The following is a 57,671-nucleotide window of genomic DNA, read 5'->3' as shown; positions in this document are numbered from 1 at the left end:
GAGCTATCCGCTTACCGGCACTTCCGGCAATCGTGTGAATGGCTTCAGCAATTATAATGTACGCGAGGGCAACAACGGCAACAATAACGGCGGCGATTATTATGCGCCGTACGTGCAGTTCATAACCGCAAGCGGCAATGCGATATTGATCAAATATAACGAGCCGTTAAACTCGACCACAGCACCAGGAAGCTATCAATACAGCGTAACGGTCGATGGACAGCTTCGCAGCGTATTGAGCGCAAGCGTCTCGGGGGATACGGTCGTCTTGACCGTTAATGAGGCGATCGATTCGGGAGCCGTCACGAAGGTGTCTTATATTGGCTCCAGCTATGCGCTGAAGGATTACAATGGCAATCCTGCCGCCTCCTTCGCGAATATTGTCGCGAACAGCGGCACGGGAACGGGGCAGACAGGCACGCTGCAAGGTGCCATACTGAAAGGGAACATTCTGACGCTCACGTTCAATCAGGTATTGAATCAGTCTTCCATTCCGACAACGAGCCAGTTCGTTGTCAATGTGAAGAGTACGATTCGCCTGGTCAGCAACGTGCAGGTAACCGGCAATACCGTTATTCTTACCTTGGCTTCCGCCGCGAATGCGGGAGATGCCGCTCAGGTATCCTATATTAGCAGCAATACAGGTCTGAAGACGATCGGCGGCGGGCTTGTCAACGGCTTCACGAATATGAATGTCGCCAATCAGACCTCGCTGCTGGACTCCTTGACCGGCGATTTCGAGGCGGCGGATGGCGGGGGAGTCGGCATCAAGACGTCGGCGGCAACGTCAACGACGGATCTGTCGCCGTCGGGGCAATCGACGAAGCGGTATGCGATCAAGAACGACAAATTCGTCATGGCGGTAGCCAAAGCGAGGGAAGCGGGCATAACTGTTCCGCGCATCGTGTTCAAGGTGCCGGACTATGAGAAAGCGGCCATGGCAGGCGTCTCGATCGCGGCATTGGATATGGCAAGCAAGCAAGGAGATGTCATCTTCGTCGTTCAGCACGGGGATATGACCTACGAGCTTCCGCTAAGTGCAGTCGATCTGTATGAGCTGTCCAAGATGGCAGCCGGGAACAATGTCAATACGCAGCTGGTCATCTCGATTGATAAAGGTACGACAACGGCTGCGACTTCACTCAAGACAGCCATCTCGTCCAGCAAGGCCTCGATCGTGAACGGACCTGTTCATTACGAGGTCATGATCGTGAACGGAACCTCCAAGCAACAAGTAACGGAATTCGAAGGCTACCTGGCCCACACGCTGCAAACAAGCTATAGCGTAGACGCCAGCCAGCTGGCAGCGGTCTGGCTGGACCCGGTAACCAGCACATTGTCCTATGTTCCGACTTCGGTCAAGAAGGAGAACGGCAGGACAATTGCAAGCTTCAAGCGGCAAGGCAGCGGCGCCTATGCGCTTGTCCGCCATGACAAGAGCTTCACTGATCTGAGCAAGCATTGGGCAGCTCGCGAGGTGGAGATGATGGCAAGCAAATTTATCGTCGAGGGGCATAGCGTCACGAAGTATGCGCCTGACAAATCCATCACGCGCGGCGAATTCGCGACCTACATTGCGAAGGGCTTGGGACTGGGCGGCAACCGGGAAGCCGCGGCCAAGTTCAAGGACGTCAACAAGGATACCGCGATGGGCGCCTACATCGGCGCTGCGGCTGCAGCCGGCATCGTGAACGGCACGTCGGGCGATACGTTCAAGCCTAACAGTTATATCAAGCGTCAGGACATGGCGGTCATGATGATGCGTGCGGCGAAAGTAGCGGGTCTTCAGGAGCAACTGCCGCAGTCGGCGGATTCCTATCTGAATGTCTATCGGGACAAGGGGGAGCTGAGCGATTACGCGAAGGAGGATGTGGCGCATGCGATCCACCTTGGCATTATCAACGGCAAGTCCGAGACGAGATTGAGCCCGACGACGAATGCCTCCCGCGCGGAGGGAGCAGTCATGATTATGAGGCTGCTGGAGAAGGCGGGATTTCTAACCCAATAGGGTGGACGTTCATAGCGCTCGCTTTTAAAGCGGGCGCTTCTTCGTATAGGGCCATCAGCCTACATAATATTTTTCTTTCAGAAATTGGATGACGATAGTAGTCTTTTATGAACGTAACTTTTCTCCCATTCTCGTAGTCTAATGAGGTAGATACATAGAGATGGGAGAGTTGTTGGAATCATGCGGATGGAAGCAAGCAGCAAGAAGAAGCGTCATCACAAGGTTGGCAGAGCAATTGGAAGAAAGGTGATCGTCGTCGTCATTAGCGGCAGTATGCTCGCAGGGCCGATAGCGGAGCTCATGCCGGATCGCCTGCAGCAATCCATAATGGAATCTGTACACGCGTCATCCGCTCCGGTATTGAAGCTGCAAAGCGAGTCCATGCTGACGTCTGGCGCGAAGAGACTGGATTATATGTGGCATACGACGCGGAAGGGCCAGTCGGTGAAGACGGCCGTGCATGTCATTGAAGTGGATTTATCGAATCCGCATATATCATTGAATGCGATGAGCGGTGTCAACAACAGTACAGGACAGAAAAATCACTTGATGAATATGACGAAGGACAATGGCGCGGTCGGCGGCATTAACGGCGACGTGTTCGTCATGACCAATGAAGGAGCGCCGCTAGGCGCACAAGTTACTTCCGGCACGCTCATCTCCAGTCCGTCATCTCTCAAAGGCATGTATGCCTTTGCCGTGACGAAGGAGCGCGAGCCGATTGTCGACGCGTTTGCTTTCACAGGAAGCGTAACGGCACAGAATGGCGGCGTCTTTCCGCTGGAAGGGCTGAATCAGTCTTCTTACTTCTCCGAGAAGGAGGGCGAGACATACAGCCATGTCAATAAAATGTTCATTTACACGAATGCATGGGGGGGGGCGGAACGTCCTGCTAACTCTGCAACGAAGCCTACCGAGGTGCTGGTCATCGACGGTGTGATTGAGCAGATTACATATGAAGCGCCTATCGCCGATCCCATTCCGGAGAATGGATTTATATTGCGGGCAAATGGCGAGGCGGCCAAGTTCGTCCGGGAGAATCTCGGTATTGGTCAGCCGCTTCAGGCGGAGTACACTCTGAAATCGCAGTCGACGGGGAAAGTAGTCGATCCGGCTTCCCTGGACATGCTTATGGGCGGGCATACGCTGCTGGTGGACAAGGGGGCGCCTTCCATCTTCACAAGAGATATCGCGGGGGTCAGCGGTACGGCTTATACATCGCGTTCTGCGGTCGGTTACTCCAAGGACGGCAAGAAGGTCTATCTGATTACGAGCGAGAGAGCGGATGGCAATACGGGTCTCAGTCTGAAGGAGCTGCAGCAGGTGATGGTCCAGCTCGGCGTCTATAAAGGGCTTAATCTGGACGGCGGCGGATCTACGACGATGACGGAGCGTCCGCTGGGCCAGAGCGGCATCAAGCTGGCGCACTCCACGCAGCAAGGCTCGCAGCGCTACGTTGCCAACGGCATCGGCGTATTCACGTCCGCGCCTGCAGGCGCGCTGAAGGGCTTGATCGTAGGCGGCTCCAATGTGATGTTCAAGGGACAGAGCGCCACTTATTCAGTGAACGGCTATGATACGTACTACAACCCATATCAGGTGGACAAGTCTACACTGGAGTGGGGAGTGTCCGGCAAGGCGGGCAGCATGGAGGACGGAACGTTCACGGCGACGGCGACCGGAAAGGCTGCCATTACGGTGAAGTCGGGCGACGTGAAGTCGCAGTATGACATTCAAGTCATCGGCAAGGAGGATATTGCGTCGATCAAGGTGAATGCGTCGGCAGGCATGCTGACTCCGGGCTCCACGCTTAGCGTTCCTATAACGGTGAAGCTGAATAACGGCAAAGCGTACAAACTGTCCGGCGATTCGCTGGAGTGGGAATTTGTCGGCTTCGAAGGCTCATACAGCAATGGAGTTGTGACGGTGGACAGTGTGGAAAAGGATGCGAAAGTAGGCTATGCGATTGCCCGCTATGACGGAGCCAGCGCGATGGTGCCTTTTGTCAAAGGAGAACAGGTGACTGTCGTCGAGGACTTCGAGGTGTCCCGCTACGCCATTACATCGCAAGTGACGCCGAAGGAGACGACGAAAGGCGGCGTGAAGCTCGTCAGCGACTTGCCGGGTCAGAAGAAGGGCAGAGCGCTGCAGATTGCTTACGACTTCACGGAAGGGACGGGCACGAAAGCGTCTTATGCCGTATTCGGCAGTGATGGACGAACGCTCTCCGGCTCGCCAAGCACGATGAGCATGGATGTGTACAGCGACAACAGCAAGAACTGGCTGCGCGCGGAAATTATCGGAGCGGACGGCGCCGTTCATCTGGTGGATGTCGCCAAAGAGCTGAACTGGGATGGCTGGAAGCGAATGCATATCGATCTGGGCTCTCAAAAGATTGCCTATCCTGCCAAGCTGAAGCGGGTCTACGTCGTCACGATCGATCAGGACAGCGACAAGCGCAAGCCAGCGGGAGCCGTGGCCATCGACAACATCGAGCTGCGCACTTCCGCATCCGTGACGGAGCCGCCGAGGTCTCAAATTACGATGACGGTGGGGCAGACGAAGGCGCTGGTCGACGGCAAGGCGATCAAGCTGGAAGCGGGTCCGATTCTGCTGAACGGTTCCTCGTATGTGCCGGTGCGCTTCGTCACCGAAGCGATGGGCGCAGAGGTGCTGTATGAGCACGAGACGCGAAGAGTGACCGTGCTGCGCGGCAATCAGATGCTGGAGATGAATATCGGCAAGAAGGGCTATATGCTGGACGGGGTGAGCTATCCTTCCGAGGTAGCACCGTTCACCCGCAACGGCAGAACGTTAATTCCGGTAAGGCTGTTCTCGGAGAAGCTGGGCTTCGACGTCGATTACGATGATGAGAAGCGTATGATAATTATTCAGTAAAAGCGTTAAAGTGTGGTATGATAAAAGAGTATATCTTTTGTCAAAGAGAGGGTGCCATAAGCATAGTGGATCACCTTACCGTGGATATCAATAGTGTCATTGCCAACGCCATTAAGGTGATGGAGAACAGCAAGTATCAAATATTCGAAATATGCGAGACGGCGCGAGCCGAGCTGGAGACGCTGGAGCAAGAGCTCGAAGGAGTCATTGAAGAGACGGTCCGCACGATTGGGAAGGTGGACCAGCTTGAGCGGGAGTACCGGCTGGCCCGTATCCGATTGACGGAGGTCAGCCGCGACTTCGTTCGCTTCAAGGAGGAGGACATCAAATCAGCTTATGAGAAGGCCACGGGCATCCAACTGGATCTGATGGTCTATCGCGAGAAAGAAAATTATTTGAAAGCGCGCAGGGACGACTTGCAGAAGCGTGTCCGCAATGTCGAGCGATCGATTGAGCGGGCCGAGGTCATCAGCTCTCAAATGAATGTTGTACTGGAGTACTTGTCGGGCGATCTGAACCAGGTTACTCGCATTTTGGAATCAGCGAAGACCCGTCAATTGCTGGGGCTGAAGATTATACTTGCGCAAGAGGAAGAGCGCAAGCGCATTGCGCGGGAGATTCATGACGGCCCTGCACAATCGCTCGCCAATATTGTATTGCGTACGGAGATTGCAGAGCGGATGCTGATGAAGCAGGATTTCGAGCTTGTTCAGGAGGAGCTGGTCGATCTGAAGGGACAAGTCCGTTCGGGACTGGAGGAAATCCGCAAAATCATCTTCAATCTGCGCCCCATGGCGCTGGATGATCTGGGCCTGGTGCCGACGCTGCGCAAATTCACGCAAGACTTCGAGGAGAAGTCGAGAGTGCATACCGTCTTCGAGCTGTCGGGCAAGGAGCTGCGCTTGCCTTCAGCTATGGAGGCGGCCATATTCCGCCTCGTGCAGGAAGCGTTCTCCAATGTGCTGAAGCATGCGAACGCATCGTATGTCGTGTTGGAGATCAGCTATAAGAAGGATAACATCACACTCTCCATACTGGATAACGGCACCGGATTCGTCGTCGGCAATGTCGAACAGTTGACTAACCGCAACGGCCACTTCGGTCTGGTCGGTATGAGGGAACGTGTAGAACTCATTGAAGGAAGGATGGATATTGACTCGAAACCTGGTCAAGGCACCAAAATTGTGATCGACATTCCTATGACATCAGAAGGAAGAAAGGAGACTGAAACTAATGAATCAGACATCGTCTAATGGCTCCGGCAAGATCAAAATTTTGCTGGCGGATGACCATCAATTATTCCGGGAAGGCTTGAAGCGAATTTTAAATATGGAGAACGATCTGGAGGTTATCGGTGAATGCGGCGATGGCATCCAAGTGCTGGAATTCTGCAATCATACGGAGCCGGAAATCGTTCTGATGGATATTAACATGCCAATTGAGACGGGTGTCGTAACGACCGAGCGCTTGAAGGAAATGTTCCCGAACGTCAAGGTTATTATCTTATCCATACATGATGACGAGAGCTATGTGTTCGAGTCGCTTCGCAAGGGGGCGACAGGTTACCTGCTTAAAGATATGGAAGCGGAATCGCTGATCAATGCGATCCGTTCCGTTCATCAGGGCCATTCGTACATTCATCCGAAAGTAACGGGCAAGCTGATCAATCAGCTGCGCCGGATGACTTATCTGGATGAGATGGGCGTCGCGTCGGGCGCTGCCGCGGCCAGAGAGACGGGAGCGAAGTATGTATCGGCAGAAGAGAGTCCGCTTACCCGCAGGGAAGCGGAAGTACTTCGCCTGATGGCGGAGGGCAAGAGCAATAAGCTGATTGGCGAGTATCTGTTCATTAGTGAGAAGACAGTCAAAAATCATGTCAGCAGCATTCTGCAGAAGATGGAAGTGGATGACCGTACACAAGCTGTCATTAATTCCATCAAATTCGGCTGGGTGACCATCTGATCATCGTGCTTGAAGTGCAATAAGAAGCCCGTGGAGCTTAGCTCCACGGGCTTCTTATACTTAAGGATTGCTGCGGTTGCGGCGCTTCAGAGCCATCAGCCCGGATACAGTGAAGAAGGTTCCCAGCAAGTAATATGGAATCGGGCTGGATTCGCCGGTCTTGGGCAGATTATCCAGCGGCACGGTTTCTTCCTCTACCTCTTCCGTAGGCTCTTCATCTCCCGGCCCTCCGTCGGCAGGCACATCTTCATCCTCGATGATGACGACTTCAGGTGTCGAAGACGGCGGAGGCGTCTCAGAAGGCGTCGGTGGAGTAGTCGCCGTAGATGTCGGTGGTGTAGTCGCCGTAGATGTCGGTGGTGTAGTCGCCGTAGATGTCGGTGGAGTAGTCGCCGTAGATGTCGGTGGTGTAGTCGCCGTAGATGTCGGTGGTGTAGTCGCCGTAGGTGTCGGCGGTGTAGACTCCGTAGGTGTCGGTGGCGTAGACTCTGTAGGCGTCGGCGGTGTAGACTCCGTAGGTGTCGGCGGCGTAGACTCCGTAGGTGTCGGCGGCGTAGACTCCGTAGGTGTCGGCGGCGTAGACTCCGTAGGTGTCGGCGGCGTAGACTCCGTAGGTGTCGGCGGTGTAGACTCCGTAGGTGTCGGCGGCGTAGACTCCGTAGGCGTCGGCGGAGTAGACTCTGTAGGCGTCGGCGGTGTAGACTCCGTAGGTGTCGGCGGCGTAGACTCCGTAGGCGTCGGTGGCGTAGACTCTGTAGGCGTCGGCGGAGTAGACTCTGTAGGCGTCGGCGACGGTGAAGGCGACTCTGATGGAGTGGTCGTCGGTGTCGGCGTCGTGCAATCATCTACTGAATATAGTACGAAATTTCTTAAGGTCAAGTGGTCATGGCCATATTCCGGATTTAGAGTTTCTTGCACGGGACCGGCATACAGGTCCAGCTGCGTTTTGCCGCAAGGCGGCATATCAATCGTTAATTCGTAGCTGCCGGCTGTATCGTACTTCATGGATGAAGATGCATAGTGCGTTTGATCTTCATAGGGCTTTGGAGTGTTTTCATAGGTGTAGACGGAGAAGCTGACCTCCACGCAATCTTGTACAGTCGAGAACTTGGCTGTTGCCGTAGCGCCATTAATGAAAATATAAGTGTTCGGGTGGTCGGGATGAAAGTCGATTCGGTTAAACAGCTTGCTGTATTGCGTACAGCCTTCCGGCTCCCCTGCAGGTTGCACAGTGGTGTCTCCTGCAGCCGTGACCGATTCGTCGCTGGCTCCCTCAGCCCATGCAATAGTACCAAGTGAAAGAGACAATAACATTAGAACGGCTAACAAAAGCGACAGAGTTTTCTTCGGCTTCCGCAAGCGATCACACTCCTTATTCAGCGAATAGTTTTCATATGTGGTCAAAAAGTCCTTTTCAAGGGTGAGTAACCGGGTCAATAGGCTGAATGACGGTTATCTGCCCTACATATCGAATATATGTTTAATGATTTAAAAAAATCACCATCGAGGCTTCTCAAAGATGAGCGACAGCGTTTAAAGCTAGATTTATCGCCCAAAAGACTTGCGATTTCTGCAAAATTTAGTTGTGGTAAAAAAATGATAACACATACCAGAAATCCGGCAAGGGTGTAAAAATGTGTGATATTGTTGAGCGATCGGGTATTTTGTCGATTCCGTATGGAAAAGCCTCCAATAGCCGTAACCGATAGGCGCGGTGAAGCATATAGTGTCACCAAGAGGAGGTGGCCGACATGTTCGAGCTTCTGCTAATGATCATTGGATGTTATGCAATGGCGGCTGTGTTGGTGCATCTGGCATTTTGGGTGGGGCGCAGGCGCCGGCAAGTCAGCAAGCAGTTCGTATTCATAGCCAATCATAATGAGAACAATATGGAATGGTATTTAAGATCTTTGAAGGGATTCTCCAGATGGATGGGCAGAGATGTCCGGCTGACGTTAATAGATCGAGGCGTATCGGATGAAACGAGGGGTATTGTGGATCGATGGAAGAGAGCGGGGCATACTGTGCATGTGCAGAGGTACGAGGCCGCTAGAGGCGATTATGCCATGCCGCACGGGAAGCGTTCACATGACGGAGAAGACAAAGCATTTCATATGATGTGGATGCTGCAGGCGGAAGGCATTGTTACGGAAGCGGATCATGCAGTTATTGTGGATTTACAAAATCCAGCAGACTTGTCTAAAATGCCATTTTAGCTTATAATTTTTGGTAATTGAATAAATGGTTGAAAATGAAGAGTGAAGCACACTCGAATACGCTGGTCTGGCACCAGTATATTCGGTGTGCTTTCTTTACGTTCTGGGGAGGGACAAGGATGAGGGCAAATGTGTATGTCGTGCTGACGAACGAAGGCTGGCAGGCTGGATTGACCATTCATTCAGGTGTTGATTATGCGTACTGGTTCGAAGATGCGTTCGGAAGAGGGGATGCTGCAGTCGCCTGGTATTGGCGGGAAGCGCTCTCATTCGGCGAAGCATGCGGATTCGCAGAGCGGTGGCGGCGGGAAGCAGAAGGGAAGAAGGGCAGCGAGGCGTGGGCGCTGGAGCGGATGGCCTGGTTCATCGACGGGGAGAAGCGATCCGGAAGCGGCAGAGAAAATAGAAGGGATCGCAGCAGAGTCCGCAAGAGCGCCACTGGCGGGATGCAAGGCAGGGCGGAACGATGGACGGGAGCGAAGTTGGGGCAGAGGGCACGAAGTCACGGGATGAGCGGGGCGGAGCGAGCGAAATTGGCGGCGCAGGCGAAGCTCGCCGCCGAGCTGTTGCAGGGGCGCGCGCTGCTTGGCAGCGAAGCGCGAGCCTTGCTCGGCGCCCACGGCCCCGCGGATGATGCAAGCTGGAGCGCAGCGATACAGCTTGCATCCCTGCAGGGGCGTGTGCGCCTGAGCGGAGCGGTCGCCGCCGATCGAGGCGGGCGGCCGGACGCGGCTGCGCGGCGCAGCCGCTGCCTGCGGTGCGGCAGCGGGGAGGCGCGCCTGCAACGCACGCATTGCGAAGCTTGCGGGCGGGAGTGCGCTTATTGCGAAGCCTGCCTGACGATGGGGCGAAGCCGTGAATGCGAGATGCTGATCGTCGGTGTCTATCAGCCGCATGTCGGGACACAGCGAGGGCCTGAGCAGCCATTGGAGCCGGCAGCGACCAGACTGAGGAGATGGGGGCTTAGTCCGGCACAGACCGCAGCAGCATCCAAGGCGTTATCCTTTGTAGAGAATAAGCCGCAAGGCGGCAAAAATAAGGAGCGAAATGCGATGAACATGAGCAAACGAGGGGTTATTTGGCGCAAGATGTGGAAGAGCGGACAACGTAATGGGGATACTTACTCATGGAACAGCGACAGAGGAGAGAATCGCAGCATTCAACAGGACGGCGATTCCCTCCAGAGGAATAAGCTTACGGGCACCAGCCGCTGGCCGGGGCTTGTCTTGGATAGCGGCGCTGCAGAGGGGGGTGCGGGTATTGCGCAAGGTATCCGCCAAGCGCTGTCACGGGGGCGGAGCCGCACTCTGCAGCCGATTATGGCCTATGAGACTGGACCGTTAGGCGGAGCGGACGACGGGCAAAGCCTCGTTCGCATTCACGCAGGGCAGCTATCCGAGGGCAATGGTGTGTACATGGGCGATTCGGTGAAAGGTGTTGGTGCGAGTGGAGATGGGACTAGGGTGCTTGAGCATAGGATGATGGAGAAGCAGCAGATCGGCGGCATTTTCAACCGGCTGCACAATAAAACCAACAGGCCGTTCCTGCTGTGGGCGGTAACGGGAGCAGGCAAGACGGAGATGATCTTCCCGCTCGTGGAATCGGTGCTGCGAAGAAACGGAAAAGTGTTAATCGCATCTCCGCGCCGCGATGTGGTCATCGAGCTGGACCCCCGAATTCGCAAAGCCTTCCCGGACGCTAGCGTGGTTACGTTATACGGAGGGAGCGGGCAGAAGTGGGAGCAGGGACAGATCACGCTGTCTACGACGCATCAGCTATTCCGCTTCCAGGAGGCGTTCGATCTGGTCATCGTCGATGAGATTGACGCATACCCTTACCACGGCGACCCTATGCTCTATTACGGAGCGGATAAATGCTGCCTGCCGGGCGCTCCCAAGCTGCTGCTCTCGGCTACGCCGCCTAAAGAGCTGCAGCGCGAAGCGAAGCGCGGGAGGCTGGAGCACGCCCGGGTGCCTGTCAGATATCACCGTCATCCGCTGCCATTGCCGAGGCTGCTGCGCAGTCCGAAGACGCAAGAGCTGCTAAGCACCGGGAAGCTTCCTGCCACACTCTTAGCCTTGCTTCGTTCATCGCTGGAGCGAGGGGCACAGATCTTCCTGTTCGTATCGCGCATCTCTCATGCAGAGCCGCTGGCCAAGCTGTTCATGAGGAAGCTGGGCACATCCCTGATCGAAGCCACTTCATCTCAGGATGCGGAGCGCGCGGAGAAGGTGAAGCGATTCCGGGCCGGCGATTGCCGGATACTGGTGACCACGACGATATTGGAGCGAGGCGTCACGATTCCGAAGAGCGACGTATTCATTCTGGATGCCGACAGCTCTCTGTTCGACGAAGCTTCACTTGTCCAGATGGCAGGCCGGGCGGGGCGTTCCGCAGACGACCCGGATGGGAAGGTTTACTTCTTCGCCAGCGAGCGCAACAGTTCGCAGCTGCAAGCGCGCAGTCATATCCGGACGATGAATACGATTGCCCGCAAGCAAGGCTTTCTTCTGCCCGGTACGAGCCGCAAGGAGAAGAGATGAGAGCGCTGCTGTCCTGTAAAGTGTCATCTTGCCCGTGGAACGGGTTGAAGAGATGATGGGCATCCCTGTGATCTCATCTGTCAGGGATTTCTCTAATCGGGCGCTGCAGTGGCTATCGCCGCAAGCGGCTTCATGCTCTGTATGCGGCGGATTGCTGCGTGGAGCTTATGTAGGAGAGGTGCCGTCATTCGCCAGAGAACTTGAACGAATGCTGTGCGGGTCTTGCTTGCAGGCCATCCCTTGGCTGAATCGAATTGCTTGCCGATATTGCGGTCGAGGCATTCCCTGCCCCGATTGCATCCAGCACGACGAGCGGTCGTTCCGCTTGAATCGAAGCGCCGTGCAATACAGTTCTGCCATGCGGGAATGGCTGGCCCGATACAAGTACCGGGGAGACGAGGCGCTGGCACCGCTGCTTGCCGCCATGCTGGAGCCTCCCTTCCATGCGATATCGCAACAAGTTATGCGACAAGCGGAGGTTTCAAGCGAGCACGATCCAGGTCGTAACAGAGAGAAGCTGCAATTTACCAATGGCACGAGCTTCAGGAGCTGCTTATTGGACAAATGTGTCACTTTAGTTCGTTTCATGAAAGGACACCATTCTAAGCGGGAGGCGTCACATCTGTGGGACGCCATCACCTATGTACCGATCAGCAGGGAGCGTGCGGAGGAGCGGGGCTTTAATCAAGCTCGTCAGTTGGCAGAGGGATTGTCGGACAGGCATGAGTTGCCTCTGTTTCATTTGCTTAGACGCACAAGGCATACGAAAAAGATGAGCTTCAAGACGCGGGCCGAACGGCTCCGCGATGCGCACACGCTATTTGCCGTCAACGAGAGGCAGATACAGCTGCTTGCAGGCAGCGGACAGAGCCCGGCACCGTCAGAGCTTCGCATTTTGCTCATCGACGATATTTATACGACAGGCAGCACGGCCTCCGCATGCGCGGCTGCTATAAAGAAGGCGTTGCCTTGCCCGGCAGACATTTATATTTTGACATGGGCGCGGTCGTAAGAGCGATAAGAGGAAAAGCGTACATCCTTCCGATAAGAGATCGTATTTCATCGAATACGGTCTTTTCGTGCTGGGAAATGATGAAAGTTTGTTGAATGCGATTGAATAGTAATGAAAATACAGGGAAATTCCGTTAAACTATATATAAAGGTTTCGTTGAGCAAAGGGGAGAACCGATATGATGAACCTGGATAATTGTCCGCGGTGCGGCAAGCTATTCGCTAAAAATTTCAGAGACGTATGCCCGGTGTGCATGCGGGACATCGATAAAGAGTACGAAAAATGCGCAACTTATCTGAGGGAAAATAAAGGTGCGATGATTACGGAGCTGTCGGATCAGACGGGCGTATCGATCAGACAGATTACGAAGTTCATCCGTGAAGGGCGAATCTCGATGATGGATGCTCCCAACCTATCTTATCCGTGCGAGTCGTGCGGCGTATTGATTCGAGAGAACCACTTATGCGACGCTTGCCGCAAGCGGCTGACGAAGGATACCCGGCGCATGCTGGACGATGAGAAATCGAGGAAAGAGACGGAGGCAGCGAATGCTGCAGAGATATATAAAGGACTTGACCGCTATAAGAAATTAGAATAACCATTCATTTGCACTTGCATCGCTATAAAATATGACTTGACTGGAGCCGATAATACTTGTAAAGGTAATCGGCTCTTTTTTTAGTTCTTGCAAATAACGAGGTGGAGAAAGTGAAAATTAACGATATAAAACGGATAGGCGGCATCAATCCCTATCAGAAGCAAAATGAATGGCGCACGGAAGGGACGAGCAAGGCTCGCCGCAAGGATCAGGTGCAAATCTCTCCGGCGGCAAAAGAGATGCTGTCTACGAGCAAAATGACCAGCGCTGAGCGTGCGGAACGCGTCCATGAATTGAAGCAATCCGTGACATCTGGCACTTATCATGTGGAATCGGGCAAAATTGCGGAGAAGCTGCTGCCCTACCTAAAGGAGTAAGCGGATGAATGAGCATATCAGGCAAATTCTAATTATTCTCCAAGAGCTTACAGACGAGCATAAGCAACTTGTGGAATACGGGAAAGCCAAGACAGAGGCGATCAGGAACAACAACATTGATGGAATCGCATATATTTCGAATAAAGAGAAGAAGTCTCTCGATCACATCGTGGAGCTGGAGCAGAGCCGTGCTTATCTGGTGGGCAAGTATATGCTTTCCCAGAAGATGGTTAATCGCCAACAACGCACTTATAAAATGGAACAACTCATCCAAGTTGTATTTCATCCGGAAGAGAAGCTCCAGCTTCAACGCATGTGGAAGGAGCTTGGCGCAGCAGTGACAGAGCTTCAAGATCTGAACGAGTTCAATCAGCAGCTGGTGAAGATGACGCTAGAGTATCTGCATTTCAGTCAGGATCTGTTGCTGGGCCCTGAGGATGACGATTACACCTATCATCGTGCCGTTCAAGGGATGGTCAACAATCGGAGCGGACGTTTCAATATCAAGATGTAAGCAGAGAGGAGTTTTAACAGATGCCATCGACATTTCATGGACTCGAGACGGCGCGCAGAAGTCTGTTCGCCACACAGTCCGCGCTGAATACAACAGGACACAATATCGCGAATGCGAATACAGTTGGTTATTCCCGACAAGTCGTCAATTTGAGCGCGTCAAGACCGATGGAAGCACTAGGTTATACGAAGTCGGTTGCTGCCGGACAATTGGGGACCGGTGTGGAAGTGACATCCATTACCCGAATACGCGAGAGATTTCTGGACAATCAGTTTCGCAACGAGTACAAATCACATGGCAACTTTACGGTTCAATTGGATACACTGTCGAAGCTGGAGGGAATTGTGAACGAGCCGAGCGATACAGGCCTTAGAACGGTCATCGCGAACTTCTGGAATTCCTGGTCGGATCTGAGTAAAAACCCGGAGAATGCGGACGGCCGCAAAGTCGTTATGGAGCAGACGATGGCGATGGTGGATGCGTTCAATTATACGGCCAAGCAGCTGAGCGATCTGAAAGCAGACTTGACGGAGAATGTGCAAATTAACTTGGATACGGTCAACTCCCTGGCGAGCAGCATTCATCAGCTTAATTCGGAGATTACCAGAATCGAAGGACTGGGCGACAACGCGAACGATCTGCGAGACCAGCGGGACTTGCTTGCGGACGAGCTGTCGGGTCTGGTGAATATCCGGGTAGAAGAAGGGCAGGACGGCTATAACATTTCTATGGGCAGCGTGCAATTGGTGCCTGCAGTCGCAGGCGCGGAATTGGACATGGCCGCCATCGAAAGTGCTTTTGCATCCGGCGATCTGAACAGCGGAGAGATCTACGGTACCATTCATTCCCGTGACCACTTTGTCCAGGGGTATATGAACGAGCTGGATAATCTGGTGCAGACGATGGCTTACGGTGAGTTCGAAATTACGCTTCCTGCGGGCTCGGTTCTGCCGGAAGGAACGGTATTGGAAGGAGTGACGTATTCAGGCGCCAACCGCACATTAGCCGAGGATACAATCGTGAAGGTGCAAGGCTTGAATGGTCTTCACCAGCTGGGCTATAACCTGTCAGGCGAGAAGGGTGAGCCGTTCTTCACAACTGCCGCCGGCGCGGTGGGAGGAATTACTGCAGCCAACATTACTTTGAATCCGAATATTGCCGCGAACTCCAACCTGATTGCCACGTCAATGCGCGTAATGATGAACCCGGATGGTACGGAGACGGTCGTGAAAGGCAATAACGGGCTGGCTGTATTGTTCTCTCAAATGCGGGATGTTCGCTTTGATTTCGATCAGTCGGCTACAGGAGAAAATAAAAATACGGTAGACGCTTACTTCCGATCCGTCGTTGGCCAGCTTGGGGTGCAGGCTGCCGAAGCGACCCGCATGCAGAAAAACCAGCATATTATTGTCGAGCAAGTCGATTCCCGCAGACAATCCGTCAGCGGCGTATCGCTGGATGAAGAGATGTCCAATCTGATTAAATTCCAGCATGCCTATAACGCTGCAGCCCGGAATATGACGATGATCGACGAGGTGTTGGAACGGGTTATCAATGGAATGGGCCGCGTAGGTCTCTAAATTAATTAACCGGAGGGATTAGACTATGTCACTACGCGTTACACAAACCATGATGAACACGCAGATGCTGCGTAACATATCGAATAACCTGGGACGCATGAACAATCTGCAAAATCAGCTCTCTACTGGCATGAAGATTAATAAGCCTTCCGATGATCCGGTCGGCATTACGTTCGCACTGCGCTATCGCAGCGAGCTGGATGCGAACGATCAATACACGAAAAATGTAAGTGCCTCGTTGTCGGTGATGGAATATACAGATACGACGATTGGACAAGCCGGAGATATTATGCAGCGCTTCAGGGAGTTAATGGTGAAAGGCGCTAACGGTGCGTTGGAGGAGACGAGCCTTGAAGCGATTCAAACGGAAGTGTCGCAGCTATACAATCAGATGGTCGAAATCGGTAATAGTCAGTTTAACGGCAAGCAAGTGTTCAATGGAGAATTGACGGAAGAAAAGCCTTATCCGGCATTGGAGCTGGGAGCTGCGGCAGATCCCAATGCGAATCCGCCAGTTCTGAAAGCCTATCATGTTAGTACGGATACTGGCACTATCAAGTATGAATTGTCCGCGGGTATGAAGATGGGTGTCAGCATAACGGGCAATGAAGTGTTCGGAGAAGCGCTGCCCCCGAATGCAACGCAAGCGGACATTGAAGCAAGCGACAATGTATTTGTGTTAATGCAACGAGCACATGATATGCTGGCTTCCGGAGATCAAGAAGGGCTATCTGACCTGATCGGTCAGGTCGATACGCGTATGAACACAATGCTGACGAAGCGGGCAGAGGTTGGGGCGCGAGTCAACCGTCTCGAAATCGTTCAAAATCGATTAGATGATATCGATGTGAACTTGCAAACCGTTCAATCCAAAACCGAAGATGCGGATATTGCGGAGGTTATCACTCATCTGAAGATGGAAGAGAATGTATACCAGGCTTCACTTTCTGTGGGAGCCAAGCTCATCCGTCCTAGCTTGGTGGATTTCCTGAGATAAGGAGGTAGCGATGAATATACCTCATATCCAGATTCGGACGCAGCATGCGGCCTTATCCATTGATGCCGATATCGGTAAGCAGCATCTGGAGCAACCGAGGCCGACTGTGCACATGGAGCAGCCAAGGGCAGAACAAAGCATTCGGACGGCAGCCGGTCGGTTGGAAATTAATCAGGACAGAGTATGGGATGCTCTCGCTTTAGGCAATAATTTGGAGACGATGCACAAAATATACTCCATGGCTTCCGACATTGCCCTGCAGGGACTAGCGAGAATTGTGGAGAAAGGCAACCAGATGGCTGCCATTCATCTCGGCGGCAATCCGATTGCGGAAAGCGCTAGTGAGTGGCAGCGAACGTTTCCAGAGTTCGATTTTCGTGGAGAGGCTTCCTTCGATAATATCGATTTTCACTATACGCCTGCGGAAGTTTCTATTGAGACGACTCCCGGCAAGGTGAACATGGACGTTCAGGTGAACCCTCCTGTTCATCGCTATGAGCGAGGGAAGCTGGATATTTATATGAGCCAGTATCCCAGGGTAGACATTACACCGCCACAGATCGATCAAATGATATAATAGGTTTAGCATAATGATAACTATAGATGATTGCGTATGACGCAAGAGGTCTATAGTTATTATTATTATAGATGGAATACTTAACTTGAGGGGGATACAACGTGAACACAGGGCAAACTATGTATCGCTTTGAACACGGCATACCGGGATTCGAGCATATTCAACAATACACTTTCGAGAAGCTGGAAAATGATCTCCCTATGATGCTAATGCGTGCGGTTGGGGATGAAGAAGTATCCCTGTTGGTAGCCAGTCCGTTTTTATTTTATCCCGAATATGAATGGGAGCTGTCAGCTTCCGTGAAAGAAGAGCTGGCTATTGAAGGGGAAGCGGATGTGGAGGTATGGTCGGTCATTTCCGTGACGCAGGAGCTGGCGAACTCCACCATTAACCTGCTCGCTCCGCTCGTAATAAATACAAGAACTGGCGCAGGCAAGCAGCTTATACTCCACGATCATGCTTACAGCTCCAAAGCGCCGCTCTACCGCAAATAAGGAGGGAGGAAGGACATGCTTGTACTATCGCGTAAATCGAACGAGTCTATCATGATCGGCCCAAATATTGAAGTAGTTGTCATTGGGATGGAAGGCGACAATGTAAAGCTTGGCATCCGCGCTCCGAAGGACGTTCAAATCTATCGCCAAGAGGTGTATAAGACGATTCAAGAAGAGAATCGAGCGGCGGCGCAAGGGGTTCGAAGTATTGAAGATCTTTCACAGCTCTTTAACAAATAAATTTCCTACCAACTATAAACAAACTTGATTTTCTTCCGATAAATATATTAGCACGGTAATAGTGCGGCCGAATTATTACCGTTAGCTACCGCAAGGACGCGGGACTACATATTTCAGGGAGGAAATTTTTTATGATTATTAACCACAATATTGCGGCTTTGAACACTCATCGTCAACTGACTAGCAACAACGTTGGTGCAAGCAAATCTTTGGAGAAGCTGTCTTCTGGTCTTCGCATTAATCGCGCTGGCGACGATGCTGCAGGCTTGGCAATCTCCGAAAAAATGCGCGGTCAGATTCGCGGTCTGGAAATGGCTTCGAAAAACTCGCAGGACGGTATCTCCTTGATCCAAACTGCTGAGGGCGCGCTGAACGAAACGCACAGCATCCTGCAACGTATGCGTGAGCTGGCTGTTCAAGCTTCTAACGATACAAACACTGCTGATGACCGTAACGAGCTGCAAAAAGAGATTCGTCAGCTGAAAGAAGAAGTTGACCGTATCTCCAACACGACTGAGTTCAATACGAAAAAGCTGTTGAATGGTAACGTTGCTAACACTGGAACTGTTACTGGTACAAATTCAGCTAACATTGATAGTGCCGAGGTGCTGAATTCATCTCTGGCTAGCGGTAATTATCAAATCATTATTACAAATACAGGAACTGCCGCAACCGCTAATGGCGTAGATGCTGGAACTGGACTTTCTACTACTTCGGTTACACTCGGAACTGCTGCAGATGCGAAATATGGATCCTATCAACTTAAAATTGAAGATGATGCAGAAAACGTAGGTAAGAAGGTAATTACTCTTATCGATACGGTGTCTGGCGAGGAAGTGGCATCTCAAAACAATGTCCTTGCTGGTGCTGGTGGTGGAAACCATGAGCTCGCGGGTATCGACATTGATGCGACTGCGATTTCAGGCAATGGTACTTTCTCCTTTACCCTTGAAAATGACCATGACATCGAATTGCAAGATGCTACTGGAAACACTCTATCTACAGTCTCCCTTACTGGCTATAACAAATCCGAAATCGAAATTGGCGGCTTGAAATTCTCCTTCAATGCAGATTTAGCGGATGCTGCCGCTGCGGATACGAATGTTACCGTTGTTAACAACTCTTTGAATATGCAAATCGGTGCCAACGAAGGACAATCCATGGGTATTTCCATTGGAGATATGTCTGCTAAAGCATTAGGCATCGATGGAGTGGATGTATCCTCTGTGGCTTCTGCTCAAAGTGCAATTACTACAGTTGACGATGCTCTGAAGCAAGTGTCCGGCGAGCGTTCCAAGCTGGGTGCTTACCAAAATCGTCTGGAGCACACAATCAACAACCTGGGTACTTCCGCTGAGAACTTGACAGCTGCCGAGTCCCGTATCCGCGATGTGGATATGGCGAAAGAGATGATGAACTTCACGAAGAACAACATTCTTACTCAAGCTTCTCAAGCTATGCTTGCTCAAGCGAACCAACAGCCACAAGGCGTTCTGCAACTGCTTCGTTAATACACAATAAACTTACGAAAACCTCTTGTCTTCTGGACAAGAGGTTTTTTGCGTTTGTATTCTCATACGGAATTAAGCATTTTCCTCTAATTATATCGGTGAAGATAACCGATATATTAGGTAACAAATGACATGTGGAGGAATGATTTGCGATGAACGTGAATTCATCCGTTACGGGAGCGGGGAGTGTAGACCGCAGCGCACTTGCCAAGATTCCTGTAGATGCTTCGATCTCCCAATCTCAATCATCGACGACTACTATTTCGAGCATAACAAATCTGAACGATCTCAAATCGGCAGAGATGCGTGGAGAGCAAATTACGATTAGCGACGAGCAATTAGTAAAGGCAATCGAGCAAGCGATTAAAGCGATGCAAGGGAAGGCTACAAACCTTGAATTCTCCGTACATGAGAAAACAAAGCAAATCGCAGTGAAGGTACTGGATAGTGAATCAGGAGAAGTTATTCGGGAAATTCCTCCTGAAAAGATATTGGATTTCGTAGCGAAGTTATGGGAAATGGCCGGCATTATTATTGACGAAAAGCGCTAATACGACATTGAATTAGAGGAGTGTGAGGATATCGTGCGTATCGGAGGATTGGCTTCGGGAATCGATACAGATTCGATTATTAAAGACTTGATGGCGGCACAACGTATTCCGCTAAATAAGTTGAATCAGAAAAAGCAGCTGCTAGAGTGGAAGCGTGATGATTATCGTGCTTTAAATAACAAAATACTGGAATTTCGCAATCTAGCTTTCGATATGAAGCTTCAGGGTGGATACTTATCAAAAAAAGCTTCGATTTCACAAGAAAGCATCGTATCGGTTGCTGCAACATCATCAGCAAATGAAGGCCAATATACGATTAAAATCAATGAGTTGGCTAAGACGGCTTCGTTGACTTCCGGAGATTTGGCAGGAGCTGCAGGAGGCTCCAAAACTCTGGATAGCCTTGGATTAAGCAGCGACACCCAAATAACGATTACGGGCAGTAAAGGTTCCAAGACGATCAATATTAAACAAGCGGATTCAATTGACACTCTTGTGGCCACCATTAACGCGGAATCCACTTCAACAGGCGTCAAGGTAAATTACGATGCTAATATGGATCGCATGTTCTTCACATCTGCGGAATCAGGTGAGTCCTCGCAAATCAGATTGGAGCTGGGCAACGGGGATAACATCGGGAGTATGCTTGGCATCTCATCCAATGCAGAAGTGAGCGAAGGGTCCGTCAGCTTTGCTTCCAAAAACACCATCATCGACAATACTTTAGGCGGCACAGAAACATTAACGATTGGCTATGACGGACAGTCTTATTCATTCGATATAACGGCAACGACAAAAATCGGCGAGCTGGTAGACCAAATCAATGCGGAGATGAGAGGCTCGGGAGTTACCGTCAGTCTAAATGACAGTGGAGAGTTATCCTTTCACAATGACGATAGCGGGAAGGCGATCGGTTTCTCTGAAAGCGCGGGCAGCGGATTGATCAATACACTGGGTGTGAACGCTCTTGCGGTGAACACGTCAGCTATTGTGGCGAAGGGCTCTGATGCGGTTGTTGAGTTCAACGGTATTGAAGCCAGATACGATTCCAATACATTTTCCATTGCAGGCATGAATTTCACGGCTAAGCAAGTGAGCGATACGGTTGTCGACATCGGTGTCACGCAAGATGTGGATGCGGTGTTTGATCGGATTAAGAGTTTTGTTGAGAAATACAATACATTACTTGATGATGTGAATAAAGAACTGCTTGAGAAGCGTCATCGCGATTTCAAGCCCCTTACTGCCGAAGAGCGCGAAGCGATGAGCGAGGATGAAATAAAAATATGGGAGGAGAAAGCGAGAAGCGGCATGCTTAGAAATGACGGCATGTTGTCAAATGGCATAAGCTCGATGCGTTTTGCACTGACTAATTCGGTTGCTGATCTTCCTGTAGGACAAATAAAGAGCTTGTCGGAGATTGGCATATCAAATGCCAACATTGCTGGTAAATCCATTAGCGGCAGTTATTCTGACCGAGGCAAGTTATATATTGACGAAACGAAGCTGAAGAAGGCGCTGACGGAGAAGCCGGAGGAGGTTATGGCGCTATTCACTCAGAATGGCGACACCGAGGGGACAGACGGCATAGCGACAAGGTTGTATGATCAAGCTTCACAGCTTTTTGAACAAATTACTGAAAAAGCAGGAACAACCACTACACATGAAGAAAAATATTTAATGGGGAAAGAAAACAAAGATATAAATGAAAGAATCGATCGCTTGAAACTGCGAATGATCGATCTTGAAGATCGTTACTATAAGCAGTTCACGGCGATGGAGAAATATATTAATCAAATGAACTCTCAAAGCGCATGGCTAGCACAGCAATTTAGCTCATAGGAGGTTACAGCATGCAATTGCAACAGCGCAATAAATACTTGGAGACGACCGTTCAGACCGCTTCGCCGGCTCAATTGCTTATTATGCTCTATGACGGAGCCATTCGATTCTGTCGACAGGGCATTGAAGCGATTGAACAGCAACGTCCTTCGGACGCCAATACCTATCTGCTGAAAACGCAAGATATCATTAGCGAGTTCATCATTACGCTGGATCGTTCCAACCCTATGTCGGAGCAACTGCTTAGTCTCTATGAATATTTCAATCAGCGTCTGGTAGAAGCCAATACGAAGAAGTCGGCAGAGCCTGCGCGGGAAGTGCTCCAACATCTTATTGAGCTGAAGGAAACTTGGATGCAAGCGGCAAAACAAACCAATGCGCAGGCGGGTCATGCAAATGGAAATGGAAGCAGTCCTAAAGCATATCAATCAACTGTCGTCTAATCTGATCGGGCAGCTGGAGCAATGCGACCTGGAATCGATCGAGCAATATATGGAGCAGCGCGATGAGCTTTTCACCCAATTGCAGAAGCATGAAGGTATTCCCGCTCAGAACGAGGCGATGAAGCTTCTCGCCGCCCAGATTCAGAAGCAGGATGCGCTCATCGTCCAGCGGATGATTCGGCTGCGCGATGAAGCCAATCGCGAGATGGTCAAGCTGAATCAGGGCAAGCAGACGAAGTCGGCTTATGAAGCGGCTCCCTATGGAGACGATAGTTTCTTCTTTGACACGAAGCGATAATGGTAGAGTATGGAGCTGTCTGAGACCGTCAACCGGTCCTTGGACAGCTCTCTTTGTATTGGGGCTTATCCCTTGTTCCTACGGGGATGAATTCGCTTTCAAGAAATTGTTTGACAATTCCATAATTGCGGTGGTATAGTCAAATTGTGGGCCGGACCTAATGAGGTCACACAGTATTTGAAGATGAAGGGAATGTTTGCACATGCAAGGTAAAGTGAAATGGTTTAACGCAGAGAAAGGCTATGGATTTATCGAGACTGAGCAAGGCGGCGACGTATTTGTTCACTTCTCCGCGATCCAAACGGAAGGCTTCAAGACGCTGGAAGAAGGCCAAGCGGTTGAATTCGACATCGTTGAAGGCGCACGCGGTCCACAAGCTGCAAACGTAGTCAAACTGTAATCATCCGGCTTTCATTAGCCACCTTATAGATGATTTGATTGACAGTGCCTAACACACACAGACCCCGGGTTTCCGGGGTTTTTTCTATATCCTGATAAGTCGCTGTCGCAGAAGACGGGACCACTTTTGACAAGGACGTGAACAGTCGAAAAAATATTATCTGAAAATTCCAAATAAACAAAAATCAATTTTGAATTGGGCTTCTGCATATGCTATAATAAGGACAAGTAAAGGAGGAATGCCCCATGAATTGCAACATTCGAGGCCAACGCTTCCAAGTGACTGAAGCACTGAGAGATTACGTCGAGAAGAAGCTTAGCAGATTGGAGAAGTATTTCGAAACTCCGATAACCTCCGATATTAATGTTACTCTATCCGTAACGAAGGGACAGCATACGGTAGAGGTTACGATCCCGCTTGTCGGCGTTATGCTCAGAGCCGAAGAGAGAAGCGAGGATATGTACGCATCCATCGATCTGGTGGTGGATAAGCTGGAACGTCAGATTCGCAAGCATAAGACGAAGGTGAACCGCAAGTTCAAGGGCGGCAGCGGCGTGAAGGCCCTGTTCCGCGAGGAAGGCTCGGCTGCAGTAAGCGTAGCTGAGGAAGAAGACGAGCTGGAACTGGTTCGCACGAAGCGATTTACCCTGAAGCCCATGGATGTGGAAGAAGCGATCCTGCAGATGAATATGATTGGACATAATTTCTTCGTATTCGCCAACGCTGACAGCAAGGAAGTGAACGTTGTCTACAAGCGGAACGACGGCAAGTACGGATTGATCGAGCAAGGCTAAGGCATTATAGCTGGAAATACATGAACAGCACTAATCATACATGAAGCTAACAACAGCCCGTCTCATTCCGAGGCGGGCTTTCTTACATTATTAGAATTGAAAAGTTCCGGGGTCCCCGCAAAGTACCCCAGTAAGCTTCGAAGTAAAGCCTCACTTTGTGGGGTTATTTCACGCCTCCCTGCCGCATTGCGGGGGATTGAACAAACTGTTACAATTTAATAATAAAAAGACCTACTACCGAAAGGGGAAAACCATGCTCGGACTGGTGAAGAAGATATTCGGAGACGCGAATGAGCGCGAAGTGAAGCGGATCATGCGCACGGTTGAAGAAATAAACGGCATGGAGTCCAAGTTCGCCGCATTATCGGATGACGAGCTTCGTGCGAAGACGGAGGAATTCAAAGCGCGCATTCAGAAGGGCGAGGAGCCGACGGCACTGCTGCCGGAAGCCTATGCGACCGTACGGGAAGCGTCGAAGCGGACGCTGGGCATGCGCCACTTCGACGTGCAGTTGCTGGGCGGCATGGTGCTGCACGAAGGCAAGATCGCAGAGATGAAGACAGGTGAAGGTAAGACGCTCGTGGCGACATTGCCTGTCTACTTGAACGCACTGACGGGCAGAGGCGTTCACGTTGTTACGGTGAACAACTATCTGGCGGAGCGCGATAGCGAGATTATGGGCAAGCTTTATAACTTCCTGGGCATGACTGTCGGCTGTAACCTGCACGGCTTGTCTCATGCGGAGAAGCAAGAAGCTTATGCTTGCGACATTACGTACGGAACGAACAATGAGTTCGGATTTGACTACTTGCGCGACAATATGGTGCTGTACAAGGAGCAGATGGTGCAACGTCCGCTCCACTTCGCCATTATCGATGAAGTGGACTCCATCCTGATCGACGAGGCGCGGACTCCGCTGATCATATCCGGACAAGCCGCGAAGTCTACGGAGCTGTATCATGCGGCTGACCGCTTCGTCGTCCGACTGAAGGAAGACGAAGACTATACGGTTGATATCAAGCTCCGCAACGTACTGCTGACGGAGGACGGCGTGGAGAAGGCTGAGCGCGCCTTCGGCATTGAGAACTTGTTCGATCATGCCAATGTGACGATCAACCATCATATTCAACAGGCGTTGAAGGCGCATGTCATTATGAAGCGCGACGTAGACTATGTGGTGCAAGAAGAGGAAGTTGTCATCGTCGACGAATTCACGGGACGTCTCATGTCAGGCCGCCGCTACAGCGACGGACTGCATCAGGCGATCGAAGCGAAGGAGCAGCTGAAGGTTCAGAATGAGAGCATGACGCTGGCGACGATTACGTTCCAGAACTACTTCCGGATGTACCGCAAGCTGGCCGGTATGACAGGTACGGCGAAGACGGAGGAAGAAGAGTTCCGCCGCATCTACGGGCTGGATGTTATCCAGGTGCCGACGAACCGCTCGATGATCCGGAAGGACATGCCGGATGTCGTCTACAAGACGGAAGACGGCAAGTTCAAAGCCGTTGTGGAGGAGATCGTGGAGCGCCACGGCAACAATCAGCCGGTGCTGGTCGGTACGATCTCCATCGAGAATTCGGAGAAGCTGTCGGCGATGCTGAAGCGCAGAGGCGTGCAGCATAAAGTGCTGAACGCCAAGTTCCATGCGGAAGAAGCGGAGATTATCTCCCGAGCGGGACAAGCCAGCTCGGTGACGATTGCGACGAATATGGCTGGACGCGGTACGGATATTTTGCTGGGTGAATCTGTAGCAGAGCTGGGCGGTCTGCATATTATTGGTACAGAGCGCCATGAGAGCCGCCGGATCGACAATCAGCTGCGCGGTCGTGCCGGTCGTCAAGGCGACCCTGGTTCCTCGCAGTTCTACCTGTCGCTGCAGGATGAGCTGATGCGCCGCTTCGGCGCGGAGAACATTATGGCAATGATGGACCGTCTCGGTCTGGAGGAAGATCAGCCGATCGAGAGCAAGATGATTACACGCGCGATCGAATCCGCCCAGAAGCGGGTGGAGGGCAACAACTTCGATACGCGGAAAGTCGTCCTGCAATATGACGATGTGATGAATCAGCAGCGCGAGGTTATCTATAAGCAGCGCCGCGACATTCTGGAGTCGGCCGACATTCGCGGCGAAGTCATGAACATGATCAAGCCGGTCATCGAGCGTACGGTGGAGGCGCATTGCTCCGAGGACATTCCGGAGGAGTGGGATCTGGAGGCTATCGTGGAGTACGTACAATCTTCTCTTCTGGAGGAAGGCGCACTGTCGAAGGACGATCTGTGGGGCAAGGAGAAGGAAGAGATCGTCACATTCATCTATGACAAAGTGGTGGCGTACTACGACCAGCGCGAAGAAGAGATGGGACAGGAGACGATGCGCGAGTTCGAGAAGGTCGTTGTGCTGCGCGCGGTAGACAGCAAGTGGATGGATCATATCGATGCGATGGACCAGCTGCGTCAAGGCATCCATCTTCGCGCTTACGGCGGTACCGATCCGCTTCGCGAATACCAGTTCGAAGGCTTCGAGATGTTCCAGGCGATGATCGAGACGATACAGGAAGAAGTGTCGAAGTATATCATGAAGGCACGCGTCGAGAGCAACCTGCAGCGTCAGGAGGTCGTGAAGGGGCAGACGACGTCCACGAGCGGCGGCGGAGAATCGCAGGAGAAGCGTCCGGTTCGCCGGGAGGAGCGCGTAGGCCGCAACGATCCGTGTCCGTGCGGAAGCGGCAAGAAATACAAGCAATGTCACGGCAAGTAATAATGGGGTAAGGTGAGGCGAAAGCTATGATCGATATTACGGTGAAGCAAGACCTTCGCGAGATGGCGAAGCGACTCCAGGAACTTAGGGGGTCTCTTTGACTTAGATCTGAAGCAAGAGATGATTGCGAACTTCGAAGAGAAGATGTCGGCTCCCGACTTCTGGGATGATAACGAGCGTGCGCAAGGTGTCATTGCGGAGCTTAATGCCGTTAAATCCGTGGTGGAGCAGTATGAGCGACTGAACAACGATCAGGAAGAGCTGGCCATGATTCTGGAGCTGGCGGAAGAGGAAGGCGATGAGGCGATGGCGGCCGAGCTTGCGGAAGGCGTAGCGGCTCTGCGGGCCAAGATCGAGGATTTCGAGCTGCAGCTGCTGCTCAATCAGCCGTATGACCGGCTGAATGCCATCCTGGAGCTGCACCCCGGAGCGGGCGGCACGGAGTCGCAGGACTGGGGCTTGATGCTGTACCGCATGTATACGCGCTGGGCGGAGAAGCGCGGCTTCAAGGTCGAACTGCTGGATTATCTGCCTGGCGATGAGGCGGGCATCAAGAGCGTCTCCATGCTGATCAAGGGCTATAATGCTTATGGCTACTTGAAGGCGGAGAAAGGGGTGCACCGTCTGGTGCGTATCTCCCCATTCGATTCCGCTGGCCGCAGGCATACCTCCTTCGCATCCTGCGATGTCGTGCCGGAGATCGACGATTCCATCGAGATCGACATTCGCTCGGAGGATTTGAAGGTGGATACGTACCGTGCCAGCGGCGCGGGCGGCCAGCACGTCAACAAGACGGAGTCGGCGATCCGGATTACGCATATCCCATCAGGCATTATTGTAGCCTGCCAGCAGGAGCGGTCCCAGATCGCGAACCGCGATCGGGCGATGAAGATGCTTCGTTCCAAGCTGTATGAGCGCAAGATCGAGGAGCAGATGAAGGAGCTGGCGGAGATTCGCGGCGAACAGTCCGAGATCGCATGGGGAAGCCAGATCCGCTCTTATGTGTTCCATCCTTACAGCATGGTGAAGGATCACCGGACTTCGGTGGAGACGGGCAACGTGGGGGCAGTTATGGACGGCGATCTGGATATGTTCATCGACGGCTATCTGCGCCATCAGGTCGCCAAGCCATCGGAATAAACGGAATCAGGGCAAGGTATGGAATATTCGGGGTTGCAGCCCCGGCGGGGAGAGTTCCAACACGTAACGGGTGTGGAGCTCTTTTTTGTGAGAAACCAAAGGAGTTGGAAGCAATGACAGAATGGTTAACGAGGCGAAGAGGAAGCAAGCCTCTCAATCCAGGAGTGCAAGCGGCGTGGAATTTTATCCAGATCATTATCGGCTGTATGGCTGTAGCGCTCAGCTTTAATATGTTCCTGGTACCGAACGGCATAGCGGCGGGCGGCGTGTCCGGCATGTCGATTCTGGTGAAGGAGCTGGTGGGCATTACGCCGGCGGTGACGCAGTGGCTGGTCAATATACCGCTATTCCTGCTTGCGCTGTGGCTGCTGGGCAAGAAGTTCGGGGCGAAAGCGGTGCTTGGCTCGACGTTCCTTCCTTTATTCGTGCTGTTAACTGTTCATGTGCCTAATCCTACACTTAATCCGCTCCTTGCGGCGATCTACGGCGGCATCGGCATCGGCCTGGGGCTCAGTCTGGTATTCCGCGGCGGGGGCTCCACGGGCGGACTTGATCTGGCGGCACAGATGGTGCACCGGCTGACTGGGCTGCCTTACAGTCTCGCGATTGTCTTGTTCGATGCGATGGTCATTATTGCGGCGGGCTTCGTGTTCACGCCGGAGACGTCTCTATACGCTTTGATTGCCACATTCGTGACGAGCAAGACGATCGACTTCATGCAGAACGGCCTGCAGCTCTCCAAGATTGCGTTCATTATTAGCGAGCGCGCCGAGGAGGTGGCGGAAGGCATTCTGCACGATTTGAACCGCGGGCTGACGCGTCTGGAAGGGCATGGCGGCTATACCGGGGCGGGCAAGACGGTGCTCATGGTCGTCGCGTCGCAGAATGAAGTGCCCAAGTTGAAGCAGCTGGTGCGAGCGATAGATCCCAGCGCGTTCGTGATTATAAGCAACACGGCCGAGGTGCATGGCGAAGGCTTCAGGCTGGAGGATCATCGGTAAGCGGGCCAACCAATCGCGTGTGCGGTCGATATAGAGTCTAGTCCATCAGAACAGGGCGTCTGATAGGGCCGGACTCTTTTCTTATTGAAAAGAACAACTAACTCTCGACAAATATGTTCGTTTAATATAGTATAATGTTATAAAAGAACATAAATTGTTCGACTCATGTAGAGGAGAGGATATAACAATGATTGGAAAACCGAGATTAAACAGGATGTTCAGCGAGCAGGGCAAGTGCTTCGACGTGGCTATCGACCATGGATTCTTCAACGAGTATTCCTTCCTGGGCGGTATCGAAAATATGAAGGGCGCGATCGAGGCGGTCGTGCAGGCGGGACCGGATTGCGTGCAGCTCAGCGCGGGTCAAGCGAGACTGCTGCAGGAGATTCCCGGCAAGCAGAAGCCGGGGCTTGTGCTTCGTACAGATGCGGCCAATATCTATGGCAATAAGCTGCCGCACTTCTTGTTCAGTGAGCTGATCGACCGCGCGATTGAGCAAGCGGTGCGTCTGGATGCCGTGGCGGTATGTGTGAACCTGCTGCTGCTGCCGAATCAGCCGGAGCTCCATCATCAATGCGTGCGCAATGTAGCGGTACTAAAGACGGAAAGTGAGAAGTACGGCATGCCGCTAATGGTCGAGCCGCTTGTGATGCTGCCTAACGAAGAGAAGGGCGGATATATGGTGGACGGAGACATTCGCAAAATCATGCCGCTCGTCCGTCAAGCAGTGGAGCTGGGAGCCGATGTGATCAAAGCCGATCCGTGCGACGATGTGACGGAATACCACCGCGTCATCGAAGTGGCCTCCGGTATTCCCGTACTGGTGCGCGGCGGCGGACGAGCAAGCGACGAGGAGATTGTGGACCGCACGGTGGAGCTGATGAAGCAAGGCGCAGCGGGCATCGTATACGGTCGCAATGTCATCCAGCATCCCAATCCCGGCGCCATGACCTCCGCTCTGATGAAAATCGTTCACGAAGGCGCTGGCGCGAATGAGGCGCTGGCGATTCTGGAAGGAGTGCGCAGCTAATGGAGAAGCGAATCATAAAGTTCGGCGTTATCGGGTGCGGACTGATGGGCAAGGAGTTCGCCAGCGCGGCGGCGCGCTGGTGTCATCTGACCGGCGTGGACTTCGAGCCGCGCATCGTCGCCGTCTGCGATGCCAATCCCGCTGCCACGCAGTGGTTCCAGGACAATGTGCCCAGCGTCAACAGGGCATATTCCGATTATAAGGAGCTGCTCGCGGACGATGAAGTAGAAGCGGTCTATTGCGCTGTTCCCCACAATCTGCATGAACAGATCTATATTGATATTATTGCAGCGGGCAAGCATTTGCTGGGAGAGAAGCCTTTCGGCATTGATCAGGCGGCGAATGAAGCGATCTCGGCCGCGATCAGCGAGAACCCGAATATTGTTGTGCGCAGCTCATCGGAATTCCCTTTCTTCCCCGGCGTCCAGCAAATTATGAAGTGGGTGGAGGAAGAACGGTTCGGTAAGATTATCGAGGTGGAAGCGGGCTTCTGGCATTCCAGCGATCTGGACCCCGGCAAGCCGATCAACTGGAAGCGGCGTATCGCCACTAACGGCGAGTACGGCTGCATGGGCGATTTGGGCCTGCATGTGCTGCATCTGCCCCTGAGATTCGGCTGGAAGCCTGCAAGCGTCCGCGCGCTGTTGAATAAGATTATGGAGGAGCGCCCTGATGGACAAGGCGGCATGGCGCCATGCGAGACATGGGACAATGCTATTCTCGCTTGTGATGTGAAGACGGCGGATCAGCAGTTCCCGATGGTGCTGTCGATGAAGCGGATCGCGCCGGGCCATGCCAATACATGGTTCATCCGTATACAAGGGACGAAGCTGTCCGCGGAATTCTCGACGAAAAATCCGAAGCAAGTGGCATTCTTGCCGTACGAGCCGGGCGGCAGACAGGCATGGCATGTCGCGGATGCGCCTTACCAATCCGCCTACGGCACGATTACGGGCGGAATATTCGAGTTCGGCTTCTCCGACTCCATCCTGCAAATGTGGGCAGCGTTCTGCGACGAGATTGTACACGGCAAGGAAGGCATGCAGCAACCATTCAGCTGCGCGCTGCCGGAGGAAGCGGAGGGAAGCCACCGCCTGTTCACAGCGGCGCTGGAGTCTCACAAGACGAGCGGTACGATAGCGATCGATTGGGGGAACGAAGGGTGAGCAGGCGGCATCCCGATAGCGCCGACATTATAGTAGCCGGCCATATCTGCCTCGATATCATTCCCGCCATGAACGGCGGGAAGCGGGGGCAAGGGATTGCGGAGCTGTTCGTCCCCGGCAAGCTGATCGATGTTGGAGCGGCACGATTGTCCACGGGCGGTGCGGTGCCCAATACCGGCATCGCCCTGCACCGTCTCGGCTCGAACGTGAAGCTGATGGGCAAGGTGGGAGACGACCCATTCGGGCAGGCGATTCTGTCCATCCTGCGAAACTATGGTGAGGATTTGGCGGAAGGTATGATCGTCGCCGCTGGCGAGTCCAGCTCTTACTCGATCGTGATCAGCCCGCCTGGGGTGGATCGAATCTTCCTGCACTGTACGGGAGCGAACGATACGTTTTCGTCTGAGGAAGTGACGGCGGACGCTTATGCCGGAGCAAAGCTGTTCCACTTCGGCTATCCGCCGCTGATGCAGCGGATGTATGAAGAACAAGGTGCGGAATTGGAGCGATTGTTAGCCGGGGCGAAGGCGGCGGGGCTGACCGTTTCCCTGGATATGGCGCGTCCCGATCCGGATTCCATGGCGGGGAAGGCCGATTGGCGGGCGATTTTGCAGCGTGTGCTGCCGTGTGTAGACGTGTTTTTGCCCAGCTTCGAGGAAATTCTATATATGCTTAGACCGGAGCTGTATAAGGAATTGTCGGAGCGTTATAAGACGAGTGAACTGTTGCCGTTCGCAGATGGCGACACGCTCGCTGCCCTCTCTGCGGAGTTGCTTGACATGGGAGTGGCCGTAGCGGCGATCAAGCTCGGCGAATACGGGTTGTATGTGCGCACGTCTGCAAGCCTGCAGAGATTGCGAAGCATGGGACGCAGCACACCGCTGGATGAGGAACTGGAGGCATGGCGGAACAAGGAGCTGCATGTTCCTTGCTATAAGGTAGATATGGCGGGAACGACCGGAGCAGGAGATTGCACGATAGCGGGTTTTCTGTCCGGATTGGCAAGAGGGCTGTCCATAGAAGATACGCTGTTGACTGCCGTCGGCGTAGGCGCTTGCAATGTGGAACAGCCGGATGCGGTCAGCGGCATTCCCGACTGGGATGTTGTGCGGCAGAGAATCGCGTCAGGCTGGGAGCAGAGGGAAGTCGTTATGCAATTGCCCGGTTGGGACCATGATCGCCAGCGCGGCGTCTGGAGACGCAAGGGAGAAGGCTAATGCGGAAGAAGTGGGATCGTCTCCTGACGAGAGGTTGATCTAAACATCGGAGCGGGCGATAATGGAAGGAGACAGAATGAGGATAATCGGAGGCCGCAGGGGATGAAAGGGAACGCATATGCGAAATTAAATGACAGGCAGCAGCAAATGCTGGATCATATTACTCGCGAAGGCGAGCTTAGAGTGTCCGATCTGAAGGAGACTTACAGTGTAACGGAGATGACAATTCGCCGTGATCTGGAGCGGCTGGAGGAAACGGGCGCGGTTAAGCGGACATTCGGCGGAGTGATCTTCGTGGGGAAAGATATCGCCTTGCAGGAACGGACGGGGGTGCTGATCGAGGAGAAAGCTCGCATCGGCCGTCATGCGGCTTCGCTTGTTCAGTCCGGGGAATCGATCTTCATAGACGGGGGCACGACCACGGCGCAGATCGCCCGCTATCTGGAGCCGAACAGGAATGTGACCGTTGTGACGAATGCGCTGAATGTGGTGACGGAGCTGTCCGGCAAGGGTATGCCTGTGCTGATGACGGGCGGCATGCATGTGGAGGCGACCAATTCGCTTGTCGGCCCTGTTGCGGCCGGCATGCTGGCCGGCATGGCTTTCGACCGGGTGTTTCTGGGCGCTACAGGCGTCAGTGCCGAGCATGGCTTCAGCAATTCCAACATCTATGAAGCGGAGATCAAGCGGATTGCGATCCGTCAGGCGAAGGAGAGCAATGTCGTCATAGACCATACGAAGTTCGGAGCGAATGTACTCATTTCCTTTGCATCGCTTTCCGGCGTGCAGCGAATCATAACAGACGCCATGCCGAATGATGAACTCGCTCTCGCGTGCCGCGAACGGGATGTGCTGTTGGAGATTGCTGAGAAATAGGGATGAACGTTTAGAATTACATATACGGTTGGAGCCTTCCTTCGGGGAGGCTTTTTTGATGGGTTAAAACCCATTGTCTCTGCAAGGTTCTGGTATCAAATGAGTCGATTTATTCTGAATCCAATATTTTAAACATGAATCAAATACATTGTTCATTTACCATCGGACTCATGCGGGGGTAGTCTGAACAAGGAAGAATCTTTACGACTTTATTCATCATGAATAGAAGGGAGAAGGAAGGTATGAGGTTATGGAATGAGATAGGGCTTATAGAACAATCAAATGTATTGCTGGAGTCACCGAATCGCAATCTCGCCCGCGGAGAGCTCATCAGAGAATGGCTCGTCCAGAACGGTTCTATCTGCGGAGATCGGCTATCTGTGGGAGTTGGAGTAATCTGGTCGACTTCTAATACACGGTTTGAGATTGGCGATAATGTTACGATTGGGGCTTACAGTGTGTTGAATGGGGGAGGAACAGATGGAGAAAGTGTTATGAGCATGCTTTCCATAGGGAACCGAACGAATATTGGCAGTTTCTTTTCCATTGATAGTTTGACTTGTCGGCTAATCGAAGTACCGTCAGGTCCCATTGCGACACGTATTGGCAATGAAGCGACAATAGGCCCTAGAGTAACGTTGGAGGCGGGTGTAACGATAACGGACGGAGGCAACATCATTGGAGGTTCAATAGTGAGGATGGATAGGTAGTGAATATTAAATCAGTGAAATCAAACCATCAAGGCAATGAACCAGACCGGGTTGAAATCATGAAGCAGTTCATGGAGCAAACATTAAGCTCGTCCTGCAAATCCAGAGGGCAGCAGATGGCACCGTACTTCGCGGCGTGCGGTGATGACTTTACTGCAGATTTTGGCACGATAACGGTCAATCCCAAATTGATCCAGATCGGAAGCGGTGTGTATCTTGGTCGTTATGTGTATATTCCGGACATCCCTCTCATTGTGGAGGATCATGTTCTAATCGGCCCTTATGTAACTTTTATGGCTGGTGACAGTGATGCAACCACGGTTCTCCGCGAGGGCTGTTGGCTAGCGGCGCATGTTACTTTGCTTCAAGGTGTGGTCATTGGGGCAGGAAGTACCGTTGCAGCGGGTTCATTCGTACGAATGGATGTTCCGGATCATGTGTTGGTTGGCGGCAATCCTGCATCCATTATTAAATATTACGATCGGAATGATAATCATGAGTGAGTCCGTATTGAAAACACTTCAGAAACTTATCTCGTATTGGAAGAGCAGAGAGGTTTGCGAGAAGGAACGACTGTATTTTCTGTACGAAGACATGGGTTTAAGCTCAGGGCGTCCCTTCTCAGCCCGTCTGGCGGCAGATATCGGACTTGGTTATCTGGTCTTCGGACTGCTTGAAGAAGATGACGTCATATTGAAGAAGTCCGTTCAAATACTCCGTTACGTTCTGGATCAGCAGCATTTGTCAGGTGCCTTTGAATGGAACTTACCCGACCCGATCGCCGGGCCAGGCAACCCTGTCAAAGATCAGGTTGATCTTGCAACTGTACTCGATGTGTATTATTACTTCTCTGCAAGCGGTGTAATGGATGGCTCGCTGCTGCAAGACGTACAACGATCAACCCGTCGTGCGATTGGTTACCTGCGCCAGCACGCGATTACTGTATATCCCGGAGTCATTAAGAAAAGAGATTATGGGCCCGCATATTCCTCCACTGTAGATGTTCTGAATGGAGATGCGATGGTTGTTGCTGCGTATACACGAGCAAGCCAGCTATTGGATGATTCCGCATTATTAAACGAAGCCAAGCCCTACCTGCACAATCTGCTGGACCGTTTCGGCGCCCATTATCCAGGTTGGTGGCCTTATAGCGAACGATTGCCCGATCGAGCAGATACTTCGGTTCAACGGCCAGGAATCAGTCTTTTTTTTCAAGCGATGATTTTATTGTATTTGGAGCCCTATTACAGGATTACGCACAATCAACAGCTCGAATCCGTGATGAGAGAAGGATTGCTCTCCCTCTCAACTGCGACATCTGCATACGGAACCATCCAATACGCTTACGAAAGCCGCCAAGAATTTATCAACCGCCCCAATGTCATGCTTCCCGCTTGCATGCTCGCTCTTCACGATATCATGAATTGCCAACCGTTCATTTCATCGAGAATGAAGTTTATTACGGAACGGCTGGTAACTGATGACGGGATTGTTTATGACGACAATGGAGGTCAGACTGGCGAGCTTTGGCGCATATGGCTGATGAGTGATTTGGCCCTGTATTTGCTATATTCCACTCAGTTCGGAAGGGGAGGAGAAGTGTGCATGAATCAATGATGAACCAGGTGGAGGAACTGCTGACTTCCATTCAACAGCCCAAGCGGGATCTTCAGCGCGGAGTATGGGTCAGAGAGTGTCTGACTCGGGCGGGCTGCGAATGCGGGGATGACTTATCCGTTGGCTATGGCGCGATTCTTGAGTATCATAAGCCTTTCTATCGGATAGGCAAAGGAGTTCGGATCGGTTGTTACTCGTACTTGGGGCCTTCCGACTCGGAACTGGGGATCGGCTTGATTCTTGACGATCGTGTAACGCTGCACCCGTATGTCAGTCTCTCTCCCAACCAGCATATATACAGTGCAGCGTTGCGCAATTATAAGGGCGGCAATCAGGCCAACCTGATTCATATCGGTGCGGACGCTGCTATCGGCACCCGAGCTTGTATCGCTCCCGGAGTCAAAATCGGTAAGAAAGCCATCATCCATGCGGGTTCTGTAGTAACTAAGGATGTACCTGATTATGCAATTATGCAGGGTGTTCCTGCGAAGCTGGTCGGCTATCTCGACGACCTCGATTCTAATTATAGTAAGAAAAAATAAAATAGGTGCCTATCCATTGGCAGAAAGGAGAACAGACATGCGGCTTCGAATGATCGATTTGTATAAGTACAGATATTTATATTTGCTGTTGTTACCAGGTGTGCTGTGGTATTTAGTATACCGCTATTTTCCTATGGTCGGGGTCATTATTGCATTTAAGGATTACAGCTTTGTAAAAGGAATTTGGGGAAGCCCCTGGGCCGGATTGAAGCATTTCCATACTATCTTCAATTCTCCTGATTTCTACCTGATTGTCCGGAATACGTTGCTAATCAATTTGTATAGTCTTATGTTTGTATTCACTTCATCCATTATACTTGCCCTGCTGCTGAACGAGTTGAAGCAGATGGTGTTTAAACGCGCGATTCAAACAATTGTGTATTTCCCCCACTTTCTCTCATGGGTTATATTCGGCGGTTTGATTGTTCAACTGCTAAGTCCTAAGGAGGGAATCATTAACCAGATTATTATGCTGTTTGGAGGAGAGCCGATTTATTTTATGACCAAATCGGAATACTTCCGTTCTGTTATTACTGTTTCCTCTATTTTGAAGGAAGCAGGCTGGGGGGCGATTATTTATTTGGCAGCGTTGGCCGGGATCGATCAAGAGCAGTATGAGGCAGCTACGATCGACGGTGCAAACAGATGGCATAAGCTGCTGTATGTGACATTGCCGGGAATACGCAACACGATTATATTAATGCTGATTCTAAGGGTAGGGTATATGCTGGATGTCAGTTTTGAGCAGATCTATATTATGTACAACCCGGCCGTATACGATGTTGCCGACGTTCTCAGCACCTATATATACCGGATGGGGTTGCAGAATGCCCAGCTCAGCATGACGACGGCGGTAGGTTTATTTCAAGCGGCTGTCGGATTCGTACTCATCTATATGACCAATCAGGTAGCCAAGAAAACAAGTGACATCTCGTTATGGTAAGAGAGAGGACGTGATATAATGTTGACATCAAGGAATAAACTTCCTTCATTTACTAGCAGTTGCATTGCTGTATTTCTCATTTTGTTTTCGATCGCCTCCTTTATTCCGTTTTATTATGTGATCGTAGCCTCCTTCAGCAACCCGGATCTGGTTGAGGAAGGTAAGCTCATGTTGTTCCCCAAAGGCTTTACAATCGATGCCTATGTCGAAATATTAAAAAATGACAAATTCATCAACTCATTCATCGTTACGATTGAGCGTACGCTGCTTGGGACTGTATTGAACCTGGCGCTTCAACTCACAATTGCCTACTCGCTGTCCAAGTCATACTTGCCGGGCAGAAGATTGTTTTTGATTTTTATCATCATTACGCTTCTTTTCAATGGAGGTATCGTTCCAACCTATCTGATTGTTAAGAATACGGGCTTGATCGATACGATCTGGGCGCTGGTTATTCCAAGTGCGATAAGTACATGGAATGTTATCCTGTTGCGTTCGTTCTTTGAATCAGTCCCTTCAAGTCTGGAGGAATCCGCGAGGACTGATGGAGCTAACGATATTTATATATTTTGGAGAATATATTTGCCGCTATCATTGCCTGCGGTTTCTACGATAGGATTATTCATAGCGGTAAATCATTGGAACTCGTTTATGGATGCCGTAATTTATTTGAATTCCTATGACTTGCAAGTTTTGCAAGTTTACTTGCGGGATATGGTTGTCCGTCAAGAGGTGCAAGCCTTGCTTGGTGATTCCACTTTCGATGGGAATGTTTCCTCGTTGTCTCTTCGCACGGCTTCCATCTTCCTTTCGGCCTTGCCTGTGTTGCTGCTCTATCCGTTTATCCAGAAGTATTTCATTAAAGGGGTTATGATTGGAGCAGTCAAAGGTTGATAATCTATTTGCGAAAGCGGAGGCATTCAATGCAAAGTAAAGGGATACGAGAGCTTAATCTGGACCGCAAAATATTGCTCATCTATATGACTATATCGCTGGCTGTAGTGGCAGCCAGCTTCTTCATGTACAATGCGGTGTCTCGCATTCATTCCGCCAAGCAGCAGATGGAGACATTTCAGAATATTAACGAAGCGCTTGCCTCCTCGATACGAATTATTGATAACAAAGTAAATTCGGTATATACCCAAATTTCTGTTGACCCACTAATCTCCAGTTGGATTTCGGCTCCGATTGGCTCTGAGACAGATTACTACGTGCTGGGTGAGATTCAGAAGAAGTTCTTGGGCATACAGCAATTTTATCCGGAGATTGCCTCTTTCTATTTGTATAATTCCGTTGAGGACAAGGTGTTAGCAACCAATTATATGATTTCGAGCAAGGCGGAGTTTCCAAACGGCTCCGTTCTTCAGCAATTTCAGGAATCTGGCGAGAAGACGATATTGTACTATCGAGAGCATGAGAAAGAAGCCGATACGCCTGCCGTACTGTCCTATGTAACAAACGTGCCTGCCTATTCCGACAAAGGAATACTTGTCATCAATTTGAAGGTAGCCTCGCTATTGTCCGTATTTCCTGACCAGGGGCAAGGAATCGTTCTGTTGGATACGGATAATCGTGTTCTCGCTCATTCCGATGCAGCTTCGTTTCAAACCTTTCTTTCCCGTAAGGACTTGATTCTCGAATCGCTTATCCATAAGCAGAGCTTCCGAACGGATTCCCACTTCTATTATGCTTCCGATAAACCTAGCGCAATAGGGCTGAAAATCATCTTTATATTACCCGAGTCCAAGGTTCATCAGAGACCAAGCGTAGGGTATATTGCCGCTATTCTGCTCATTTGTGCGTGTATGATCTATTATTCCTTTCGACTTATCAAGAGGGGGTATTCCAAGCCTCTGGACTACTATCGGAGCAATCTCTCTACCAATATGGATGAGCTAAGACATGTGGCCGTATCCAGTCTGCTGTCGGGCAAGCAAAGCTATTCACTGCTGAAGCCTAAGCTGGTAGAGCTCGGTCTTGAACTGAATGCACCGCACTATGCAGTCGTTGTGCTGCAGATTGATGATTTTTTTAAGCACCTGCTCTCCACTTCGCAGCAGGATCGCTTCTATACGAACAAGCTGATCTTTAACACTGTTAAATGGATGTTCATGATTGATCAAGGCATCAGCGTCGTTCAATCGGAATTTGAGAAGATTGGAATATTGATTCCTGTAGAAAGCGGGGACGACTGGAACGAGCAGATGATTCAGGTGGAACGAACGATTCAATATATACAGAAGGAAGTAAAGGATAACTTTCAACTTACGGTGTGTGCAGCATTAAGTGATAGCTGCGATGGAATTGAACAGGTGCATCTTGCCTATGACCAATGCTTGCGGACGCTTCAGTATAAAACGATATACGGCAAGGAAGCGATAATCCATTACCGAAATCTGCCCTCAGGGGGAGTCAGTCTCAATCAGTACCCTCTCGAATCCGTGAACCGGATGAGTGAGCAGTTGAAGACCGGAGATCTGCAAGGCTTGAGCGAAGAGCTCGAACGCACATTCAGTTTGATTATTGCTGCGGATTCCTTCTCCCCTGATCTCATTCATGCCGTTTCCTCCAACTTGATGTATGCGTTTGTTAAAGTGATTCTCGAGTTTCGTTATGAGATCGGGGATATATTCCATGAGGATCTATTCATTACCTTGTACAGCTTGGAGGATCTGAAGGATAAGGAAGTTTATATCCTGAATGTGTGTGAACGAATCATTGCCTATCGCAACAAAAAAGAAGCAAGCACCGGCAACAAAACGTTGCGCTTGATTATGGACTATATTCATCAGCATTTTGACACAGACTTATCGCTGACGATGCTCGCCGATGAACTGAAGATGAACGCTACCTATTTAAGCACATTGATTAAAAATGAACTGGGCATTGGTTTCTTGGATTACGTAAACGACCTGCGCATTAACAAAGCGGTTATTCTTCTGAAAGAAACCAGCCTGACCGTGCAGGAAATATCCGAACAATGCGGATATTTGACCGTTCATTCCTTTATTCGTAATTTCAAGAAGAAGCATAGCCATACGCCTAGTGAGTACCGGCATGTGCATGCGTCAGAACGTATGTAGAATGGCAGCAGGATGTAGAACATTTCAGGAAGCTTACTAATTATTCAGTTTTTTTCAAGATCTGACCAAAACGACATGAATCCAAAGTATTGTAAATTGGCTGAACGTGCTTATTCGCAGATGATTGATGTAAGCGCTTCATATGTGGGGCGTTAACCCAAATATCACATGAGGAGGAAAAGTATGCGCAACAGAAGTAAGGTGGTTGTAATTGGTTTAATTTCAGTACTGCTTGGAGTCATTCTGCTCGCAGCCTGCAGCAATGAAAAGAATATCAAGCCTGAAGACAAGTCCGCAGATCAGTCCACAGATCAGTCCGCCACAACGGCCGATCCGAAACGGGCGGCAACGTTCAATGTTTTATTCGCTATTGCAACAGATCTCAAGGGGCTATCATTAACGGACAACATTTACAACCGCTATATCAAAGAGAGGACGGGTGTGGAGATCAAGCTGGAATCACCAGGAATGGAGCAATACTATGAAAAGCTAAATATTCTCCTGGCTTCCGGGCAATATCCGGATGCGTTCATGACGGACGATTCATACATTGCCAAGATGAAGCAATTGGCCGCTGATGGATTGCTCGAGGATCTCGCGCCTTATATCAACGATACCGCGCGTTACCCGAACATTAAGAAGAACATGCCGGCAGATGCTTGGCTGCCTGTCAGTGAAGGCGATAACATATGGGCGTTCCCGTTCAATCGTCAGGATGGACTTAATCAGGTTGTCTATATTCGCAAAGACTGGCTGGATAATCTGGGACTCGAGGTGCCAACAAGTATTGATGAATATTATAAAGTCTTGAAAGCTTTTGCACACAATGACCCGGACGGAAACGGGAAGGATGATACCTATGGTTTACTGGTTACGTCCGTTCCGACAGGGACAGGAGGGCGCGTATTTAAAGCGGCATTTGATGCGGAGCGGTATCGGATTGTTGATGGCAAGGTGACGCCGCCGGAGATCTTACCGGAATATAAGGAGCTCATCAAGTTCCTCAGTCAGCTAGTCAAAGAAAAAATCATGGACAATGAATTTCCGACTATAACGACACCGATTTTCCGTGATAAGATCAAGTCGGGCAAATACGGAATGTTCGTTAACTTCTGGCATTTAGCCTCTGGCAATGAAATTCCGAAGGAAGCCATGGATAAGTATACGGCTGTGGAGCTTCCGCTTATGAATAACGGAGAACAGGCCAAGTTCAAGTATGTATCAACTAATCGACACTATATCGCGATACCTAAGCAGACTAAAGACATTGACAGACTGATGGATATGTTCGATTGGGCACTTTCACCTGAGGGCACCAAGTACACATATCTTGGAGTTGAAGGCGTGAACTATAATATGGTCGAGGGGAAAGTGGTAAAAGAGGGGATGGAGGAGCTGCATATTCTAAGCTCGATCTATTCATTAGTAAAGCAGGGGAACGTTACCCCTGAAGTACAAACCTATATGGAGTCTACTTATGCAAAGTCTGTTATCGATAATCTGGTCCTAGGCAATCATTCAGGAGAGATCGATCGGCTGCAGGCAATGCTACCTCCATTTGCCGATAAACCAAATCTGGACAAGATTACTATCGAGTTTGTAACCAAGGCGGTTCTTGGCAACATTGAGGTGGATAGCGCGTGGGACGACTATGTTAAACGTTGGCGTGAAGCGGGCGGCGACAAAGCAATTCAGATCTGGACGGAGTGGTACAATGCCAACGGGAGCAATGTCGGTGAGTAATTTCAGGATACAAATGAGTCCTATTATAAAGATCGGAGGTGGCTCACATGCCATCAGGTACGATTTGGATAAATGCGATATCTGTTATGCCTTCGCAATTCGGTGCCGTCGGTGATTTGGTTGCGGATGATTATGAAGCTCTGCAAACATGGATAGATTTCTGTAGAGAAAATAATCTTAAGGGAGTGGTGGATCTTGACGCTAAAGGATACAGAATCGGCTCGAAATTGCGCACGCAAACCACAATAAACTATGCGCCTATTCATTTGGATTTCCTGGGAAAGGCTGTTGAAGCGGCGTTTGATGACGATGACGCATTCCTGATCGAAGGGAGTTTTCACTATCAAACGATTGCAGGAATGAACTTTAAGCCGGCAGAAGGTTATAAATACACGGGCACATATTCGGGAACTGCTTGCGGTGTGCGGGTTCTCAATGCAAGGCACAATATCGAAGGGAGAAGTACTGAATTCAAAGGAGACAACATCGTTTTTGAGTCAACAGCAGTCCAAATGAATGGCTCTCGCCATGACGTCAATGTTCAAGTCGGAGGTCGAGGAATACATGTGATCGGGAGTCAGGATGACATCAGTGTGATTGATAGCAGGATACGCGCTTATGGGAATGGAAGGGAGGGCATAAGAGTAGATGATGCGTCCGCTATGCGTCAGTGGCGCGGATTCTGGAATTGTGAGGCTAACTGGACGGAGTCGCCGAGCTCAACAAATTACGCTGTCTACATTGGAAAGTCATTAGGGTCGGAGTTGTGGATTTATTCTGAACAGAGCAATTCGGCAGGTGAAATATTTGTCAGGTCGGCAGGGTGCTTCAATAACAGAATATACAGTGCCAGACAGAATAAAGATTCGATAGGTGGCTCCAATACCGCTACAGTAGGCCGTGATTTTTACCAAAATGAACCGGGAGTCAGGCCTGCTGAGCCTATGCGATTCGTTGGGAAATTAGCGCGCACTCATTCAGCAAGCGAATATGTCAGAGTTCCGTTTGTTGGGAATGGTGACGTCATAATGGGGTATATTTATGCCGAGCAGCAGCAAATAGGAAGCAAATCCCAGAATGGCAACAATTTTTGCGGAGTTGACCAAAGAAGAGCGATAAATAATAAAGAACACATTTATGGAGCGGACATCGTTCTATCTGCCGCATCGTCATCGCAATCTGTCGTACTGGGGACACTGACTGCCGGAACGATGCTGACCGGTACTTTGAAATTTAGCGGCAGGGCCAATTCTTCGGGCAACGGGGCGAAAATTCTAAAAACAGATTTTTATTGTCAAGGTTTGACTTTAACAACAGGGACGCCATCTGTAAATGTGGAGCCCGGAACATTACCTCCGATTGTGACATTGTCGGTTAATGGGAGTAACCAATTGACGGCAGAGGTTTCGTATTCATCTGCTCAATGGGGACCTTCATACCAAGGCGTGTTGAGCGTCACAATTGTATCCTTCGGGATCTTTTGATAACGTTCACTCTGATAAATGCATGGGATTAACTGGAACAGCTGCATCATTCGAAACGGAGATCAAAAACACGTCATCGCCCGTCTGCGAACTGTAACCCACAATGTAAGTCTTCCACTCCGCACTTAAAGTCTGCATTGCATCCTTATAGTTCGCCACTGAGCCGACAAATTTCAGGTATCCACTCCTGATTTTCGTTCGGTTTTTTTCTTGCTCATTCTCAGGTATCATTTAGTTGCAGAGTGGAAGGGGGGCGGAAGTGTAACCACAGGCGGGGCTACCTCGGCTGCAATGCGACGTTGTTTCTGTAATAATCCCCTTTCTGACGGAATAAATCTCCACGCATTATGCATTGTATTATTATTAATACGAATGTATAATAATACAATGTCAACTCGTATTTCATTCGTCTCATTGTTGATGTAAAATAAGGTGTTGTAGGACGGGTGTCCTGAAATGCAAAGAAGACCGCGTGAAGACGGTCGGATATACATAAGCATGTATTTCTATTCAGAAGAACAGGAATAGACAGATAGAGAAGCTTCATCTACCAATCAGACAGAAGGAGAGGATCGCATGAGCAACAAAACGGGAATCGCAATCGTCGGTTCGACAGGCTATGGAGGCGTGGAATTGATCCGTCTACTGGCTTCCCATCCGCAAGCGGAAGTGACCTCCGTCATCTCCTCCTCCAGCGCAGGAACGCCGATTACGGACGGTTATCCGCATCTTGCGGGCATTCGCGAAGAGCTGCTGGACGATGTGGAGCCCGCGAAGATCAAGGAGAAGGCGGATATCGTCTTCCTGGCCACTCCGGCAGGCGTGGCGTCGAAGCTGGCGCCGCAATACCTTGAGGCGGGACTGAAGGTAATCGACTTGTCCGGAGACTACCGGCTGAAGTCACCTGAGCTCTACGAGCAGTGGTATGGCAAGCCGGCGGCGGATAAAGCTTATTTGGAGCAGGCCGTATTCGGGCTTGCGGAGATATATGGCGACAACGTGCGCGGAGCATCGTTCGTATCCAACCCGGGATGCTATCCGACAGCTACGCTGCTTGGTCTGGTGCCCGCAGTGAAAGCGGGCTGGATCGACCCGGCGTCCATTATAATCGATGCGAAGTCAGGTGTCTCCGGCGCCGGCAGAGGAGCTTCGTTAGGCACTCATTATTCCGAATTGAATGAGAACTTCAAAGCTTACAAGGTAAACAAGCATCAGCATATTCCGGAGATTGAGATGGTGCTTGGCGATGCGGCAGGGGAGCCGGTCGTCACGACGTTCACCACGCATCTCGTGCCGATGACGCGCGGCATCATGTCCACGATGTACGCGACGATTCAGGGCGACCGCAGCTTGAGCGATTTTATTGGGCTATATAAGCAGTTTTATGAGGGGCGCTCCTTCGTGCGCATTCGTCCGGAGGGACAATGGCCGGCTACGAAGGAAGTATGGGGCTCCAACTATTGCGATATCGGCTTTGCGGTGGATGAACGGACGAATCGGGTAACGATTGTTTCCGTAATCGACAACCTGGTGAAGGGCGCTGCAGGGCAGGCTATTCAGAATATGAACGTCATGATGGGATGGGATGAGACGCTAGGTCTGCAGTTCGTCCCGGCATATCCATAACGAAGGGGAAACGATCCATAATGGGACAGGAACAAATTCATCAACCGTTTCAACTGGTGGCAGACGGCTCCATTACGACGCCTCAAGGCTTTCAGGCGGGCGGACTGCACTGCGGCTTGAAAAAAACGACGCGCTATGATCTGGGCGCGATCGTATGCGAGGTGCCGGCAGCGGCGGCAGGCGTATATACGACGAATGTCTTCCAGGCCGCTCCGCTCCAGGTAACCCGGGAGAGCATCGGAGCGGGCGGCATGCTGCGCGCCGTGCTGGTGAACAGCGGCAATGCCAATGCTTGCACGGGCAAGCAGGGCGAAGCGGATGCTTATGAGATGCGCGCCCGGTTCGCCGAGGCGATCGGTGTATCGGCCGATCAAGTGGCTGTGGCATCGACGGGCGTAATCGGCGAGAATCTGCGGATGGATAAAGTTCGCGAAGGCATCGACAGGCTTCCTGCCGGTATGAGTGCGATGGCGGAAGGCGCAGATGATTTCTGCCAGGCGATTCTGACGACAGATCTGGTGCAGAAGATGGTTTGCGTCAAGCTGGAGCTGGACGGACGTACCGTTCATGTGGCGGGCGCAGCCAAGGGCTCCGGCATGATTCATCCCAATATGGCGACAATGCTCGGCTTCGTGACGACGGATGCCTGTATCGGCGGCGAAGCGCTGCAAGGGCTGCTGCGCCGGGCGACGGACCTGACCTTTAATATGATTACGGTGGACGGCGACACCAGCACGAACGATATGCTCGTCGCGATGGCGAGCGGTCTGGCGGGCAATGACGAGCTGACGAGCGGGCACCAGGACTGGGCTGCGTTCGAGGCGGCGCTGCGCTATGTGTGCGAGGTGCTGGCCAAGGCGATTGCAAGAGACGGGGAAGGCGCCACCAAGCTGGTGGAAGTGAAGGTGCGCGGCGCCGTGAGCGACGAGTCGGCCAGCGCGATTGCCAAGACGATCGTAGGTTCGTCGCTTGTGAAGTCTGCTGCGTTCGGGGCGGATGCGAACTGGGGACGCATTATTGCGGCGGCAGGACGTGCGGGAGAACCGATCAATCCCGATACGGTAGACATATCTATTGGCGATATCGTGACGTTGACGCAATCGCGGCCGGTCGCTTTCGACGAAGAGATAGCGTTGGAATATTTGAAGGGCGACACGATTCATATCTACGTAGACCTGCATATGGCTGATGGCGAGGCAACGGCGTGGGGCTGTGACTTGACTTACGATTACGTCCGCATTAACGCGGCATATCGGACATAGCGGGAAGACGGTGGAGGTTGAAGGGATAATGGAACAACGGTTTGTCATGAAGTGCGGCGGAAGCACGTTGGCGGCGCTGCCGGACGGATTCTTCCAGGAGCTGAAGGAGCTTCAGCAAGACGGTGTGAAGCCGGTGATTGTGCATGGCGGCGGACCTGCGATCTCGGAGTCGCTTACGAAGCTGGGCATCGCTTCGGAGTTCGTGAACGGGCTGCGCGTTACAAGCGACGAAGTGCTGGACGTGGTGGAGATGGTGCTGGCTGGCGCGATCAATGGGGAGATTGTCCGCAAAATCATGCAAAGCGGAGCGGACGCCTTAGGCTTGTCCGGAGTGGACGGCGGATTGATTACGGCTGCGCCGGTAGACAATGCGGATGAGATCGGCTTCGTGGGCGACGTGACGGATGTGAAGGCCTCTCTGATCGAGGGCGTTATGGCGATGAATTATATTCCTGTTATCGCACCGATCGGAATCGACGCTTCGGGCCAGCGCTATAATATTAACGCGGATACGGCCGCGGGCGCGGTTGCCAGTCATCTGGGCGTGGAGCGCATGATCGTCGTAACCGATGTGCCGGGCATTATGAAGGAGATCGACGGTAAGAAACGGGTGCTTCCGTCGGTGACGGCGGCAGAGATCGAAGAGATGATCGCCAGCGGCGACATCTACGGCGGGATGATTCCGAAGGTACGCGCAGCGATGAAGTGCATTCACGGTCAAGTGAAAGAGGTCGTCATCGTAAGTGGACAGGAGCCCGGCGTGCTTACGCGCGCGGTGCGCGAAGGCGGCGTCGGCACACGGATTACGGCAAGCGAAGGAGGAGCGTTATGAGCGAGACGAAGACAGTATCGGCGGCGGAATCGCTGCTGCCTACGTATGCCCGCTATCCCATCGCGCTTGTGAAAGGCGAGGGCAGCTGGCTGTGGGATGACAAGGGCAACAAGTACTTGGATTTCATGAGCGGCATCGCGGTAACGAATCTGGGGCATGCCCCGCAGCGCGTGAAGGAAGCGCTTGTGCAGCAGCTGGATCAGCTGTGGCATGTATCCAATCTGTTCCAAATCCCGAATCAAGTGGAGGCAGCCAAGCTGCTGACGGACAACAGCTGCGGCGATGCAGTGTTTTTCTGCAACTCGGGAGCGGAAGCGAACGAGGCCGCGATCAAGCTGGCCAGAAGGTATCATCAGCTGGTGAAGGGCAATGGACGTTATGAGATCATTACGTTCCATCAGTCTTTCCATGGCCGCACCCTGGCTACATTGACGGCGACGGGACAAGCGAAGGTGAAGGAAGGCTTCGCACCGCTGCCGGAGGGCTTCACGCACTTGCCGCTGCATGACTTCGCGGCGCTGGAAGCGGCGGTCAGCGACAAGACTGCGGCCATTATGATGGAGCTGGTGCAGGGGGAAGGCGGCGTGAACCCCGTAGATCCGGCTTATGTGCAGCAGGTGAAAGCGTTGTGCGAGCAGAATGGCATCTTGCTGATTATAGATGAAATTCAGACGGGAATGGGACGGACAGGCAAGTTGTTCGCTCATGAGCACTACGGCATCGAGCCGGATATCTTCACCTTGGCGAAGGGGCTCGGAAGCGGCTTCCCTGTCGGTGCCATGGTAGCGAAGGAAGAGCTGCGCGAAGCGTTCGGAGCGGGCAGCCATGGCTCCACCTTCGGCGGCACGCCGATCTCTACAGCGGTCGTGAAGGCGACAGTGGAGACAATTGTCGGCGAAGGGCTGTCCCAGCGGGCGGCAGAGCAGGGGGAGTATTTGGTAGCGCAGCTGCGCGAGAAGCTGGCCGAAGCTCCTTTTGTACAGGAAGTAAGAGGGCTTGGCCTTCTCGTCGGTATTCAGTGCGCCGGGCCGGTAGCCGGCTTGCTGACGGAAGCGCAGAAGCGCGGATTGCTGGTCATATCCGCGGGACCGGAAGTAGTGAGGCTGTTGCCGAACCTGCTGGTGACGCGCGAGGAGATAGATGAAGCGGTAGCGATACTAGAAGAGCTGTTGAAGGCATCAAGCTGAAGGGGGATATTCCATGCACGCAATTAATGAAGAGCTGGCGCAGAGCATGAAGGGACGCGACTTCCTTATGCTGGTGGATTTCAAGAAGGAGGAGCTGCAATACCTGATCGATCTGGCGATCGACCTGAAGGCGAAGCAGAAAGCCGGCGAGACGCATCAGTTGCTGAAGGGCAAGACGCTGGGCATGATATTCGAGAAGTCGTCCACCCGTACCCGCGTCTCGTTCGAGGTCGGCATGTATCAACTGGGCGGACAAGGGCTGTTCCTCAGCAGCAACGATCTGCAGATCGGCCGCGGCGAGCCGATCTGGGATACGGCTCAGGTGCTGTCGCGTTACCTGGACGGCATTATGATCCGCACCTTCGCTCATCGCAAAGTAGTAGAGCTGGCAAGAGGGGCGACGATCCCGGTCATTAACGGCCTGACAGATCTGTCCCATCCGTGCCAGGCGCTGGCCGACTTCCAGACGATCTACGAGCATAAAGGACGACTGGAAGGGCTGAAGATGGCCTACATCGGCGACGGCAACAATGTGGTTCACTCGCTGATGATGGGCGCAGCGAAGCTTGGCATGCATATGTCGATCGCGACTCCGGAAGGCTACGAGCCGGATTCCGACATCGTGAAGCAGACGATGGCGAACGCGGCGGAGACGGGCTCTCGTCTGGAAGTGGTGCGCGATCCGAAGGAAGCGATTGCCGATGCGGACATCGTTTACACTGACGTATGGGCCAGCATGGGGCAGGAAGAGGAGCAGAAAGAGCGCGAAGCGGCATTCGCCAACTATCAGGTGAACGAAGAGCTGGAGAAGTACGCCAAGGCGGATTACTTGTTTATGCATTGCCTGCCGGCGCATCGCGGCGAAGAAGTGAGCGAGGGCGTCATCGACGGCGGCAATTCCATCATTTTCGACCAGGCGGAGAACCGTCTGCACGCGCAGAAAGCGATTATGGCGGCGATTATGTCCTAAGCAATCACTATATACACGAATAGAGAAGGGAAGTTGGCCCATGGCTAAGCAAAAAATAGTTCTCGCCTATTCCGGCGGGCTGGATACGTCGGTCATTCTGAAATGGCTGAAAGAAACCTATGATGCCGAGATCATCGCATTCACCGCGGATATCGGCCAGAAGGACGAATTGGACGGACTGGAAGCGAAAGCGCTGGCTACCGGCGCTTCCAAAGTGTATATCGATGACCTGCGTGCGGAATTCGCGCAAGACTTCATCTATCCCATGTTCCAGTCGGGCGCGCTCTATGAAGGGCAATACTTGCTGGGCACTTCCATCGCCCGTCCGCTGATCGCGAAGCGGATGGTGGAGATTGCCCGTGCGGAAGGCGCGACGGCGATCGCCCATGGCGCAACGGGCAAAGGCAACGATCAGGTTCGCTTCGAGCTGAACGCTGCGGCGCTTGCACCGGAGATTAGCGTCATTGCGCCTTGGCGTCTGGAGTCGTTCCGCGACCAGTTCCCGGGACGTGCGGAGATGATCGCTTACGCGGAGAAGCATGGCATCCCGGTAACGGCATCGGCGGCGAAGCCTTATTCTACGGATCGCAATCTGTTGCATATCAGCTTCGAGAGCGGCATGCTGGAGGATCCGTGGTTCGATGCCAGCTCCGAAGAGAACGAAAGCATGTATGTGCTGAGCGTATCTCCGGAGCGCGCGCCGGACGAGGCGGAATATGTGGAGCTGACGTTCCAGCAGGGCAATTGTACGGCGATCAACGGCGTAGAGATGAATCCGCTGGAAGCGATGGAGAAGCTGAACGAGCTGGGCGGCAAGCACGGCATCGGCCGTGTCGATATGGTGGAGAACCGCTTCGTCGGCATGAAGAGTCGCGGAGTATACGAGACGCCGGGCGGCACGATTCTATTCACCGCTCATCGCAAGATGGAGTCGTTGACGATGGATCGCGAGGTTATGCATCTGCGCGATTCCTTGATCGCAAAATACAGCCAGCTCGTGTATAATGGCTTCTGGTTCGCGCCGGAGCGTCTGGCGATGCAGGCTCTGGTAACGGAGTCGCAGAAGAACGTGACGGGTGTCGTCCGGTTGAAGCTGTACAAGGGCAATGTGATCGGCGCCGGCGTACAGAGCCCGGTCAGCCTGTACAATCCGGACATTGCGACAATGGAGGCTGATCCTTCCCAGGCCTATGATCAAGGGGATGCGGCAGGCTTCATCGCGCTGAACGCGCTGCGTCTGAAAGTGTCGTCGGGCGTGGAGCAAAACAAATAATATAGAGCGGATAAAGGCGGAAGCTTGCATGGATAACATCATGTCCATCGACAAGCTTCCGTCCCTTGCATCCGGAAGGGAGAGCTAGACCAGTGAGTAAATTATGGGGCGGTCGATTTACGAAGAAGACAGATCAGCTGGTGGAGCAGTATACGGCTTCCATCATGTTCGACAAGGAGATGGCGGAGGAGGATATTCAGGGCAGTCTGGCGCACGTGACGATGCTGGGCAAGCAAGGCATCCTGTCCGATGACGACGTAGATAAGATTAAGGACGGCTTGCATCGCGTACTGCAGCGCATCAAGCGCAACGATATCGAATTCACGATCGGCGACGAAGATATTCATATGAATATCGAGAAGTCGCTCATTGACGATGTCGGCTCTGTCGGCGGAAAGCTGCATACGGGACGCAGTCGCAACGATCAGGTCGCGACGGACATGCATCTGTGGCTTCGCAAGCGCGTCGTGGAGTTCGTAGACATGCTGCATAAGCTGCAATCCGCGCTGGTCGAACAGGCGAAGGCGAATACGGATACGATTCTGCCGGGCTACACGCATCTGCAGCGCGCACAGCCGATTCTGTTCGCGCATCACCTGATGGCTTATGTGTCCATGATCGGACGCGACATCGAGCGGCTGCAGGACAGCTACAAGCGGATCAACGTATTGCCGCTTGGAGCAGGAGCACTGGCCGGCACGACGTTCCCGATCGACCGCCACTTCGTAGCGGAGCAGCTGAAGTTCGATGCGGTGTACGAGAACAGTCTGGACGCGGTAAGCGACCGCGACTTCATCCTGGAGTTCCTGTCGCACGCTTCCATTATTATGATGCATCTGTCCCGCCTCAGCGAAGAGCTGATCATGTGGTCCAGCACAGAATTCAACTTCGTAGAGCTGGATGACGCCTTCTGTACCGGCAGCAGCATTATGCCGCAGAAGAAGAACCCGGACGTGCCGGAACTGGTGCGCGGCAAGACGGGCCGCGTATATGGCAACCTGTTCGGCTTGCTCACGGTGCTGAAGTCCCTTCCGCTTGCCTACAATAAGGACATGCAGGAAGACAAGGAAGGCATGTTCGATACGGTAACGACGCTGCAGGGCGCCTTGCAGCTGTTCGCGCCTATGATCGCGACGATGAAGGTGAACAAGGAGCAGATGCGCAAGGCCGTCAATCAGGACTTCTCCAATGCGACGGATATTGCGGACTTCCTGGTCGGCAAGGGCATGCCTTTCCGCCAGGCGCATGAAGTTATCGGCAAGACGGTGCTCTACTGCATCGAGCAGAACAAATATTTGTTGGATCTGACGCTGGACGAGTTCAAGCAATTCTCCAAGCTGTTCGACGACAGCATCTACGCTATTCTGCAGCCGGAGCAGGTTGTGAACGCCCGCAACGTATACGGCGGCACAGGCAAGACGCAAGTCGAAGCGGCGATCGGCCGGGCCGACGAGGTGCTGGAGCAGACGGCGGCATGGATTGCGGAGTATATGGAGCGGAGCCGTTAGACAAGACGAATAATATAGCAAGGAAGCAAGCCCCTTGCCGTATCCGGGATGGTAGCCTACCGTCCTTCTAGGATGCGGGAAGGGGCTTTTTTATCAGAATTTACCACATAAGAATTTATAAGTTTTCGAGATGCTCGAAATCCAAAATTCTTATTGGCGATAAAACCAACCTTTGAACGCGGTCGCTCATCTTGGAAAGGCCTCGATAGAGGTTTTCTCATAAAATTTTGGGTTGGAGTTGTCTTTCACCTCAACGGTGAGCTGTAAGCGATGTGATCTCGGTTGCAACTTGGGAATATGTATGGAGGATGTCGCCAGGCGTTTCTCTCAACTATATAGAGTTTATAATTTTCGAGTTCAATACCTGACGCCTGTGAATAGACCCGTGTGAGCCGGACTAGTGCAAATCCTACACTGGAGTGCCGAAATTGTGCGTGCGGGCCGGATTAGTGCAATTCCTAAATTGGAGCGCCGAAAGGATGCGTGTGCAGGAAGAGAGCAGGACACAGTCAGGCGTTTTTCTTTTTCATACTCAAGCCTAACAAAATGACGAATCAAGTCGGACAAAAAGAAGAGATTGCCCCACGCTTCCCCACATTCCGAACAAAATGGAGAACAATAGGATGTGCAAGCAAGTCTTCGAAACGTGACAAATCCACTATTCTAAATAGTATATATATTCAAATTATCTTCTTCGGGCCTTGGGAGTGAGTTTGCGAGCCAGACCGCATTTTTATCATTCCAACATTGACCCAAACAACTGGATTTCTTGCTATTAGTTTTTTTGAAGTACCCGTATTGTCACCATGAACTGGATTTTATGCTATTAAATTCACCGTAAGACGAGCAGTTCCCCGTTATGAGCTGATTCAACTGTACGTTTTCCATTTAGAGGGAGCGAAAATGGCGATTCCAACTGCAATAAGTACAAAAAATCCAGTTAGTAGAAGACCTGGAGCGCCGAGACCGAAGAAATGCCACCAAAACAACACCCCGTTCACTCTTTCAACACACACGATTAGCATACGAGGAGGATAAGCGATGAAATTCTCAATCGAGCAAGTGCCTTACAGCCGATACGGTTCATTCCTGGTCGTCTCGCCCTTGAAAGGGGTGAAGGCGATGGACGACGGTCTGTATATTCGAACGGTGCACGGCGGAGATCTGAGCCACGGAGCTGTATTCCGAATTCAGCTGATCCGCAGCTGCGACAACGGCGGCGCATACTCGCCAATTGAACAAGAGGAGATCCAGATTACAGCCGCCCCCGAGGGGGTTACGATCTCGAGCCGCCATGGCGATGCGCAGCTGTGCATAACGGGAGAGCGCTCCTTGCGGATGCGGGCTTCCGGAGTAGGGATAAGGCTGAGCATGACGGGAGGCAGCTACGACTATGCCTCTCCCATGAGCGACGGACGGTGGGAGGTGAACCACTTCACGACGGAATCGCGCTTCATGCTGCAAGCGCTTCAAGGCGGGCTGAAGGTCGAGGCGCCATGGTCGGGCACACGCTGCTCCTACGTCGTCGCCGAGCTGCAGCCGCATGATGATAGAAGGCAGCCCAGCGACAGCCCGTCTGAGGCGGAAGCGATCCTGCAGCAATTCTGGACCGTGCGTCCGCCATTCACGGAGCAGGCGAGCGTCATGGAAGAGGCGATGCAAGAAGCGGGCGACGCATTCCGGGAATGGGTGGGACGCACGCTGCCGGTGCATGAGAAGCAATGGAAAGAAGCGCGGCTGCTCGCCGCTTACATTACATGGTCATGCGTTGTTCCGCAGCAAGGGCTGCTGTCAAGACCGGCGATGTATATGTCCAAGAACTGGATGACCAACATATGGAGCTGGGACCATTGCTTCAATGCGATGGCGCTCGTGCAGGGTCAGCCGCAGCTTGCCTGGGATCAGTTCATGATCTTCTTCGATGTGCAAGAAGAGAGCGGAGCGCTGCCGGACTTCATCAATGACAAATATGCGCTGTGGAACTGCTGCAAGCCGCCGATTCACGGCTGGACGCTGCGCTGGATGCTGGAGCGATCGGATTGGATCGATGAGGGGCGTCTGGCCGAAGCGTACACCCCATTATGCCGCTGGACGAACTGGTGGTTCCAGCAGCGCGACGATAACGGGAACGGCATACCGGAATACCAGCATGGCAATGATTGCGGCTGGGACAACAGCACCGTCTTCCTGGATGGCGGACCGGTAGAGACGCCCGAGCTATGCGCCTTCCTGATCCTGCAATGCGAGACGCTGGAGTTGCTGGCAAGCCGGCTTCGGAAGCCGGATGAGGCTGCGCAATGGCGGCGGAAGGCGGAAGAGCTGACAGAGCTGATGCTGCAGCGGTTCTGGGATGGAGAGAAGTTCGTCGCTTGGGTGAGAGACGAGAAGCGGCTGCCGCAAGGAGACAGCTTGCTGCTCTATATGCCGATCTTGCTCGGCAAGCGGCTGCCGGAGGATGTCTATCGGACCTTGCTTGAGGGCCTGAAGCGGGAGGGGCGCTTCCTGACGGAGCACGGATTCGCCACGGAGAGTATCGCCAGCGCCTTCTACGAAGCGGACGGCTATTGGCGCGGACCGATCTGGGCGCCTGTCATGCTGCTGCTCGTCGACGGCCTGGCCGCGGCAGGCGAGAGCGAGCTGGCGCGTACGGCGGCGCAGCGGTTCTGCCGCATGGCCGCCGCGAGCGGCATGGCGGAGAACTTCGATGCCCTGACGGGAGCGGGGCTGCGTGACCGCGCCTTCACCTGGACGTCCAGCGTATTCCTCATTCTGGCAAGCGAGTACGCCTAGAGAGAAGGTGGACCAAGCCAAGCTGCTCTCAGCACACCGCGCATATCCCCTGTAAGCTTCAGAGGCATTCTCGCAGGGAGGCCGAAGTGGGAAGGGATGAGCGCTATGCTCTCAGCGCACCGCGCATATCCCCTGCGAGCTTCAGGCATTCTCGCAAGAAGGCCGAAGTGGGAAGGGATGAGCGCTATGTTCTCAGCGCACCGCGCATATCCCCTGCGAGCTTCAGGCATTCTCGCAAGAAGGCCGAAGTGGAAGGGGATGAGCGCTATGCTCTCAGCACACCGCGCATATCCCCTGCGAGCATCAGGCATTCTCGCAGCAGGAAGACCGAAGTGAAGGGGATGAGCGCCATAGCGACCCGACGACTGGGCAATCTGGCAGCCAGGCGGCCTAACAACCATTTCCTGCGCTGCAATATGGAGAAAAGCGGGCCGGCGTGTTAAACTTCTGATACACAACGAAGAATGACCAAGGGAGTGCGGCATTATGGCTAAAGCAATGAAAGCATTACTGCAGAAGGCATTCCAGTCTCCGAGGAAGAGCATACGCTTCAAGCTGGCGGGCTTCTTTCTGGTCGCGGCCATTATCCCCTTGTTGTCGCTGGGGTTGTTGTCCTATACCTCCTCATCGAACCTGCTGCATGTCCAGTTCAGCAAGTTCGGACAGAACGCGCTTTCGCAGCTGCAGACGTATCTTGACGACCAGCTTCGGCAGATGGAGCTGACCGCGAATTATATCCATTCCTATTTGCTGGACCCGGCGAAGAGCGTCATTACGGAAGAAATTCCGGTATCCTATTCGCAAATTCAAGAGAAGAACAATTTGGAAGACTTTTTGAAAGCGCTTAATACGGAGGCGCATGCCGGCATTTTCATCGTCACCCGATCCGGCTACTATTACGGACAGAACGTCCTTCAAACGCAAGAGCTTGCGAACGAGTCATGGTGGAGCGATATCCCTCCGACTTATCGGGGTCAATATTGGGCGGGACTGTACGAGCCTCGCCATTATTCGAAGTCTTACGGCAATCCGTCGCGGCGTGTGCTGGGGTTGGTCGTGCCCATTCGCAATCAGGAAGGGCCCCTGCGGGACAGCCGCATATTGATCGAGATGAAGGCCGACGAGCTGTATAGACAGCTGAAGGCTTTCGAGCAGGATATGAACGCCTCCCTGACGATTCGCGACGGCGGCGGCGCTATCGTCTATGCGACGGATGCTACGGAGGTTAGCGCGATGCAGCGGGACGACGACGTCATATGGACGGAGCGGATGGAAGAGAACGACTGGACGATGGAAGCGCGCGTTCCCTATGCGCAGTTCTATCAATCGTCAACCGTCATCCGGCTGTATACCTTTATCAGCGTCGGCATTTCCGTCTTGCTTGCCTTGCTGCTCGCATTCCTGCTGTCCACCTGGTTCACCTCCCGCATCAAGCGATTGAAGGAATCCATGAACAAGGCGAGCACGGGGCGACTGAGTACCCGAATTCCGGTCGATTCCGACGATGAGCTGGGCGTGCTGGGACGCAGCTTCAACCATATGCTGATGCATATCGAGGAGTTGGTGCATGAAGTGACGCGTACGGAGCAGCAGAAGAAGGAAGCGGAGCTGCGGGCGGTGCATTATCAGATCAATCCGCATCTGTTGTTCAATACGCTGAATTCCATACAATGGAAGGCGAGGCTGCAAGGGAACGAGGAGATTCGCCAGATGCTGTATCATCTTACGATGGTGCTGGAGGGCAATCTGAATATTCAGCAGGAACTGGTGACGGTAAAGCGGGAGTTGGAGATGATCGACCACTTCCTGCACATCCAGCGCATCAGGTACGGCGACGTTTTCCGCTACACATGCGAAGCTGATGCATCCGCCATGCAGTATCTGATCCCGAGAATGAGCTTGCAGCCCCTGTTCGAAAATATATTCTTTCACGGCTTCGAAGACGGAGAAGGCACCATCGTGCTGCAGCTTCGCGAAGAGCAGGACAAGCTTGTCCTGACGCTGGCAGATACGGGAGCCGGTATGTCGGAAGAACGCAGACGAACGCTGTTGTCCTCCGGCATGCCTCGCAAGGGAAGGGGCGGGCTGGGCATCGGCAATGTCGATCAGAAGTTCAAGCTTCACTTCGGACCTCTCTATGGCTTATCTATCGATTCCGTCCACGGAGAAGGCACCACCGTAACGATCATCTGGCCCAAGAAGGAGGTCGAATCCATTGCGTGAACCGATTAAAGTGCTTATTGCAGATGACGAGAGCATCGTTCGCAAAGGACTGAAAGCGACGATCAATTGGAGCGAATTCGATATGAGCGTTGTCGCCGACGCCGCGAACGGGAGAAGGGCGTGGGAGAGCTTCCTGGAGCATCGGCCGCAAGTCGTCATTACAGATATTGTTATGCCGGAGATGAATGGGATCGAGCTGACTCGTCGCATTAAAGAAGCCGCCCCCGATACGAAAATTCTGCTCCTCAGCTGTCACCGTGACTTCGAATATGCGCAGCAGGGCATTCAGCTCGGCGTCTCCGGCTACCTGCTCAAGACGGCGTTCGAGGATGATGAGATTCATCGGCTGCTGCGGGGCTTCCGCGAGGAGCTGGGCGCTCCGGCAAGGAAAACGGATGAAGGCGGCGCGGGGCGATGGGAAAGCCGCTTCTGCGCCTGGCTGTATGGCGCTGCTCCGGAGCTGGAGGCGGGACCTCATGCGCAGCCGTTCTGGCTCACGGACGATACGGAGTACCATGTCTACTTGGTGCAGCGGACGGACGGTGTCGCGTCGATTGTGGAAGGGATGCCGTCCGGCTTGCAAGCGGTCTGCGTCACCTGTCACGACGATCGCTGCTATATGTGGTTCCCCTCTGCCGGGAAGAAGGAGATCGACGCTTATCTGATGGAGCAAGCGGGCTGTGACTCCGCCTTGCATTGGTACAAGGGAGGAGCGCAGAGTGGCCTTCCGTCCTGGGAGACGGCGGTGAAGGAACTGCATGCCAAGGCGGAGCGGGACAAGCATTACGGCATTCATTCGGAATGCTGGCCGGATGCGCTGCAGCAGGCGATT

The 57,671-nt window shown here is 52.4% G+C and carries 51 protein-coding genes (2 of these 51 cut by a window edge); 49 read left to right on the top strand and 2 right to left on the bottom strand.

Translation table 11 applies throughout. The features are described 5' to 3' along the window. The 4 genes from M6D81_RS06915 to M6D81_RS06900 all read left to right on the top strand — a co-directional run. Window positions 1–2,008: the end of an Ig-like domain-containing protein gene (locus tag M6D81_RS06915; protein ID WP_262676109.1), read on the top strand. The gene continues 2,414 nt to the left of window position 1, outside the view; 2,008 of the gene's 4,422 nt are visible here — the last part of the coding sequence; its start codon lies beyond the left edge, outside the window; its stop codon occupies window positions 2,006–2,008. A 180-nt stretch (window positions 2,009–2,188) separates the two neighbouring features. Then, window positions 2,189–4,906, top strand: coding sequence for a stalk domain-containing protein (locus tag M6D81_RS06910; RefSeq protein WP_262676108.1), 2,718 nt, complete (start codon window positions 2,189–2,191; stop codon window positions 4,904–4,906). Between the two features lie 65 nt (window positions 4,907–4,971). Beyond that, window positions 4,972–6,159 (top strand): sensor histidine kinase, encoded by a 1,188-nt coding sequence (locus tag M6D81_RS06905; protein WP_262676107.1) that lies wholly within the window; start codon window positions 4,972–4,974, stop codon window positions 6,157–6,159. Further along, on the top strand, window positions 6,140–6,868 hold the full coding sequence (locus M6D81_RS06900) for a response regulator (RefSeq protein ID WP_262676106.1): 729 nt from the start codon (window positions 6,140–6,142) through the stop codon (window positions 6,866–6,868). The genes M6D81_RS06905 and M6D81_RS06900 overlap by 20 nt, the downstream gene beginning before the upstream one ends. 60 nt (window positions 6,869–6,928) lie before the next feature. On the opposite strand, the gene M6D81_RS06895 is transcribed toward M6D81_RS06900, so the two are convergent. Together M6D81_RS06895 and M6D81_RS06890 are read right to left on the bottom strand one after the other, a co-directional pair. Next, window positions 6,929–7,111 (bottom strand): LPXTG cell wall anchor domain-containing protein, encoded by a 183-nt coding sequence (locus M6D81_RS06895; RefSeq protein WP_262676105.1) that lies wholly within the window; start codon window positions 7,109–7,111, stop codon window positions 6,929–6,931. Between the two features lie 52 nt (window positions 7,112–7,163). Beyond that, a complete protein-coding gene (locus tag M6D81_RS06890; protein ID WP_262676104.1) occupies window positions 7,164–7,709 on the bottom strand; it encodes a hypothetical protein in 546 nt (181 codons plus the stop codon). Window positions 7,710–8,619: 910 nt separating this feature from the next. Between M6D81_RS06890 and M6D81_RS06885 the strand changes: the two genes are divergently transcribed. The 45 genes from M6D81_RS06885 to M6D81_RS06665 all read left to right on the top strand — a co-directional run. Further along, on the top strand, window positions 8,620–9,084 hold the full coding sequence (locus tag M6D81_RS06885) for a hypothetical protein (RefSeq protein WP_262676103.1): 465 nt from the start codon (window positions 8,620–8,622) through the stop codon (window positions 9,082–9,084). A 119-nt stretch (window positions 9,085–9,203) separates the two neighbouring features. Beyond that, window positions 9,204–11,627 carry a helicase-related protein gene (locus tag M6D81_RS06880; RefSeq protein WP_262676102.1) on the top strand — a complete coding sequence of 808 codons (2,424 nt, stop codon included), beginning with the start codon at window positions 9,204–9,206 and terminating at the stop codon, window positions 11,625–11,627. A gap of 34 nt (window positions 11,628–11,661) precedes the next feature. Continuing rightward, the gene (locus M6D81_RS06875) at window positions 11,662–12,639 is read left to right on the top strand and encodes a ComFC family protein (protein ID WP_262676101.1); all 978 of its coding nucleotides are present in this window, start codon (window positions 11,662–11,664) and stop codon (window positions 12,637–12,639) included. 181 nt (window positions 12,640–12,820) lie between these two features. Then, window positions 12,821–13,237, top strand: a complete 417-nt coding sequence (locus M6D81_RS06870; protein WP_262676216.1) for a TIGR03826 family flagellar region protein — start codon at window positions 12,821–12,823, stop codon at window positions 13,235–13,237. A gap of 110 nt (window positions 13,238–13,347) precedes the next feature. Further along, on the top strand, window positions 13,348–13,614 hold the full coding sequence (gene flgM, locus M6D81_RS06865; RefSeq protein ID WP_262676100.1) for a flagellar biosynthesis anti-sigma factor FlgM: 267 nt from the start codon (window positions 13,348–13,350) through the stop codon (window positions 13,612–13,614). 4 nt (window positions 13,615–13,618) lie between these two features. Next, a complete protein-coding gene (locus tag M6D81_RS06860; RefSeq protein WP_262676099.1) occupies window positions 13,619–14,128 on the top strand; it encodes a flagellar protein FlgN in 510 nt (169 codons plus the stop codon). 20 nt (window positions 14,129–14,148) lie between these two features. Beyond that, window positions 14,149–15,708 carry a flagellar hook-associated protein FlgK gene (gene flgK, locus M6D81_RS06855; protein WP_262676098.1) on the top strand — a complete coding sequence of 520 codons (1,560 nt, stop codon included), beginning with the start codon at window positions 14,149–14,151 and terminating at the stop codon, window positions 15,706–15,708. Window positions 15,709–15,733: 25 nt separating this feature from the next. Continuing rightward, entirely contained in the window at window positions 15,734–16,705 is a 972-nt protein-coding gene (gene flgL / locus M6D81_RS06850; protein WP_262676097.1) for a flagellar hook-associated protein FlgL, read from the top strand. Window positions 16,706–16,715: 10 nt separating this feature from the next. Then, window positions 16,716–17,282 (top strand): DUF6470 family protein, encoded by a 567-nt coding sequence (locus M6D81_RS06845; RefSeq protein WP_262676096.1) that lies wholly within the window; start codon window positions 16,716–16,718, stop codon window positions 17,280–17,282. A gap of 101 nt (window positions 17,283–17,383) precedes the next feature. After that, on the top strand, window positions 17,384–17,776 hold the full coding sequence (locus tag M6D81_RS06840) for a flagellar assembly protein FliW (protein WP_262676095.1): 393 nt from the start codon (window positions 17,384–17,386) through the stop codon (window positions 17,774–17,776). A gap of 15 nt (window positions 17,777–17,791) precedes the next feature. Next, a complete protein-coding gene (gene csrA, locus M6D81_RS06835) occupies window positions 17,792–18,016 on the top strand; it encodes a carbon storage regulator CsrA (protein WP_262676094.1) in 225 nt (74 codons plus the stop codon). A 131-nt stretch (window positions 18,017–18,147) separates the two neighbouring features. Continuing rightward, window positions 18,148–19,527: a flagellin N-terminal helical domain-containing protein gene (locus M6D81_RS06830; RefSeq protein ID WP_262676093.1), complete on the top strand. Its 1,380-nt coding sequence runs from the start codon at window positions 18,148–18,150 to the stop codon at window positions 19,525–19,527. Window positions 19,528–19,679: 152 nt separating this feature from the next. Further along, window positions 19,680–20,078, top strand: coding sequence for a flagellar protein FlaG (locus tag M6D81_RS06825; RefSeq protein WP_262676092.1), 399 nt, complete (start codon window positions 19,680–19,682; stop codon window positions 20,076–20,078). Window positions 20,079–20,111: 33 nt separating this feature from the next. Further along, window positions 20,112–21,920, top strand: a complete 1,809-nt coding sequence (gene fliD, locus M6D81_RS06820; protein ID WP_262676091.1) for a flagellar filament capping protein FliD — start codon at window positions 20,112–20,114, stop codon at window positions 21,918–21,920. An 11-nt stretch (window positions 21,921–21,931) separates the two neighbouring features. After that, entirely contained in the window at window positions 21,932–22,363 is a 432-nt protein-coding gene (gene fliS / locus M6D81_RS06815) for a flagellar export chaperone FliS (RefSeq protein WP_262676090.1), read from the top strand. Next, entirely contained in the window at window positions 22,317–22,661 is a 345-nt protein-coding gene (locus M6D81_RS06810) for a hypothetical protein (protein ID WP_262676089.1), read from the top strand. Before fliS ends, M6D81_RS06810 begins: the two co-directional genes overlap by 47 nt. A gap of 202 nt (window positions 22,662–22,863) precedes the next feature. Further along, window positions 22,864–23,061: a cold shock domain-containing protein gene (locus M6D81_RS06805; RefSeq protein WP_213519776.1), complete on the top strand. Its 198-nt coding sequence runs from the start codon at window positions 22,864–22,866 to the stop codon at window positions 23,059–23,061. A 245-nt stretch (window positions 23,062–23,306) separates the two neighbouring features. Next, window positions 23,307–23,855, top strand: a complete 549-nt coding sequence (gene hpf, locus M6D81_RS06800; protein WP_262676088.1) for a ribosome hibernation-promoting factor, HPF/YfiA family — start codon at window positions 23,307–23,309, stop codon at window positions 23,853–23,855. A 253-nt stretch (window positions 23,856–24,108) separates the two neighbouring features. Then, window positions 24,109–26,616, top strand: a complete 2,508-nt coding sequence (gene secA / locus M6D81_RS06795) for a preprotein translocase subunit SecA (protein ID WP_262676087.1) — start codon at window positions 24,109–24,111, stop codon at window positions 26,614–26,616. Between the two features lie 26 nt (window positions 26,617–26,642). Beyond that, a protein-coding gene (gene prfB / locus M6D81_RS06790) for a peptide chain release factor 2 (protein WP_262676086.1) occupies window positions 26,643–27,756 on the top strand; the annotation gives its coding sequence in 2 pieces (ribosomal slippage) (window positions 26,643–26,714 and window positions 26,716–27,756; 1,113 coding nt in all). 113 nt (window positions 27,757–27,869) lie between these two features. Then, window positions 27,870–28,757: a YitT family protein gene (locus M6D81_RS06785; RefSeq protein WP_262676085.1), complete on the top strand. Its 888-nt coding sequence runs from the start codon at window positions 27,870–27,872 to the stop codon at window positions 28,755–28,757. A 187-nt stretch (window positions 28,758–28,944) separates the two neighbouring features. Continuing rightward, window positions 28,945–29,787 carry a class I fructose-bisphosphate aldolase gene (locus M6D81_RS06780; protein WP_262676084.1) on the top strand — a complete coding sequence of 281 codons (843 nt, stop codon included), beginning with the start codon at window positions 28,945–28,947 and terminating at the stop codon, window positions 29,785–29,787. After that, complete coding sequence (locus M6D81_RS06775) at window positions 29,787–30,953, top strand: Gfo/Idh/MocA family protein (protein WP_262676083.1); 1,167 nt, start codon at window positions 29,787–29,789, stop codon at window positions 30,951–30,953. Before M6D81_RS06780 ends, M6D81_RS06775 begins: the two co-directional genes overlap by 1 nt. After that, a complete protein-coding gene (locus M6D81_RS06770) occupies window positions 30,950–32,170 on the top strand; it encodes a carbohydrate kinase family protein (RefSeq protein WP_262676082.1) in 1,221 nt (406 codons plus the stop codon). The genes M6D81_RS06775 and M6D81_RS06770 overlap by 4 nt, the downstream gene beginning before the upstream one ends. Before the next feature lie 102 nt (window positions 32,171–32,272). Then, window positions 32,273–33,046 (top strand): DeoR/GlpR family DNA-binding transcription regulator, encoded by a 774-nt coding sequence (locus tag M6D81_RS06765; RefSeq protein WP_262676081.1) that lies wholly within the window; start codon window positions 32,273–32,275, stop codon window positions 33,044–33,046. A gap of 242 nt (window positions 33,047–33,288) precedes the next feature. Continuing rightward, a complete protein-coding gene (locus M6D81_RS06760; protein ID WP_262676080.1) occupies window positions 33,289–33,756 on the top strand; it encodes an LbetaH domain-containing protein in 468 nt (155 codons plus the stop codon). Next, entirely contained in the window at window positions 33,756–34,259 is a 504-nt protein-coding gene (locus tag M6D81_RS06755) for an acyltransferase (protein ID WP_262676079.1), read from the top strand. Before M6D81_RS06760 ends, M6D81_RS06755 begins: the two co-directional genes overlap by 1 nt. Continuing rightward, window positions 34,252–35,373: a hypothetical protein gene (locus tag M6D81_RS06750; RefSeq protein ID WP_262676078.1), complete on the top strand. Its 1,122-nt coding sequence runs from the start codon at window positions 34,252–34,254 to the stop codon at window positions 35,371–35,373. Before M6D81_RS06755 ends, M6D81_RS06750 begins: the two co-directional genes overlap by 8 nt. After that, entirely contained in the window at window positions 35,358–35,915 is a 558-nt protein-coding gene (locus tag M6D81_RS06745) for an acyltransferase (RefSeq protein ID WP_262676077.1), read from the top strand. Before M6D81_RS06750 ends, M6D81_RS06745 begins: the two co-directional genes overlap by 16 nt. 37 nt (window positions 35,916–35,952) lie before the next feature. Then, window positions 35,953–36,858: an ABC transporter permease gene (locus M6D81_RS06740; protein WP_262676076.1), complete on the top strand. Its 906-nt coding sequence runs from the start codon at window positions 35,953–35,955 to the stop codon at window positions 36,856–36,858. Between the two features lie 18 nt (window positions 36,859–36,876). Further along, complete coding sequence (locus M6D81_RS06735; RefSeq protein WP_262676075.1) at window positions 36,877–37,752, top strand: carbohydrate ABC transporter permease; 876 nt, start codon at window positions 36,877–36,879, stop codon at window positions 37,750–37,752. Between the two features lie 29 nt (window positions 37,753–37,781). Then, window positions 37,782–39,941 (top strand): AraC family transcriptional regulator, encoded by a 2,160-nt coding sequence (locus M6D81_RS06730; protein ID WP_262676074.1) that lies wholly within the window; start codon window positions 37,782–37,784, stop codon window positions 39,939–39,941. A 183-nt stretch (window positions 39,942–40,124) separates the two neighbouring features. After that, window positions 40,125–41,684: an extracellular solute-binding protein gene (locus M6D81_RS06725; protein ID WP_262676073.1), complete on the top strand. Its 1,560-nt coding sequence runs from the start codon at window positions 40,125–40,127 to the stop codon at window positions 41,682–41,684. Window positions 41,685–41,731: 47 nt separating this feature from the next. Further along, complete coding sequence (locus tag M6D81_RS06720; RefSeq protein WP_262676072.1) at window positions 41,732–43,168, top strand: hypothetical protein; 1,437 nt, start codon at window positions 41,732–41,734, stop codon at window positions 43,166–43,168. A gap of 576 nt (window positions 43,169–43,744) precedes the next feature. Beyond that, window positions 43,745–44,794, top strand: coding sequence for an N-acetyl-gamma-glutamyl-phosphate reductase (gene argC, locus M6D81_RS06715; protein WP_262676071.1), 1,050 nt, complete (start codon window positions 43,745–43,747; stop codon window positions 44,792–44,794). A 20-nt stretch (window positions 44,795–44,814) separates the two neighbouring features. Then, window positions 44,815–46,056: a bifunctional ornithine acetyltransferase/N-acetylglutamate synthase gene (argJ, locus tag M6D81_RS06710; RefSeq protein ID WP_262676070.1), complete on the top strand. Its 1,242-nt coding sequence runs from the start codon at window positions 44,815–44,817 to the stop codon at window positions 46,054–46,056. A 28-nt stretch (window positions 46,057–46,084) separates the two neighbouring features. Then, the gene (gene argB, locus M6D81_RS06705) at window positions 46,085–46,888 is read left to right on the top strand and encodes an acetylglutamate kinase (protein WP_262676069.1); all 804 of its coding nucleotides are present in this window, start codon (window positions 46,085–46,087) and stop codon (window positions 46,886–46,888) included. Further along, the gene (argD, locus tag M6D81_RS06700) at window positions 46,885–48,075 is read left to right on the top strand and encodes an acetylornithine transaminase (RefSeq protein WP_262676068.1); all 1,191 of its coding nucleotides are present in this window, start codon (window positions 46,885–46,887) and stop codon (window positions 48,073–48,075) included. Before argB ends, argD begins: the two co-directional genes overlap by 4 nt. A gap of 13 nt (window positions 48,076–48,088) precedes the next feature. Next, a complete protein-coding gene (gene argF / locus M6D81_RS06695) occupies window positions 48,089–49,045 on the top strand; it encodes an ornithine carbamoyltransferase (protein WP_262676067.1) in 957 nt (318 codons plus the stop codon). A gap of 40 nt (window positions 49,046–49,085) precedes the next feature. Continuing rightward, the gene (locus M6D81_RS06690) at window positions 49,086–50,318 is read left to right on the top strand and encodes an argininosuccinate synthase (protein ID WP_262676066.1); all 1,233 of its coding nucleotides are present in this window, start codon (window positions 49,086–49,088) and stop codon (window positions 50,316–50,318) included. A 92-nt stretch (window positions 50,319–50,410) separates the two neighbouring features. Beyond that, the gene (gene argH, locus M6D81_RS06685) at window positions 50,411–51,826 is read left to right on the top strand and encodes an argininosuccinate lyase (protein WP_262676065.1); all 1,416 of its coding nucleotides are present in this window, start codon (window positions 50,411–50,413) and stop codon (window positions 51,824–51,826) included. A 1,041-nt stretch (window positions 51,827–52,867) separates the two neighbouring features. Beyond that, a complete protein-coding gene (locus M6D81_RS06680) occupies window positions 52,868–54,616 on the top strand; it encodes an amylo-alpha-1,6-glucosidase (protein WP_262676064.1) in 1,749 nt (582 codons plus the stop codon). A gap of 86 nt (window positions 54,617–54,702) precedes the next feature. Further along, on the top strand, window positions 54,703–55,059 hold the full coding sequence (locus M6D81_RS06675) for a hypothetical protein (protein WP_262676063.1): 357 nt from the start codon (window positions 54,703–54,705) through the stop codon (window positions 55,057–55,059). Between the two features lie 43 nt (window positions 55,060–55,102). Then, window positions 55,103–56,839, top strand: a complete 1,737-nt coding sequence (locus M6D81_RS06670) for a sensor histidine kinase (protein WP_262676062.1) — start codon at window positions 55,103–55,105, stop codon at window positions 56,837–56,839. Further along, window positions 56,832–57,671, top strand: the 5' portion of a protein-coding gene (locus M6D81_RS06665) for a response regulator (RefSeq protein WP_262676061.1). Its footprint extends 315 nt past the window's final position; 840 of the gene's 1,155 nt are visible here — the first part of the coding sequence; its start codon is at window positions 56,832–56,834; its stop codon lies beyond the right edge, outside the window. The genes M6D81_RS06670 and M6D81_RS06665 overlap by 8 nt, the downstream gene beginning before the upstream one ends.

The sequence above is a fragment of the Paenibacillus sp. J5C2022 genome (genome assembly GCF_025567625.1).
GTDB lineage: Bacteria > Bacillota > Bacilli > Paenibacillales > Paenibacillaceae > Pristimantibacillus.
This window is presented reverse-complemented; position numbering and strand designations above follow the sequence as displayed.

Coding starts and splice junctions, on each gene's coding strand:
- M6D81_RS06910 (WP_262676108.1), top strand. CDS start 2,189: ATGCGGATGGAAGCAAGCAGCAAGAAGAAGCGTCATCACAAGGTTGGC.
- M6D81_RS06900 (WP_262676106.1), top strand. CDS start 6,140: ATGAATCAGACATCGTCTAATGGCTCCGGCAAGATCAAAATTTTGCTG.
- M6D81_RS06885 (WP_262676103.1), top strand. CDS start 8,620: ATGTTCGAGCTTCTGCTAATGATCATTGGATGTTATGCAATGGCGGCT.
- M6D81_RS06880 (WP_262676102.1), top strand. CDS start 9,204: ATGAGGGCAAATGTGTATGTCGTGCTGACGAACGAAGGCTGGCAGGCT.
- M6D81_RS06870 (WP_262676216.1), top strand. CDS start 12,821: ATGAACCTGGATAATTGTCCGCGGTGCGGCAAGCTATTCGCTAAAAAT.
- M6D81_RS06860 (WP_262676099.1), top strand. CDS start 13,619: ATGAATGAGCATATCAGGCAAATTCTAATTATTCTCCAAGAGCTTACA.
- flgK (WP_262676098.1), top strand. CDS start 14,149: ATGCCATCGACATTTCATGGACTCGAGACGGCGCGCAGAAGTCTGTTC.
- flgL (WP_262676097.1), top strand. CDS start 15,734: ATGTCACTACGCGTTACACAAACCATGATGAACACGCAGATGCTGCGT.
- M6D81_RS06845 (WP_262676096.1), top strand. CDS start 16,716: ATGAATATACCTCATATCCAGATTCGGACGCAGCATGCGGCCTTATCC.
- csrA (WP_262676094.1), top strand. CDS start 17,792: ATGCTTGTACTATCGCGTAAATCGAACGAGTCTATCATGATCGGCCCA.
- M6D81_RS06830 (WP_262676093.1), top strand. CDS start 18,148: ATGATTATTAACCACAATATTGCGGCTTTGAACACTCATCGTCAACTG.
- M6D81_RS06825 (WP_262676092.1), top strand. CDS start 19,680: ATGAACGTGAATTCATCCGTTACGGGAGCGGGGAGTGTAGACCGCAGC.
- fliS (WP_262676090.1), top strand. CDS start 21,932: ATGCAATTGCAACAGCGCAATAAATACTTGGAGACGACCGTTCAGACC.
- M6D81_RS06810 (WP_262676089.1), top strand. CDS start 22,317: ATGGAAATGGAAGCAGTCCTAAAGCATATCAATCAACTGTCGTCTAAT.
- M6D81_RS06805 (WP_213519776.1), top strand. CDS start 22,864: ATGCAAGGTAAAGTGAAATGGTTTAACGCAGAGAAAGGCTATGGATTT.
- hpf (WP_262676088.1), top strand. CDS start 23,307: ATGAATTGCAACATTCGAGGCCAACGCTTCCAAGTGACTGAAGCACTG.
- secA (WP_262676087.1), top strand. CDS start 24,109: ATGCTCGGACTGGTGAAGAAGATATTCGGAGACGCGAATGAGCGCGAA.
- M6D81_RS06785 (WP_262676085.1), top strand. CDS start 27,870: ATGACAGAATGGTTAACGAGGCGAAGAGGAAGCAAGCCTCTCAATCCA.
- M6D81_RS06780 (WP_262676084.1), top strand. CDS start 28,945: ATGATTGGAAAACCGAGATTAAACAGGATGTTCAGCGAGCAGGGCAAG.
- M6D81_RS06775 (WP_262676083.1), top strand. CDS start 29,787: ATGGAGAAGCGAATCATAAAGTTCGGCGTTATCGGGTGCGGACTGATG.
- M6D81_RS06765 (WP_262676081.1), top strand. CDS start 32,273: ATGAAAGGGAACGCATATGCGAAATTAAATGACAGGCAGCAGCAAATG.
- M6D81_RS06760 (WP_262676080.1), top strand. CDS start 33,289: ATGAGGTTATGGAATGAGATAGGGCTTATAGAACAATCAAATGTATTG.
- M6D81_RS06750 (WP_262676078.1), top strand. CDS start 34,252: ATGAGTGAGTCCGTATTGAAAACACTTCAGAAACTTATCTCGTATTGG.
- M6D81_RS06740 (WP_262676076.1), top strand. CDS start 35,953: ATGCGGCTTCGAATGATCGATTTGTATAAGTACAGATATTTATATTTG.
- M6D81_RS06735 (WP_262676075.1), top strand. CDS start 36,877: ATGTTGACATCAAGGAATAAACTTCCTTCATTTACTAGCAGTTGCATT.
- M6D81_RS06730 (WP_262676074.1), top strand. CDS start 37,782: ATGCAAAGTAAAGGGATACGAGAGCTTAATCTGGACCGCAAAATATTG.
- M6D81_RS06725 (WP_262676073.1), top strand. CDS start 40,125: ATGCGCAACAGAAGTAAGGTGGTTGTAATTGGTTTAATTTCAGTACTG.
- M6D81_RS06720 (WP_262676072.1), top strand. CDS start 41,732: ATGCCATCAGGTACGATTTGGATAAATGCGATATCTGTTATGCCTTCG.
- argC (WP_262676071.1), top strand. CDS start 43,745: ATGAGCAACAAAACGGGAATCGCAATCGTCGGTTCGACAGGCTATGGA.
- argJ (WP_262676070.1), top strand. CDS start 44,815: ATGGGACAGGAACAAATTCATCAACCGTTTCAACTGGTGGCAGACGGC.
- argB (WP_262676069.1), top strand. CDS start 46,085: ATGGAACAACGGTTTGTCATGAAGTGCGGCGGAAGCACGTTGGCGGCG.
- argD (WP_262676068.1), top strand. CDS start 46,885: ATGAGCGAGACGAAGACAGTATCGGCGGCGGAATCGCTGCTGCCTACG.
- argF (WP_262676067.1), top strand. CDS start 48,089: ATGCACGCAATTAATGAAGAGCTGGCGCAGAGCATGAAGGGACGCGAC.
- M6D81_RS06690 (WP_262676066.1), top strand. CDS start 49,086: ATGGCTAAGCAAAAAATAGTTCTCGCCTATTCCGGCGGGCTGGATACG.
- M6D81_RS06680 (WP_262676064.1), top strand. CDS start 52,868: ATGAAATTCTCAATCGAGCAAGTGCCTTACAGCCGATACGGTTCATTC.
- M6D81_RS06670 (WP_262676062.1), top strand. CDS start 55,103: ATGGCTAAAGCAATGAAAGCATTACTGCAGAAGGCATTCCAGTCTCCG.